45 protein-coding genes (1 of these 45 running past the window's edge) are annotated in these 44,644 nt (G+C 41.0%); 17 read left to right on the top strand and 28 right to left on the bottom strand.

What is annotated here, in order from left to right:
* The 5 genes from BA81_RS15800 to BA81_RS15815 all read left to right on the top strand — a co-directional run.
* Positions 1 to 551, top strand: the end of a protein-coding gene (locus BA81_RS15800) for a helix-turn-helix domain-containing protein (protein WP_034283614.1). 1,075 nt of this gene lie to the left of the window's left edge; 551 of the gene's 1,626 nt are visible here — the last part of the coding sequence; its start codon lies off the left edge, out of view; it ends in the stop codon at positions 549 to 551.
* 98 nt (positions 552 to 649) lie between these two features.
* The gene (locus BA81_RS15805; protein ID WP_034283615.1) at positions 650 to 1,615 is read left to right on the top strand and encodes an iron-hydroxamate ABC transporter substrate-binding protein; all 966 of its coding nucleotides are present in this window, start codon (positions 650 to 652) and stop codon (positions 1,613 to 1,615) included.
* 94 nt (positions 1,616 to 1,709) lie between these two features.
* Positions 1,710 to 2,444 carry an alpha/beta hydrolase gene (locus tag BA81_RS15810; protein WP_034283617.1) on the top strand — a complete coding sequence of 245 codons (735 nt, stop codon included), beginning with the start codon at positions 1,710 to 1,712 and terminating at the stop codon, positions 2,442 to 2,444.
* Between the two features lie 72 nt (positions 2,445 to 2,516).
* Complete coding sequence (locus BA81_RS19420; protein ID WP_064498621.1) at positions 2,517 to 2,663, top strand: YycC family protein; 147 nt, start codon at positions 2,517 to 2,519, stop codon at positions 2,661 to 2,663.
* 22 nt (positions 2,664 to 2,685) lie between these two features.
* Entirely contained in the window at positions 2,686 to 3,900 is a 1,215-nt protein-coding gene (locus BA81_RS15815; RefSeq protein WP_034283619.1) for a CynX/NimT family MFS transporter, read from the top strand.
* A gap of 40 nt (positions 3,901 to 3,940) precedes the next feature.
* Here BA81_RS15815 and rplI read toward each other — a convergent pair whose 3' ends face one another.
* The 3 genes from rplI to BA81_RS15830 are packed head-to-tail and all read right to left on the bottom strand — an operon-like array spanning position 3,941 to position 7,335.
* Positions 3,941 to 4,390, bottom strand: coding sequence for a 50S ribosomal protein L9 (rplI, locus tag BA81_RS15820; RefSeq protein ID WP_008359128.1), 450 nt, complete (start codon positions 4,388 to 4,390; stop codon positions 3,941 to 3,943).
* Entirely contained in the window at positions 4,387 to 6,366 is a 1,980-nt protein-coding gene (locus BA81_RS15825; protein ID WP_034283620.1) for a DHH family phosphoesterase, read from the bottom strand. The genes rplI and BA81_RS15825 overlap by 4 nt, the downstream gene beginning before the upstream one ends.
* Before the next feature lie 30 nt (positions 6,367 to 6,396).
* Complete coding sequence (locus BA81_RS15830) at positions 6,397 to 7,335, bottom strand: YybS family protein (protein ID WP_034283621.1); 939 nt, start codon at positions 7,333 to 7,335, stop codon at positions 6,397 to 6,399.
* A 303-nt stretch (positions 7,336 to 7,638) separates the two neighbouring features.
* Between BA81_RS15830 and BA81_RS15835 the strand changes: the two genes are divergently transcribed.
* Complete coding sequence (locus BA81_RS15835; protein ID WP_034283622.1) at positions 7,639 to 8,565, top strand: manganese-dependent inorganic pyrophosphatase; 927 nt, start codon at positions 7,639 to 7,641, stop codon at positions 8,563 to 8,565.
* Between the two features lie 54 nt (positions 8,566 to 8,619).
* On the opposite strand, the gene rsiV is transcribed toward BA81_RS15835, so the two are convergent.
* The 3 genes from rsiV to BA81_RS15850 form a co-directional block, all read right to left on the bottom strand.
* Positions 8,620 to 9,477, bottom strand: a complete 858-nt coding sequence (rsiV, locus tag BA81_RS15840) for an anti-sigma-V factor RsiV (protein ID WP_034283623.1) — start codon at positions 9,475 to 9,477, stop codon at positions 8,620 to 8,622.
* Positions 9,478 to 9,972, bottom strand: coding sequence for an RNA polymerase sigma factor SigV (gene sigV, locus BA81_RS15845; protein ID WP_034283625.1), 495 nt, complete (start codon positions 9,970 to 9,972; stop codon positions 9,478 to 9,480).
* Positions 9,973 to 10,120: 148 nt separating this feature from the next.
* Positions 10,121 to 10,780 (bottom strand): aspartate/glutamate racemase family protein, encoded by a 660-nt coding sequence (locus tag BA81_RS15850; protein WP_034283626.1) that lies wholly within the window; start codon positions 10,778 to 10,780, stop codon positions 10,121 to 10,123.
* 84 nt (positions 10,781 to 10,864) lie between these two features.
* Here BA81_RS15850 and katX point away from each other — a divergent pair, with 84 nt between their 5' ends.
* The gene (gene katX, locus BA81_RS15855; RefSeq protein WP_373924854.1) at positions 10,865 to 12,475 is read left to right on the top strand and encodes a catalase KatX; all 1,611 of its coding nucleotides are present in this window, start codon (positions 10,865 to 10,867) and stop codon (positions 12,473 to 12,475) included.
* Positions 12,476 to 12,524: 49 nt separating this feature from the next.
* Here katX and wrbA read toward each other — a convergent pair whose 3' ends face one another.
* The 10 genes from wrbA to BA81_RS15905 all read right to left on the bottom strand — a co-directional run bounded on the left by wrbA (position 12,525) and on the right by BA81_RS15905 (position 20,435).
* Positions 12,525 to 13,139, bottom strand: coding sequence for an NAD(P)H:quinone oxidoreductase (gene wrbA, locus BA81_RS15860; RefSeq protein WP_034283654.1), 615 nt, complete (start codon positions 13,137 to 13,139; stop codon positions 12,525 to 12,527).
* Between the two features lie 72 nt (positions 13,140 to 13,211).
* Entirely contained in the window at positions 13,212 to 13,820 is a 609-nt protein-coding gene (locus BA81_RS15865) for an alpha/beta hydrolase (protein ID WP_034283629.1), read from the bottom strand.
* Positions 13,817 to 14,767, bottom strand: coding sequence for a ring-cleaving dioxygenase (locus tag BA81_RS15870; RefSeq protein ID WP_034283630.1), 951 nt, complete (start codon positions 14,765 to 14,767; stop codon positions 13,817 to 13,819). The genes BA81_RS15865 and BA81_RS15870 overlap by 4 nt, the downstream gene beginning before the upstream one ends.
* A gap of 210 nt (positions 14,768 to 14,977) precedes the next feature.
* Positions 14,978 to 16,495, bottom strand: a complete 1,518-nt coding sequence (gene opuFB / locus BA81_RS15875) for an osmoprotectant update ABC transporter permease/substrate-binding subunit OpuFB (protein ID WP_034283631.1) — start codon at positions 16,493 to 16,495, stop codon at positions 14,978 to 14,980.
* Positions 16,488 to 17,453, bottom strand: coding sequence for an ABC transporter ATP-binding protein (locus tag BA81_RS15880; RefSeq protein WP_034283633.1), 966 nt, complete (start codon positions 17,451 to 17,453; stop codon positions 16,488 to 16,490). Before BA81_RS15880 ends, opuFB begins: the two co-directional genes overlap by 8 nt.
* A 203-nt stretch (positions 17,454 to 17,656) precedes the next feature.
* Complete coding sequence (gene rpsR / locus BA81_RS15885) at positions 17,657 to 17,896, bottom strand: 30S ribosomal protein S18 (RefSeq protein ID WP_008359105.1); 240 nt, start codon at positions 17,894 to 17,896, stop codon at positions 17,657 to 17,659.
* A 40-nt stretch (positions 17,897 to 17,936) separates the two neighbouring features.
* Positions 17,937 to 18,479 (bottom strand): single-stranded DNA-binding protein SsbA, encoded by a 543-nt coding sequence (ssbA, locus tag BA81_RS15890; RefSeq protein ID WP_007497456.1) that lies wholly within the window; start codon positions 18,477 to 18,479, stop codon positions 17,937 to 17,939.
* A gap of 36 nt (positions 18,480 to 18,515) precedes the next feature.
* Positions 18,516 to 18,803, bottom strand: a complete 288-nt coding sequence (gene rpsF / locus BA81_RS15895; RefSeq protein ID WP_024424058.1) for a 30S ribosomal protein S6 — start codon at positions 18,801 to 18,803, stop codon at positions 18,516 to 18,518.
* A gap of 108 nt (positions 18,804 to 18,911) precedes the next feature.
* Complete coding sequence (gene ychF, locus BA81_RS15900) at positions 18,912 to 20,012, bottom strand: redox-regulated ATPase YchF (RefSeq protein ID WP_024424059.1); 1,101 nt, start codon at positions 20,010 to 20,012, stop codon at positions 18,912 to 18,914.
* Positions 20,013 to 20,228: 216 nt separating this feature from the next.
* On the bottom strand, positions 20,229 to 20,435 hold the full coding sequence (locus BA81_RS15905; RefSeq protein WP_008347561.1) for a DUF951 domain-containing protein: 207 nt from the start codon (positions 20,433 to 20,435) through the stop codon (positions 20,229 to 20,231).
* A gap of 294 nt (positions 20,436 to 20,729) precedes the next feature.
* Here BA81_RS15905 and BA81_RS15910 point away from each other — a divergent pair, with 294 nt between their 5' ends.
* Together BA81_RS15910 and BA81_RS15915 are read left to right on the top strand one after the other, a co-directional pair.
* Positions 20,730 to 22,049: a hypothetical protein gene (locus tag BA81_RS15910; RefSeq protein WP_034283635.1), complete on the top strand. Its 1,320-nt coding sequence runs from the start codon at positions 20,730 to 20,732 to the stop codon at positions 22,047 to 22,049.
* A 15-nt stretch (positions 22,050 to 22,064) separates the two neighbouring features.
* Positions 22,065 to 22,475 (top strand): hypothetical protein, encoded by a 411-nt coding sequence (locus BA81_RS15915; protein ID WP_034283636.1) that lies wholly within the window; start codon positions 22,065 to 22,067, stop codon positions 22,473 to 22,475.
* A gap of 38 nt (positions 22,476 to 22,513) precedes the next feature.
* Here the strand turns inward: BA81_RS15915 and BA81_RS15920 are convergent, their stop codons facing one another.
* The gene (locus tag BA81_RS15920) at positions 22,514 to 23,554 is read right to left on the bottom strand and encodes a YkvI family membrane protein (protein ID WP_227001755.1); all 1,041 of its coding nucleotides are present in this window, start codon (positions 23,552 to 23,554) and stop codon (positions 22,514 to 22,516) included.
* Positions 23,555 to 23,629: 75 nt separating this feature from the next.
* Here BA81_RS15920 and yyaC point away from each other — a divergent pair, with 75 nt between their 5' ends.
* A complete protein-coding gene (yyaC, locus tag BA81_RS15925; protein WP_034283638.1) occupies positions 23,630 to 24,256 on the top strand; it encodes a spore protease YyaC in 627 nt (208 codons plus the stop codon).
* Positions 24,257 to 24,281: 25 nt separating this feature from the next.
* Here yyaC and BA81_RS15930 read toward each other — a convergent pair whose 3' ends face one another.
* The 11 genes from BA81_RS15930 to rpmH form a co-directional block, all read right to left on the bottom strand.
* A complete protein-coding gene (locus BA81_RS15930) occupies positions 24,282 to 25,136 on the bottom strand; it encodes a ParB/RepB/Spo0J family partition protein (protein ID WP_034283639.1) in 855 nt (284 codons plus the stop codon).
* Complete coding sequence (gene soj, locus BA81_RS15935) at positions 25,129 to 25,890, bottom strand: sporulation initiation inhibitor protein Soj (RefSeq protein WP_008360890.1); 762 nt, start codon at positions 25,888 to 25,890, stop codon at positions 25,129 to 25,131. The genes BA81_RS15930 and soj overlap by 8 nt, the downstream gene beginning before the upstream one ends.
* A 236-nt stretch (positions 25,891 to 26,126) precedes the next feature.
* The gene (locus BA81_RS15940) at positions 26,127 to 26,951 is read right to left on the bottom strand and encodes an orthopoxovirus pf05708 family protein (protein ID WP_034283641.1); all 825 of its coding nucleotides are present in this window, start codon (positions 26,949 to 26,951) and stop codon (positions 26,127 to 26,129) included.
* 129 nt (positions 26,952 to 27,080) lie between these two features.
* Positions 27,081 to 27,956, bottom strand: coding sequence for a nucleoid occlusion protein (gene noc / locus BA81_RS15945; RefSeq protein ID WP_024424067.1), 876 nt, complete (start codon positions 27,954 to 27,956; stop codon positions 27,081 to 27,083).
* A gap of 105 nt (positions 27,957 to 28,061) precedes the next feature.
* Positions 28,062 to 28,781 (bottom strand): 16S rRNA (guanine(527)-N(7))-methyltransferase RsmG, encoded by a 720-nt coding sequence (gene rsmG, locus BA81_RS15950; RefSeq protein WP_024424068.1) that lies wholly within the window; start codon positions 28,779 to 28,781, stop codon positions 28,062 to 28,064.
* 13 nt (positions 28,782 to 28,794) lie between these two features.
* Positions 28,795 to 30,681, bottom strand: a complete 1,887-nt coding sequence (gene mnmG, locus BA81_RS15955; protein WP_034283642.1) for a tRNA uridine-5-carboxymethylaminomethyl(34) synthesis enzyme MnmG — start codon at positions 30,679 to 30,681, stop codon at positions 28,795 to 28,797.
* Between the two features lie 17 nt (positions 30,682 to 30,698).
* On the bottom strand, positions 30,699 to 32,078 hold the full coding sequence (mnmE, locus tag BA81_RS15960) for a tRNA uridine-5-carboxymethylaminomethyl(34) synthesis GTPase MnmE (protein WP_024424070.1): 1,380 nt from the start codon (positions 32,076 to 32,078) through the stop codon (positions 30,699 to 30,701).
* 401 nt (positions 32,079 to 32,479) lie between these two features.
* Entirely contained in the window at positions 32,480 to 33,103 is a 624-nt protein-coding gene (jag, locus tag BA81_RS15965) for an RNA-binding cell elongation regulator Jag/EloR (RefSeq protein ID WP_034283644.1), read from the bottom strand.
* Positions 33,100 to 33,882, bottom strand: coding sequence for a YidC family membrane integrase SpoIIIJ (spoIIIJ, locus tag BA81_RS15970; RefSeq protein ID WP_087976621.1), 783 nt, complete (start codon positions 33,880 to 33,882; stop codon positions 33,100 to 33,102). Before spoIIIJ ends, jag begins: the two co-directional genes overlap by 4 nt.
* A 158-nt stretch (positions 33,883 to 34,040) precedes the next feature.
* Positions 34,041 to 34,400, bottom strand: a complete 360-nt coding sequence (rnpA, locus tag BA81_RS15975; protein ID WP_034283645.1) for a ribonuclease P protein component — start codon at positions 34,398 to 34,400, stop codon at positions 34,041 to 34,043.
* Between the two features lie 78 nt (positions 34,401 to 34,478).
* Positions 34,479 to 34,613: a 50S ribosomal protein L34 gene (rpmH, locus tag BA81_RS19425; protein WP_073208224.1), complete on the bottom strand. Its 135-nt coding sequence runs from the start codon at positions 34,611 to 34,613 to the stop codon at positions 34,479 to 34,481.
* Positions 34,614 to 35,233: 620 nt separating this feature from the next.
* Between rpmH and dnaA the strand changes: the two genes are divergently transcribed.
* From dnaA to gyrA, 7 genes are all read left to right on the top strand, one after another.
* A complete protein-coding gene (dnaA, locus tag BA81_RS15980; RefSeq protein WP_024424073.1) occupies positions 35,234 to 36,574 on the top strand; it encodes a chromosomal replication initiator protein DnaA in 1,341 nt (446 codons plus the stop codon).
* A gap of 196 nt (positions 36,575 to 36,770) precedes the next feature.
* Positions 36,771 to 37,907: a DNA polymerase III subunit beta gene (gene dnaN / locus BA81_RS15985; protein WP_024424074.1), complete on the top strand. Its 1,137-nt coding sequence runs from the start codon at positions 36,771 to 36,773 to the stop codon at positions 37,905 to 37,907.
* A 150-nt stretch (positions 37,908 to 38,057) separates the two neighbouring features.
* On the top strand, positions 38,058 to 38,273 hold the full coding sequence (yaaA, locus tag BA81_RS15990) for a S4 domain-containing protein YaaA (RefSeq protein ID WP_008360916.1): 216 nt from the start codon (positions 38,058 to 38,060) through the stop codon (positions 38,271 to 38,273).
* Between the two features lie 16 nt (positions 38,274 to 38,289).
* Positions 38,290 to 39,402: a DNA replication/repair protein RecF gene (gene recF / locus BA81_RS15995; RefSeq protein ID WP_034283646.1), complete on the top strand. Its 1,113-nt coding sequence runs from the start codon at positions 38,290 to 38,292 to the stop codon at positions 39,400 to 39,402.
* A 17-nt stretch (positions 39,403 to 39,419) separates the two neighbouring features.
* A complete protein-coding gene (remB, locus tag BA81_RS16000) occupies positions 39,420 to 39,665 on the top strand; it encodes an extracellular matrix regulator RemB (RefSeq protein ID WP_034283648.1) in 246 nt (81 codons plus the stop codon).
* A 57-nt stretch (positions 39,666 to 39,722) separates the two neighbouring features.
* The gene (gyrB, locus tag BA81_RS16005; protein WP_034283656.1) at positions 39,723 to 41,639 is read left to right on the top strand and encodes a DNA topoisomerase (ATP-hydrolyzing) subunit B; all 1,917 of its coding nucleotides are present in this window, start codon (positions 39,723 to 39,725) and stop codon (positions 41,637 to 41,639) included.
* 232 nt (positions 41,640 to 41,871) lie between these two features.
* Entirely contained in the window at positions 41,872 to 44,376 is a 2,505-nt protein-coding gene (gene gyrA, locus BA81_RS16010) for a DNA gyrase subunit A (RefSeq protein WP_034283649.1), read from the top strand.
* The last annotated feature ends 268 nt before the right edge of the window (positions 44,377 to 44,644 follow it).

Raw genomic sequence — 44,644 nt, forward strand, 5'->3', positions numbered from 1 at the left:
AAAAACAAGTGTTAAAAACCATCTGTCCTGTTCACTTTGTTCCATTCACACAATTAGATTGGCGCACTCAATTCAAACAAACAGCTACGTTCCTAAATGAAGCGAACGAAGCAGAAGAATGGCTGATTCATTACGAGGAACTCGTCATTCAAGCGAAAAAGGCATGCCTTTTTGATCATCCACCAAAAACCGTCCTGCCTCTTCGTATCTTTCAAGATCAGCTCTATTTGTCTGTGAATCGCACCATGTCAGAAGTAATTTTTCAAGATATTGGCCTTCTGCCAGCTTTTCAGAATGACGGCCAGCTAATAGAAAAGAAAATCAGCATTCGCTCTATACAACAGCTAGATCCAGACGCCATCTTCCTCTTCCTGCATAAGGAGCCAAAAACCATTGCTTTTTATCAAAAGTTAAAGCAGCAGGAGTCTTGGCAAAATCTCAAGGCTGTGACGCAGCAAGCCGTCTATCCACTTACGTCTGACCCTTGGCGTGAATACACAGCAGCCAGTCATCAACGAGTCATTCAGGACCTTTTATCTTTTTTTCCGTAAAAAGTCCATCATTTGACAGATCATTGTCTATGGATAAAAGGACAAAAGACTACTACAATCTTTAATTGAGAACAATTATCAGTTAAAGGAGAAAACAAATGAAAAAATGGTTCGCATTGCTTATCCTTTGTATCATGACGATCACCGCAGCAGCCTGTGGTGCTGCAGAAAATAAACCTGCTTCAAACACGACCAAAAGCAAGTCAGCTGAAACAGCAGAAACAAATATCAACTACTTAGATCAAACGTACAAACTCAAAACACCAGTGAAACGAATTGTCATTGCTGGAAGCCTTGAATCAATGGAAGATGCAAAATTACTTGGTATCGAGCCTATTGGTGCTTCTACTGTAGGCGGCACATTCCCTGAATTATTTAAAGACATTACAGCGAAAACAGAAGGTATCGGTGAAAAAACAGAACCGAACCTGGAAAAAATCCTAAAACTAAAACCAGATGTCATACTCGGATCAACCAAGTTCCCGCCTGCAACAATTAAAAAATTGGATAAAGTCCAAACGACGATCCCAGTATCCCATGTCTCTTCTGACTGGGAAAGCAATCTATTATTACTCGGTGAACTGACTGGAAAAAGTAAAGAAGCGAAAAACATCATTTCTGATTATCAGAAAGATCTCAAACAAGCGAAAGAAACCCTGAAAGACAAAAGCAGCAACAAAACAGCTGTCATTTTGCGCATTAGACAGGGCGACCTGTACGTTTACCCTGAAGACGTATACTTCAACTCTACCTTATATGGGGACTTAGGATTTACAGCACCAAGTGATATCAAAAAAGCCAAAGCACAAGCATTGATTTCATTGGAGCGCCTAGGCGAACTCAATCCTGACTATATTTTTGTTCAGTTCTCTAAAGAGGAAAACTCCTCGAATCCAAATGCATTGAAGGACTTAGAGAAAAATAAAATTTGGACAAGCCTAAAAGCTGTGAAAAATGGGCACATCAATGAAAATGCCGTTGATCCTATGCTTCAAGGAGGAACAGCACTAAGCAAAACAACCTTCCTTGATAAGGCTGTCAAATGGTTAGATCAAAACAACTAAACAGATGCGTGATCAGATTTTTGACAAAGGGCTAAATTGTTTAGCCCTTTGTCTTCTTTTCAACGCAGTTGAAAACCTTTAGGAGAGGATACACATGAACGGAACGTTTCTATATGATGAGTTTAATGGGCGTCAGCTTGATATTTACCTCCCACAGGACACCTCTATTGATGTTCCAGCTGTCTTTGTACAAGATGGCTCTTCTTTGTTTAGAACACACCTGCTAGAGATCGAAAGAATGATCGAAACCAAAACCATCTCACCAATCATCATTGTCGGCATACACCCATTCAATCGACTTGACGAATATACACCATGGAAGGCGTCATCACTGCGATCTGGGTTTCCTGACTTTAAAGGTGAGGCACAGACGTATGTGTCATTTTTAGCGAATGACTTACTCCCATATATCAAAAGAGAATATCCAGTTCAAGAGACCTGTCATGAACATAGCCACGTAGGTGCTTCATTAGGCGGGCTGTTTGCTATTTATACTTTATTCATGCACCCTGATCTTTTTAAAAACATCGCATCGATCTCCGGGTCATTTTGGTATCAAGATTTTCTACCGTTTGCTAAACAACAAAGCATTCAGTGTGTGGATCACTTTATTTATTTGTCTGTAGGCAGTGAAGAAGGGAAAGGCAAAACATCTGCTCAACAGCACATGCCTTTATTCAACAAACAACTACATGACCTTTTATTACAGAAAGGGATGCAAGAAAGGCAGCTGCAATATCACATCGAACAAGGGGAGGGCCATCATCTGAAACAATTTCAAAAAAATTTCTTATCGGCCCTAAAGTGGTTTTATCAAAGAGAACGCTAATTTTTTATCAGCATGGCACAAAGCCGATATGATATATTGGAACGTATAGATTGAAAGAGGAGGGATTTGCGCATGAGACCTTTACAAATCTCAGCCGATACCGCACAAAAGCTTGCTGCATCACTCAATGTACCGTTAGAACAAATCATGCATATGCCGCAGCATATCTTATTAGCTAAATTAGCGGAGCTTGAACAGAAGAAAGATCGTTCTTCTTAAAGAAATAAAGGAGTTTACATTCATGGAACAACAACTAGAAAAATCAACATTACATCCTCGCAGTACAGGACAAACCATCCTGCTGATTGCTGGGATTTTGCTCATTGCATTTAATCTTCGGCCTGCCATTACATCCGTTGGCCCTGTTATCGGCGCGATTCGTTCCGATTTACAGCTTTCAAATGGACTGGCGGGTTTTCTCACGACATTACCACTGCTCTCATTCGCATTGCTTTCTCCAATTGCACCTAAAATCGGAAAACGACTTGGCAATGAACGAACCCTCTGGCTTGGACTTGCCGTCCTTCTCTTTGGGATTGTGATTCGCTCGTTTGGCTCCATCACCTTCTTAATGATTGGAACAGCGCTGGTCGGCGTTGGAATTGCGATTTGTAATGTGCTCTTACCGGGGCTTGTGAAGCATAAATTTCCTGCACATGCAGGCTTGATGACAAGTGTATATACAACTTCAATGTCCGTCTTCGCTGCACTTGCATCAGGTGTCAGTGTTCCGCTCAGTCATACGATGCCTGGCGGCTGGAATACATCATTCCTTGTATGGGCTGGACTTGCCCTTCTCGCCATGATGGTTTGGGCGCCGCAGCTTCTTCATCAGAATACAGCGGCCGTCAAAAGTATTTCTCTTACAGAGCAGCCAATATGGCGTTCACGTGTTGCATGGCAGGTAACCTTTTTTATGGGGTTGCAGTCATTCCTTTTCTATAGCAGCATCGCATGGTTTCCTGATATCTTAACATCCCATGGAATGAACCTGTCGACAGCTGGCTGGATGCTGTCCATTATGCAGTTTGTTGGGCTGCCATCCACCTTCTTAACACCCGTTTTTGCAGAAAAATTAAAAACGCAAAGACCGCTTGTCGCCGGCCTTGTCCTTGTGTATTTACTCGGCATGATTGGACTTCTTCTCGGAGGATCGACGCCTATCCTTGTCATCTCTGTTCTATTGATCGGCATTGGACAAGGGGCCAGTATCAGTCTTGCCCTCACATTTATCGGTTTACGTACAACCAATATGGAACAAGCAGCTGCCCTCTCTGGAATGGCGCAGTCTCTCGGTTATTTATTAGCTGCTGTTGGGCCGTTCATGATTGGTATCCTTTTTGATTCCACACATACATGGACACCAGCGATTATCATCTTTATCATCATCCTATTTTTCATGTTTTTATCCGGTATGCGTGCTGGACGCAGTGTCTATATTTCAGATCCTTCATAAAAAAAGAACCCGCCTCCTCGTGAGACGGGTTCTTTTCTACTTATGCCTGCTCTGTCACATGTACCTTTAACGTTGCTTGTACCTCTGGATGAAGCTTCACCGGTACATTTGTGTAACCTAATGCACGGATGGCGTCATTCAGCTCGATTTTACGCTTATCGAGTTTAATTTGATGATCTTTTTGCAATTTATCAGCGATTTGTTTGCTTGTAATCGAGCCAAACAAACGGCCGCCTTCACCTGATTTTGCAGTGAGTTCCACTGTTAACGCCTCAAGTGTTTCTTTTAATTGTTTTGCTTGTTCAAGCTCTTGGATGGCATTCTTTTTCTCTTTGTTTTTCTGCCCTTCCAATGCGCTTAGGTTCGTTGGAGTTGCTTCAACAGCTAACCCTTGTTTGATGAGAAAGTTGTGCGCGTATCCGTCAGCTACATTCTTGACTTCGCCTTTTTTTCCTTTGCCTTTTACGTCTTTTAGAAAGATGACTTTCATCTTTGAACCCCTCCTTCGAAATATTCGTCAATGGCAGCCTTTAATTTCCCTACCGCTTCTTCAATGGTTATACCATAAATCTGGGTAGCAGCGTTAGTCAAATGACCGCCGCCGTCTAATGCTTCCATAATAATTTGAACGTTGATATCCCCTAATGATCTAGCACTAATACATACTGTGTCGTCATCTCGTCTAGCGACAGCAAATGACGCTTCTACCTCACTCATTGACAACAGGGAATCCGCTGTCTGGGCAATCGTAATTTGATCATAATACTCCGACCTGTCAGATGGCAATGAAGCAATGGCCACCTGATTTTGATACAGTTCTGTATGCTGAATGAGTTTTGCTCGTTTGATGTAATGATCGACGGTTTCTTTTAAGAACTTTTGCACAAGGACAGGATCTGCTCCCTTTGCACGAAGGTAGGATGCTGCATCGAACGTTCTTGACCCCGTTCTCAGGGAGAAACTCTTCGTATCAACGATGATCCCAGCCAGAAGCGCAGTCGCCTCAATCATGTTAATCCGTAATTTCTTCGGCTGATATTCTAAAAGCTCTGTCACAAGCTCTGCTGTAGATGAAGCATACGGCTCCATATAAACAAGTAAAGGATCACGGATAAATTCCTCGCCGCGTCTATGATGGTCAATGACCACGACATTTTCAATCTTATTCAGCAGCCGTTCTTCCATAACGAGAGACGGTTTATGTGTATCCACGACGACAAGCAATGTGTCATCCTTTGCAAGCTCCATTGCTTCCTCTGGGGTGATAAAACGTGACCAAAGCTCTTCATAATTTTTAATTTCACTAATTAAGCGTTGAACACTGTCGCCAATCTGATTGGCATCAATGACAATATAGCCTTCTTTTCCATTGGCCTGGGCGACCTTTAAAATCCCAATGGATGCACCGATCGAGTCCATGTCGGGGAACTTATGCCCCATGATCATGACATTACCGCTTTCAGATACAATTTCTTTTAAAGCATGAGAAATGACCCGTGCGCGTACGCGTGTCCGTTTCTCCATTGGATTCGTTTTTCCACCGTAGAATTTCACTTTTCCATTCGGCTGTTTAATGGCGACCTGATCCCCGCCTCGTCCGAGGGCAAGGTCAAGACTCGACTGGGCAAGTGCTCCAAGCTCTTTCAAGGAAGGAACGGACGCACCGATCCCGATACTCAGAGTAAGCGTCGCACTATGTGCCCCTGTTTTCTCACGGACCTCGTCTAAAATGGAGAATTTTGACGCTTCAAGCTCAGCTAAAATGCTCTCATTTAGAACCGCCATAAATCGTTCAGACGAAATTCTCTTCAGGAAAATACCGTATTCTTGTGCCCAATTGTTGAGCAAAGACGTCACTTCACTATTAATCGCGCTGCGAACTTGATCATCAAGGCCCTGCGTGACATCGTCGTAGTTGTCTAAAAAGATATAAGATAACACCGTTCGTTCATTTTCGTACTGTCGTTCAATCTGCACTTGTTCCGTGACATCAAAGAAATATAAAAGGCGCTCTGACCGTTTAATAATGACTTTGAATTTCCGGTCATTCAGCGTCACATTTTCGGTCTCGACCTCTTGTTTAATAAGAGGCACAATAGACTCGAATGTATCGTACAAGGATCTGCCGACAAGTGTGCTTTCATGAAAGCACGAAGCGAGAAACGGATTGGTCCATTCGATATAATACTGGTCATTAAACAGCATAATACCAATTGGCATCTCCATTAATGCTTCTTCTCCAACCTTTTTGACTCGATAGGATAATGTTGAAATATATGAATCAATCTCATTCTGCACTTGCGTATCTGCCCACTTTAAGAAGTAGAGCACACCTGCAAGGACGATAAGACCAACTGCTCCTATGATCCAATTGAAATAAAGGTTGAGGAGGACTGTGACCACCGCAAGAACAATTAACGCGAAGATCGGATACTTGATGACAGGTTTTCTATAGAAGCTTGGCACTGATATCAACTCCTCAACATTCAGAGTGAATTATTTGTTTTTTACTTTTTCTCTTAAATCAAAGCCTATGTCAGCAATCCCTATAATTCGCACAATCACACCGATTGGCGGAAAGAAAACCGTTAACACGACAGCGAAAATGGGTACCGCTTTTGAGATGTTTTTTTCGTGGCAATAATAGAAGAGAAAAGAAAATCCCTGAATAAGCACCAGTATAAATAAAATTTGAAACGCACTCGTTTGAACGAGCCATAAAAAGCTGCCTTTTTCCGTCTGAATCAGCATCAAAAGCAATGTGAGTAAATAATACCATACCATGCTTTTTGGCAGTCGCATATCCTTAAATTTCTTCAAGGACGGCATGTCTGAAACAAACCGTTTGAGCAAAGGCCGCACGAACCAGTGATTCACAAAAGCCATCAGCGTCACCAAAATCAATAACGCTACAGGTAAAGCACTTAATGCCGTATCCTGCATCTCTTTAAACTGTTTGAGCTGTTTAGCTATGTCCTTTTCAGAAGCCCCGGATTGCTTTAAAACACTCTCTACCATCGGCATCATTTGCTCAATCGACTCTTTCGCAATATTCATAATATCGATTTGAAAGAGCTGAACACTGACAACAAAGGAGATGAGAATACTGAATAAATAAAGCAGCGCACCTGTAATGATGGCATTCCCAGGCTGCCTTCTGCTGTAGAAAACACCCATGCCTAATCCGACGGCAATTAAGATAGGTGCACTCATGAGTCCAGCCATAGACCCAATTAAAAAGCTGATCACTATGCCAATAGCGCCAGCAGCAATTCCTTTTTTCAAGCCGTGTCTGATTGTATAGAGGATGATCGGAATCGGAGCAGCTAGAAAGAAAATAATAGATAAAAGCGGCACATACAAATAAAACAGCATCATGACCGCAAAAATACTCATCATGATTGCGCCCTCTACTAACGCTTTTGTTTGTTTCACACCTTCACCTCTATCCAATCCTTTTGTCTATATCTTGCTCAATGTGTACTTCTATGTATACGTATGATGTCAGCTCCATCATGTCTTGCCCCAACCTTTATTTTACCATAGCGGTAAATCTCAAGTAAAATGCAGGCTGTCCTGGGAGCGTTTCACGTGGAACACCGATATGGAACCGCACATGCAAGTTTTCAAACAGCATGTTACAATTTTTTAGATTATTCTTAGCTATAAACCCTGAATTCAAGGTCAAAAGCTGTTAGAATAGAAACATCATCAATAAATGTAAGAAGGAGAATTCACATGGGAAAAACACTCGTATTCGGACACAAAAATCCTGACACAGACACGATTTGTTCTGCTATTGCTTACGCTGATCTGAAAAACAAAATCGGCGTTCAGGCAGAAGCCGTCAGACTTGGAGAAATCAATGGAGAAACACAATACGCATTAGATTTCTTTAAACAAGAAGCACCTCGTTTCATTGAAACGGCTGCAAATGAAACAAAGCAAGTCATTCTTGTCGATCATAACGAATTCCAGCAAAGTGTAAGCGATATTGATCAAGTACAAGTAACTGAGGTCATTGACCACCACCGTATTGCCAACTTTGAAACAAGTGAACCTCTTTACTATCGTGCAGAGCCTGTAGGCTGTACAGCAACGATCTTAAACAAAATGTATAAAGAAAACCAAGTGACGATTGAAAAAGAAATCGCTGGTTTGCTTTTATCTGCGATCATTTCTGATTCCTTATTATTCAAATCCCCAACATGCACACAGCAAGATATTGATGCTGCACATGAGCTTGCAAAAATCGCAGGGGTAGATCCAGAAGTTTACGGTCTAGATATGCTCAAAGCAGGCGCTGATCTAAGCCAAAAAACGGTTCAAGAATTAATTACACTTGATGCAAAAGAATTCGCACTAGGCAAAAGCAAAGTCGAAATTGCACAAGTCAATACAGTAGATATTGCTGAAGTGACAGCAAGACAGGCTGACATTGAAGCGAAAATCAATGAAGTCATTGCAGCAAAAGGTCTTGATCTATTTGTTTTAGTCATCACAGACATTTTGGAAAATGACTCCCTTGCTCTTGCACTCGGTGCTGAAGCAGCAAAAGTAGAAAAAGCATTTAACGTCACGCTTAAAAACAACACAGCTTTACTAAAAGGTGTTGTATCAAGAAAGAAACAAGTCGTACCAGCGCTGACAGACGCACTTTCTTAATCAACACGACAAGACTGCTGAATCATTCAGCAGTCTTTTTTGTCTATATTCTTTTTAATGAATATACATATCACTAACGAGAACATCCTTTAGCACACTTGTTGGAATCGTGAATTCAACAACACCCATGTAGCCAGGTGCCACATCATATTCATTAAAGGAAATCACAAGCTTTCCTTTTGAATTGATATAGAAGTTTTGATCCGGCTTAATTTTCTTAAATGGTTCCGCCATATCTTGCTTGCCAATCCAATACATTTTGTTTGAATCCTCTTTCATCTGTTTCTTCATTTGTTCTTTAATATTTTCACTAATTACATCAATATAACGGTCATCTTTAAACAGGCTTGGTAGTGTAATGAGGACATGGTTTTTCTTATCAACCGTATCATATGTCATTTCCTCTGCCGCAGAAGCCTGAGTCGTCACCTTGTATCGGCCTAGTGAAAGGATTTGATCATTGTTCGTTCTCACTTCATAACCGCTCTCAACACTTAAATGACCATTTTTATACCCCTTTGTTTCCTTTTCAAAATCTTGATACAGCTTTTTGTTTTCAGCTAAATATTTTTGATTCAGGCTGTCTTGTAATGTTCCGTCCCCAAGTCCTGAAACGTGTGGTGTTTTAAGATCAATATTCGTTCCTTGATCGCTCTTTTTAAATTCTGTAAACGTTACGACTTTCACCAGCTCGCCAATGACAGGCACCTCTGAAATCGCTCTTGCTGCCTGTGGACTGACATTAACCGTTGTGACAAAAAGAGCTGCCGCCGCAACAAGTCCTATTGTCCATTGCTGAAAATGAGGTTTTTTATTTTTTCTTTTTAACGTTCGTTCAACCATCGCATCATATTCCGGTGGAATAGGGATTTCTAAATATTCATCTTTTAAATGTTCCAAATACTTATCCATTTATATTTCCTCCTGTGATAATTCTACTTTTAAAAGCCGCAGCGCCTTATATAATCTTGTTTTAATGGTGTTTTCATTTTCATCGAGAATCTGGGCGATGTCCTCTAGTTTTAAATCTTCAAAGAATCTCAAAATAATGATGACCCGATACATCTCAGGCAAATCCTCTATAGCCCGTTTGACGTCTTGATCCTCGTATACATCTGATTCGCCCTGAGATAAGAATTCAAGCGTATCATCATCTGTCACCTGCACCCGTTTCTTCTTTCGTAAAAAGTCTAGGGCAGCGTTCACCACGATTTTATAAAACCAGCTATGCATTTTGCTCGCATCCTCTAATCGGTGAACAGATTTGAGTGCTTTATGAATGGCCTCCTGAACAACATCCATAGCATCTTCTGGGTTTTTGACATAACTATAGGACAACCGATAAAAACTGTGTTTATGTTCCATGACGTAATCCGCAAATTGATCGTCTATTTTTCGTTTCTTCATTTTACAAAGAGCTCCTTTATCTTAAATGCGCATCTGTTATTTCTTACATTGGATAGACGCGCACCTTTTGAAAATAGTTTGCGCTCGATTATTTTTTAACATGTCATCACATTTACGTTCCTATACAAAAAGAGCGAACCTGATGGGTTCACTCTTTCCAAGCGGATAGTGTTTGATGAACAAACTGTTTTAGTGAAGAAAGCGGATGAATGATAGGAACGCCTGTCTCCTGCTCCATCTGCTGTGCCGCATGAACCATCGAAAGCTGCATCACACAAATGTCTTTCCCTTTTTGCTTCATACATCTTCTCAGCTGCTCCTTGATTTGTTCATCATAGGCTTGCATATCACCGTTTAGACAGAGATGAAAGGCATCCTCCATCACAACCAATTCCACTTCAACCTGTTTGCCCCGCTCTGTGGCATATGATTCAAGCCGCTGCATCGTCCCTTCCACTGTATCTGGGTTGGAAAACACCAGTTGAAGAGGCCCTTGTTTCTCACAAATCATCTCAAATAACGGTTCATCGATCGGAACAATCGGTTGTTTGAAATGGTGCTGCTGATCACCTAGAGCAGCAATGTATTGTGTACACGTGAGCAGAATGAGATCGGCTTCACTTTCTTGCTTTAATCTGTTGATAGCATACGTTTGCTGCTTGTATTGATCAAATGCAGGATCTTGAGTGGCGCGTTCTATAAATGATGAATCGACTGTGTGATGCAAATCAACATCTGTATCACCAAAAACATCTTCTATATATGACTGATTGGATGGATGGGCGTGAAGGCAGTGTAATCGAATCATCTGGTTTGCTCCTCGTGAAAGTTTTCAATCATTATATCAATCCTTGTATGAAATAGGGAGCAACATGACCATATTGTTAGGGAGATATTGAAGGAGGGATTCGAATTGAAAGAAGATCAACAGCCTAAATCATCTTCAGAGTCAGAAGAAACGTTAACGAATCGGCAAGGTCATCCCGTAACAGACAATCAAAATATGAGAACTGTTGGGAATAGAGGACCCACTACGCTTGAAAACTACGATTTCCTAGAGAAAATCAGTCATTTTGATCGTGAACGCATCCCTGAACGTGTCGTTCATGCACGCGGTGCTGGAGCTCACGGTTATTTTGAAGCCTACGGCACATTTGGTGATGAACCCATCTCCACCTATACGAGAGCGAAATTGTTTCAGGAAAAAGGGAAAAAGACGCCTGTTTTCGTTCGTTTTTCTTCTGTGATTCACGGCGGTCATTCACCAGAAACATTACGCGATCCGAGAGGGTTTGCGATTAAATTTTATACAGAGGAAGGCAACTGGGATCTCGTGGGGAACAACCTGAAGATTTTCTTTATCCGAGATGCTTTAAAGTTCCCTGATTTGGTTCATGCCTTTAAGCCAGATCCTGTCACCAATCGTCAGGACGGCGAGCGTATTTTTGATTTTGTCTCACAATCACCTGAAGCGACGCATATGGTGACATTTCTCTTTTCACCGTGGGGCATCCCCGCAACATACAGGCACATGCAAGGCTCAGGTGTCCATGCGTACAAATGGGTAAACCATGAAGGAAAAGCCGTGCTGGTTAAATATCATTTTGAACCGAAACAAGGCATTCGCAACCTGACCCAAGAACAGGCGCAAGCGATCCAAGGAGAAAATTTCAATCATGCCACACAGGATTTATATGAAGCCATCGAGCAAGGTGATCATCCTGAATGGGAGGTATATGCACAGATCATGGAAGATGATGCCCACCCTCACCTCGATTTTGACCCGCTAGACCCGACAAAGCTTTGGTACAAGGATGACTACCCATGGAAACCAATCGGACGGATGGTATTAAACAAAAATCCAGAAAACTATTTCGCAGAAGTCGAGCAGGTTGCCTTTGGGACTGGTGTACTCGTAGACGGTTTGGATTTCTCAGATGATAAATTGCTTCAAGGCCGTACCTTCTCCTACTCTGACACGCAGCGATATCGTGTAGGGCCAAACTATTTACAGCTGCCGATCAATGCACCGAAAAAGCATGTCGCCACCAATCAGAGAGACGGGCAAATGGAATACCATGTCGATCAAGGCAAAGGGCAAAATCCCCATGTGAATTATGAACCGTCGATCCTCGGGGGATTAAAAGAAGCCAAACAGGATGGAAAGGATCATACGCCTTTTGTAGAGGGTGAAGTCAAACGAGAAGCCATTGACCGCCCAAACAACTTTGGACAAGCAGGAGAAACGTATCGCCGTTTTAATGATTGGGAGCGTGAGGAACTGATTAAGAACTTAGTCAATACCCTTGCCACATGTCAAAAGGACATTCAAGACCAAATGATCGAAAACTTTACAAAAGCAGACCCTGATTACGGAAAGCGTGTCGCTGACGGCTTAAAAGCCTTTAAACAAGAGCAGCCAAGCGGACCTATCGGCTCTACAGGCGCTGCCGAAGCCGTGGACGATGCCATCAACAACAGCACACCATCAGATCCTTATTAATGAAAAAAAGAATGCAGCGGCGAGGCTGCATTCTTTTTATTTACATCTATTAAGCGTTTTGACCTTTTTTGATCCATTCTGCTACATTGACTGTACGTTTTGCCTGATGTTTCACAGCTGCTTCTGCATCCTCTTGGATTTTTCCATTTTGGTCAACAGTGACACTTACGCCATAAGGGTTGCCCCCTGCACCGTATAAGGAATCATCTGTGTATCCAGGAGCGGCAATAATGGCTCCCCAGTGGAACATCGTCGTATATAGGCTGAGAACCGTCTGCTCCTGTCCGCCATTTGCGTTTTGAGCTGAAGTCATCGCGCTCACTGCTTTGTTTGCCAATTTACCTTGGAACCACAAGCCGCCTGTCGTATCTAAGAACTGCTTCATTTGAGCTGGCAGGTTACCGAAACGTGTCGGCATGCTAAAGATGATGGCATCTGCCCACTCTAAATCACTTAATTGAACCTCTGGCACATCCTTTGTTTCGTCTAAATGTGCTTTCCATGCTGGATTTGAAGCGACAACTGCTTCTGGTGCCAATTCAGCAACCTTTAATACTTTGACCTCTGCGCCAGCTTCTTTTGCTCCAGCTTCAGCCCATTTCGCCATCTGATAGTTTGTACCTGTTGAACTATAATAAATAATCGCTAATTTTACGTTTTCCATTTGTTCCATCTCCTTTTGTTTATTTTGCCCAAAAAGCTTCTGTAAAAATCCCACCTGTATTCCCCACCTTATTTAAAATTGACGACGATACCATAAAGCCGCAGCATCGACTTCTTCTCTCGTTAGCTGATGTCCGCGATTTTCCCAATGAAGTGTAACCGATGCACCTGCACCCTGCAGCAATTGCTCCAGCTCCTGTGATTCCTCTGGACGGCACATTGGGTCATTTTCACCTGCTGCTATAAAGACTTGTTTCCCTGCTAATGAAGGCAATGAAACTCCGCGTCTTGGAACCATTGGATGATGCAGGATGGCGCCTTTTAGGGCATCCCCATAATGGAATAACAAGCTTCCAGCAATGTTTGCCCCATTGGAATATCCGATAGCTACCACATTGTGACGATCAAATCCATATTCATCAGCTGCTTCACCGATAAATGTATATAGTTCCTCAGTACGCTCAATCAAATCCTGTTCATCAAATACACCCTCTGCCAAACGTCTGAAAAAACGCGGCATGCCGTTTTCTAATACATTCCCTCTCACACTAAGAACAGATGCATCAGGATCTACGATCTCTGCAAGTGGCAATAAATCTTCTTCTGTCCCGCCAGTTCCGTGCAGTAATAACAGGACAGGTCTTTGTTCATTCTTTCCTTTTCGAAAAAGATGCTTCATCATGAATCTCCTTTCCCTTTAACTTCTCTCACTTCAATTGGAAGCACAATTTGTTCAATCTGACCGCGCTGCGCCTCATATTGCGGTGGCAGTTTCAATGCTTCACCCATTGTTTCCACTGATTCATCGTGTGCAAACCCTGGAGGATCCGTGGCAATCTCAAATAATATGCCGCCAAACTCTTTAAAATAAATAGCATTGAAGTAATTTCGGTCTTGCACAGGTGTCACTTGATACCCGCTTTGTGCAATATGTCTTTGCCAATCTAATTGGTCCTGATCATCTGTTGCTCTCCATGCAATATGGTGCACAACCCCAACACCCATACGTCCTCGTGGAACAGGTGTGTTGTTCACATCAATCACATTGCCTATTTCACCAAACGAACGGAATCTCACATAGTCTCCTTCTGCTCCGACTCGTTCAAGTCCCATCGTTTGCTCTAGCAGCTGCATCGTTTGCTCCGGCTGCGAAGTTAATAAAACAGCTCCGCCAAATCCTTTAATGGCTACATCTGGTGTAACACCATTAAAGGTCCACTCGTTTTGCTTTCCTTCCGCACGTTCTACCAGCTCAATCAATAAGCCGTGTGGATCTTCGAATGAGAGAAAAGCTTCACCAAAGCGTTCAACTATTTCATAAGAGACATCAAACTGCTCAAGGCGATCCTTCCAGAAAGAGAAAGAGCCTGTCGGTACAACATATGTCGTCACGCCCACTTGCCCTGCACCAATTTGACCTTTTTGTGCCCCCGGCCAAGGGAAAAACGTAATAATTGTCCCTGGAGAGCCGCCTTCATTTCCAAAATATAAATGGTATGTGCCCGGATCATCAAAATTCACGGTCTTCTTCACGAGACGAAGTCCTAAAACACCTGCATAAAAATCAACGTTCTCCTGAGGATGACCTACAATAGCTGTAATATGGTGAATTCCTTCTGTTTTTTTCACTTCTCATGCCCTCCTAATTGAAGTAAGAAACCTCTATTCATTATGTCTTTACTGACGTCTTTATATTATCTCGAATTCGAGATATTAGATCAAAAAAATATATTTATCTCGAATTAAGGATATGATGTTTTTAAATAAATGTCAATGTTTTTTGTTTTTCTTTTAAAAAAGCAGAGCTGTTTTGCATGAAACAGCCCTGCTTTCCCTTGATTATTGCAGCAATTTTTTCTTTTTTAAATAGGCCTTCGCTACCTGAAATGCATCCTTCTCCTTCACATTGACTTCATAATTCATTTCTCTCATCTCATCGTCTGTGATTTGACCCGCAAGCTTATTGAGAGAGGTCTCAATCTCAGGGAATTCAGTTAATGTCTCCTGCCTGAGCAGCGGTGCTCCTTGATATGGCGGGAAAACATGCTGATCATCATCAAGCACCTTTAATTTGTATTGTCTCAATTCACTGTCTGTCGAATACGCATCGACCAAATTGATATCTCCTTTTTGAATCGCTCGATAACGAAGCTTCGGCTCCATCGTCACAACATCGTCAAAGGAAAATTGATAAGCTTTTTGAATGCCTCGATACCCATCCTGACGATCAGAAAACTCTAAGGTAAATCCAGCTTTTATACGGTTTTTGATCTTACCTAGATCTGAAATGTGGGACACCTCATATTGATCAGCCAGTGACTGCGGCACGGCTAAAGCATACGTATTGTTGTATGCCATGGGCTCAAGAAGACGGAGCTGAAAGGACGATTCCAATCCACGCCGCGCTTGCTCATACACTTTTCTTTTATCTGTGCTTTTTGCTGTTTCTTTGAGGAATTCAGAAATCGCTGTACCCGTAAACTCGGGATAAATGTCAATATCACCAGAGCGTAATGCCTGGAAAACAAAGGACGTCTTACCAAGACCGGGCTTCAGGTTCACTTGAATATCTGTATCCTGTTCAATTAAAAGCTTATACATTGAGATCAAAATCTCAGGCTCTGATCCTAACTTTCCGCCAATGGTGATTTCTTTCTTTTCTTGCTGAAACAGCGAGGGGGCAGCGACAACTGCTCCTGCAATCAGAGCAAAAACAGCCACAGAAATCACAGTCTTTTTAAAAGAAATTTTCTCAAAGGTTCGCAGCACCACATCAAATAAGAGAGCGAGTAAGGCAGCTGGTATCGCACCAATGACAATAAGAGACATATCATTTCGATCAATTCCCAGCAGAATTAAACTTCCTAATCCCCCAGCTCCGATCAGTGCTGCCAGAGTGGCGGTCCCCACAATGAGAACCATTCCGGTTCGGATACCCGCCATAATGACTGGCATGGCAAGTGGAAGCTCTACCTTTAATAACCGTTTGCGATGATTCATCCCCATAGCAAGCGCTGCTTCTCTCAGGGAAGGATCGACCTCCTGAATGCCTGTATATGTATTTCTTAAAATAGGGAGTAAGGCATAGACCACAAGCGCAATAATCGCAGGCACTTGCCCAATCCCCACGAGAGGAATCAGCAAGCCAAGAAGTGCAAGCGACGGAATCGTTTGCAAGACAGCCGTCACCCCAATGACCCATTCCGCTAGCTTTGGAACCCTCGTTAAATAGATACCTAATGGAATGGCAATCAAAATCGCTAAAAATAAAGCAATAAAAGAAATTTGAATATGCTCAAGTAAGGCGTGCCCCAATTGTTCTTTGCGTTCCCATAACACACGGGTCCAATCATTCATGTGACTCGCCCCTCTCTTTAGAAGAATCAGCTAAAAACTGAATCACTGCTTGACGATTCACTAGTCCAATCCGCTCTCCATTCTTTTCAACAGCCAATTCCTCGTGCTTTGCCAATAGAGACAAGGCTTCATCCAGTGTGGCATCTGCTGAGACCGCCTCATAGAGGAAAAGAGCTTCGTGAGCCATCGGTTGGGCCAAGGTTTCCAGCTCAAAAGCTTGATGTCCCACATGGCGGGCAGCCCCTGAAACAAACTCCTTTACAAAGGCATTGGCTGGATGTTGAACCAATTCCTCAGGACGTCCGATCTGCACTACTTTTCCTTCATTCATCACACAAATCCGATCACCCAGCTTCATAGCTTCCTGCATATCATGCGTCACAAAAACAATGGTTTTTTGTATGCGGCGCTGCAAATCAAGCAGATCATCCTGCAATTTCTCCCTCGTTAGTGGATCTAACGCACTAAAAGGTTCATCCATCAGGACAATCTCAGGATCAGCTGCAAGTGCACGTGCCACACCGACACGCTGCTGCTGTCCACCAGAGAGCTCTGCTGGCTTTCGATGCCGATACATAGCAGGATCAAGCCCGACCATCAACATGAGTTCATGGACACGCTGATTGGTCTCATTCCGGCTCCATTGTTTAAGCTCTGGCACCACAGCAATATTTTCTTCTATGGTCATATGAGGAAAAAGCGCAATTTGCTGCAGAACATAACCGATATCCCAGCGCAGCTCATACATATCAAAATCACTTATTTTTTGACCCTTTATGTAAATCTCACCTTCTGTAGAAGAAATGAGACGATTGATCATTTTCAATGTCGTCGTTTTTCCGCTGCCACTAGGTCCAATCAATACAAAAAACTCACCTTGCTGAATCTCCAAATCAACAGATTGAACGGCATAGCGCTCATCAGAAAATTGCATCGATACCTTATTAAATTCAATCATCTTCCCACGCCCTGACTGCAATTATTTTCTAGACTACCAATATGACAGATCAACCTCATATTTGTATAGAATAAACTGTCACTTTTACATACTTCCCCTAGGTTGACTGTCAAAAACAACTCTAGCAAAAATAGATGGGATTCACAGTGAGGAAAATAAAAAAAGCGAAGAGCTCGGGGCTCTCCGCTTTTTAAGTCAACGACTTACTCACCAGTAACGTATGGAAGTAATGCCATTTGACGTGATCTTTTGATCGCTAAAGTCAATTTACGTTGATACTTAGCGCTAGTTCCTGTTACACGACGAGGTAAAATTTTACCACGCTCAGAAACAAACTTTCTAAGAAGATCAACATCTTTGTAATCGATGTGCGTGATACCGTTAGAAGTAAAGAAACATACTTTACGACGTTTCGCACGACCGCCTCTGCGTCCACCTGCCATTTGTTTTCACACCTTTCCTTTAGTCATTTTTTCAGATCAATTAGAATGGCAAATCATCATCGGAGATGTCAATCGGTTTACCATCGTTCGCAAATGGGTCATCATTAAAGCTATTTCCCTGATTACGATTTTGGTTGTTTTGATTGCCATATGGATTTTGACTTGGTTCATTTCCAAATGGATTCTGATCGTTTTGGCTACCGCCATAATACTGGCCTCCGCTATTGCCACCGCCGCTGTATCCACCTGAACCAGCACCGCCGCTCTTAGGCTCAAGAAATTGAACACTTTCAGCTTGAACCTCTGTCACGAAGACACGCTGTCCTTGCTGATTTTCATAGTTTCTTGTCTGCAAACGACCGTCTACACCGGCAAGACTTCCTTTTTTCAAGAAATTAGCCACGTTCTCGGCTTGTCTTCTCCAAGTAACACAGTTAATGAAATCGGCTTCACGCTCTCCAGATTGATTCGTAAACGTACGATTCACAGCTAGAGTAAACGTGGCTACAGCCGCACCATTAGGCGTGTAGCGAAGCTCAGGGTCTTTTGTTAGTCTTCCGACCAATACAACACGGTTTAGCATATTGAAAGACCACCTTTAAATATATATTTCAATGATTTATACTTCTTCTTTAACAACAATGTGTCGAATGATATCGTCACTGATCTTAGCTAAGCGGTCAAATTCTTGAACTGCTGCAGCGTCAGATTGAACGTTTACGATTTGGTAGAAACCGTCACGGAAATCATTGATTTCGTATGCAAGACGACGTTTACCCCAATCCTTTGTTCCAGTGATCTCCGCACCGTTAGAAGTTAACACGTTATTGAAACGCTCGATAACTGCTTTTTTAGCCTCATCGTCAACTGTTGGGCGGATGATGTACATAACTTCGTACTTTCTCATCTGATTGCACCTCCTTTTGGTCTAAGCGGCCCTAAACGGGCAAGGAGCAATAAATTATATTACTCACAATTGTATATTATAACAAATCACTTGGCCTATGACAAGAACCTATACATTAAAACGGAAATGAATGACGTCTCCATCTTTCACTACATATTCTTTGCCTTCTAGACGAACTTTTCCTGCTTCTTTAGCAGCAGACATGCTTCCGCCAGCTAGTAAATCCTCATACGCAACCGTTTCAGCACGAATAAATCCACGCTCAAAGTCTGTGTGGATGATTCCAGCACATTCTGGCGCTTTCATTCCTTTTTTAAATGTCCAAGCACGTACCTCTTGCTCACCTGCTGTGAAATACGTAGCTAATCCTAGAAGTGAATAAGATGCTCTAATTAGCTGATCAAGCCCTGACTCATTAATACCAAGCTCTTCAAGGAACATTTGCTTCTCTTCTCCTTCAAGCTCTGCAATTTCAGACTCGATCTTTGCACAAACGACGATGACTTCAGCGTTTTCACCAGAAGCAAACTCACGGATTTGCTGCACATATTCGTTGCCCTCATGATCCGCTACTTCATCCTCACTCACATTTGCTACATAAAGAACTGGTTTAGATGTGAGTAAATGAAGCTGTTTCACAAGCTTTTGCTGTTCATCTGTAAATTCTACAGATCTTGCCGATTTCCCAGCTTCAAATGCGTTCATTAGCTTCGACAAAATCTCAAATTCAGCTACTGCTTCCTTGTCCTTTTGTTTTGCGAGCTTACTCACACGAGCTAAACGCTTTTCAACTGTTTCTAAATCAGCCAAAATCAATTCGAGATTAATCGTTTCAATATCTGCTACAGGATCAACCTTACCAGCTACGTGTGTAATGTTATCGTCTGCAAAAGCTCTGACCACGTGACAAATCGCATCTACTTGACGAATATGAGAAAGGAATTTATTCCCTAAACCTTCACCTTTAGATGCACCTTTGACAATACCCGCAATATCAGTGAATTCGAAAGCAGTGGGAACTGTCTTTTTCGGCTGCACCAATTCTGTTAGCTTTTGTAAACGCTCGTCAGGAACTTCTACAATTCCGACGTTTGGATCAATGGTACAAAACGGATAGTTAGCAGACTCCGCTCCAGCCTGTGTAATTGCATTAAATAGCGTTGACTTCCCGACGTTAGGTAAGCCAACAATACCAGCTGTTAAAGCCATTCTTTCATCTCCTCTATATCAAACGTGCTCGTTATACTGCGTAATATGAACCTAGAGCAATTATAAGTAGGTTTACATGAAAAGACAAGCTAACCACCATGCATTTTCAATAGAAGAAACATCGTCAAAAAGAATAAATCAATGCTTCAAAACGAGAAATTGCACCTGGCTTTGCTGTAGAAAAGACAAATTTAATGAAAAAAGCATGAGGCCTACTTAAGCAGTTGGCTCCTCATGCTTGACGAGAATTTTCTTCATTTTTCGTTCAAAATCTCTTCTTGGGATCATCACGCTGTGTCCGCAGCCTTCACATTTAATACGGATATCCATGCCCAAACGAATGACCTTCCACCGATTGGCACCACATGGATGGGGCTTTTTCATTTCTACAACATCATGTAACCCAAACGCTTTGTCTGCCATCAGCCTTCACCTCTCTTGCTCACTTCATTGAATCTATTGTACAAAAAAACGGCGATGGAGGGCAATGCACAAAACAAAGAGTCTCTTTCAATCGTTCATCCTATTCTTTTTTAGAGAAAAAACCCTTCTTTTAGATCATTTTATTTGTGACCAATAGTTACTTAAACTCCGTTTTTTTTCAATATTGTCACAAACACTGTAGGTCAAAAGGTTTTTATTGGTAGAACGCGGTGGTTTTTCCATATTTTTTGATTTATGATATCTGCATAAATGTTATGTGAGGGAGCAGGTACGATGGTCAATCGAAAGGATAGATTAACTGATAAAGAATATAAAATCATATCCGATCATGCTGGAAATATCGACAATTACCAGCAGCACCATACAATAGAAATAGGTCAGCAAACACTCACTGTCCACGATTTTCTAAAGATCGACCGAAAATTATATGGTTTAACAATGCAGCCGGAACAATCAGATGAATTCATCGTCGCTTTTCACTGCCCGCTGCCACATCAAATGACGGTGTCATCTAAGCAAGATGTACACAACGCAGCACAGTCATTGCTCAAAACTGACTATGCCTATCCAATTGAAAGAAAGTCCCTTGATGGCAATCAAGACCATGTCTTTTTTAAAGGGAAGGAATACATAGAGAAAGTCTGTCAGAAGCATCCGAATGCAGGTATCCATCTCACTGGACAAGCACTTGCCGGTGCTGTTTGTGCTTATATTGCAACAGAACAGCCAGCTGTCAAAAAAGCCGTCACCTTTGACAGCCCAAATATATGGAGCAGCCTGTCGCCTTCGATTCAGCAAAAGGCGCAGCAAGGTCAATATAAACGCATGTTGACTGAATATATTCAGCCTAGTCATTACGTCGGTTTACTCAATCGTCATGATCAAGGAGTTGGACAAATCAAGTACACCGTACCGCCACGGCAGCAAGACTCAGTCCAAGAATCCGTAAAATACAAAAAAAGAGAAATTGACACCTTTTTAAAATCAGCTTTTGCATCTATGAATATAGAATGGAACGAATCTTTTGATACAAATGCTTTTTTAGCTCTCGTTTCAGGAGAATTCAAAGCAAATGGATATTCATTCCATCCAAATGGATCTGCTCGTATTTTAGATGAACAGCTTGATCATAATACAAGTTTTACAGCCATGCTGCTGCAAGAGATTCATTCTGGACGTGCATATGCACAAGACGGACTTGAAATTATCATAAAATCCCATTTACTGAAAAATTCATCCTATGATCTGCAAAGTATTATTGAACATGAAGTGCACACTGTATTTGAAAAAATCGATGGAATTGATGAAAGCGTAAAAGACGCCGTCCATCATGTAAAACAAGAACTCAAAGGACTCGTCGGCTTTGGCCACTATGATTTATTAAGTCATAGTGATGTGGAAGCACTGGTAGAGGAAGTCAGGATGGAACAGTCGCATTCCTCCTTTTATTCACACGAAAAACAGCTGAATGCCTTGTACACCCTGAGGGATTACGAACAAGAGCTTTCTGCTCTTTCAAGACATATGTACACAATGGGTGATGACTACGCCAAGGCAGATAGACGCCTTGCAATGCAAATGGGTATTCATTAAGAAAGGAGTCATCGCATGATCAATCAAAATAAGCCTCCTAGTGACGCCCAGCGTTTCTTGCAAAATGTGAGTGCCCGCCGCTCCATGTCTGTATTCGAAAATCAATCGGCACCACACACACAAACACAGTCTCCTGAAGAAATCGCCGCCATTCAGGCCATGCGCAGAGAAGGACAGCGAAAGGATCTAAAACGGCTGCTCAAAATGCGGCTGCACGACGAATTAGCAAATACTCGCGTGCACTTGGAATATCAATTGTCTAAAACAGAAGACATGATAAACCAGACGACCATTGTCAAACAACACATTTCCCAGCATTTAAAGGGACAGGCCATTTCAGAATTAGAGGATCGCCTCCAGCGTCTCAAGCAAATGCCTGTCTATGATGATATCAAAGAAGCTATTGATTCAATTCAGATCAAATAAGCACAGCTCTAAAAAAGAGAGGTGCTTATTTTATTTTATCAATATAATTTTTTAGGACGAGAAAATATCTTTTTACTTAAAATCGGATACAGCATTAAACAGACGAGCAAATAAAGATTCAACAAACTATAAATTGGATACAAGAACGCAATCAAATCAGCAAATCCAAGAGATGTCAAAGGGGCCATCAAAAGAAGCATCACCAATACAACCAGCCAGCGGGGCATTCGTACAAAAGAAAGCATTCGGCTGGATAATCCAAATAAACCTGCTGCCGTCGTCGTATAAATCGCTAGACAAAGGACAATGGTCATAAACACAAACAAAGACGTCGGCGCCCCTTCTAATACTGTAAACAAAGGAATTCCCTCTGCTGAAAGGCTTCCAGAAATATCAACCAGTATTTCGTTATACACATACGAGATCACACCAAAGATGAGACCGCTTAATATACTCGCCACTTTGGCTTCCCCCAGCCCCTTCATTTCTTTCCCAACCGAAGACAGCACTGCCACAACAGATAATATATTCAAAGAAGCAAAAACAATGCTGGCAGGCCAATTGTACTGCTGCCCAAAATCAATACGCCACATATGATCATGATTCATATAATAAAAAACAAACGCATAGATGAGCCCCGCCACCAAAATTGGTATAATGAAAGCATTCACAGATAAAAGCCCTTTCACATCCCAGAAAAAAATCATAAATGAAAACAAACAGAACGCGCCGATGCCAACCCAAAAAGGCACATGATACATCTCAAGAGTCACCCCGCCGCCAGCAATCATGACCGTCGTTGTCGTGAATAAATAAAGGACAATTAACACGTCATACACCTTAGCCAGCCATGGACCGACAAGCCGTTCCAGTACTGGCACAAAGTGATCGGCACGCACCTCATAACTGATTTTTAACACCACATAAGTAGACAGCATAAACATCAATGTAAACAGTAGAATGGCTAGTCCGCTATCAATGCCAAAAAACTGCCAAATTTCCTGGCCGGAAGCATATCCCGCTCCTATTAAGCTTCCTAAAATTAAAAGCGTCCACCTTGAACCAGCCTTCCACACAATCATCACCTCATAGGTATAGAATTAAGCTTGTTTCCGTATACTGTTACTAACTACTATGACAAGGAAGTGAGACCTATGAATAGCAAGAACGGTCTTTTTTTTAGAAATAGGGTGAAAGAATACGTGTCCCATACGGATACAAACGCCATTCAACAGCTTAAAAGTATTTTATTCTCGCATCTTCAGAAAGCAGGAAAAAGACCCGTTGCCATCGTTTGTATTGGAACAGACCGCTCAACTGGCGACTCTCTAGGTCCACTTGTTGGTTCAAAGCTTTCAGGTCTGGATTTGAAAAAGCTTCATGTATATGGAACACTCTCTGACCCAGTGCATGCGGTCAATTTAAAAGAAAAACTCGCTGAAATTGAACAAGCTCATAAACACCCGTTTATTGTAGCGGTTGATGCCTGTTTAGGAAGAGTGAAAAGTGTCGGTTCTTTCCAAATTGGAGATGGACCGTTAAAGCCTGGAGCTGGTGTGCAAAAAGAGCTTCCAGAGGTAGGAGATATTCATATTAATGGGATCGTCAATGTGAGTGGTTTCATGGAATACTTCGTCCTCCAAAACACACGTCTTCATCTTGTCATGTCTATGGCCAATACACTTTCTGAAAGTCTATCTCACATTGACCAAATGGATTGGACGAGAGAAAAAAGCCGGTCTCTCTTCACCCCTATTCAAAATATCACTGGAAGAATATAAAAAAGACCATCTCATATCAAGATGGTCACTCTGATGATTCCCTCGTAGAAAGCAATTCAAGGATTCTGTCTAAATCTTCATTTGAGAGGAATTCAATCTCAATTTTCCCTTTTTTCTTCTGTTTCTTGATCGTCACTGAAGTACCAAAGTAGTTTTGTAAGAAAGACTCTCTTTCTTTCAACACTCGATCCTTTGGTGCTTCTTTTTTCTTTGTTTCACGTGGAACATTTTCGTTTAACTGCTGAACAAGTTTCTCAACCTGTCGTACGTTTAACCCCTCATCCACGATTTTCTTTACCAAAGGCGCCAGCTTCTTTTTGTTCTTTAAGCTAAGCAATGTCCGGCCATGTCCCATTGATAACGTTCCATTTGCAATCAGCTTTTGGATCTCATCCGGTAAAGTCAACAGACGGAGATGGTTCGCAATATGCGGTCTGCTTTTCCCTAATCGCTTCGCTAATTTCTCTTGCGTCACACTTAGATGATCCAGCAAGGAAGCATACGCTTCCGCTTCCTCTAGTGGAGAGAGATCCTCACGCTGCAGGTTTTCTAAAAGGGCAATTTCTCTCATCAGCGTTTCTGAAAACTCTCGAACGATCGCAGGAATTGTTGTCAGACCAGCTTGTTGTGCTGCGCGAAAACGACGTTCTCCTGCTACTATGTCATATCCTTTAATCGATTTACGAACAATGATCGGCTGTAAAACACCGTGCTGCTGAATGGATTCTTTCAGATCAGACAATGCATCATCATCAAACGTTTTCCTTGGCTGATACGGATTCGGACGCAAATCCTTTAATTTAATTTCTTCAACCGTTTCTTCATTTGAGTCTACGTTGTTAAATAGTGCATTAATACCCTTTCCAAGACCTTTAGCCATTCGCATCCACTTCCTTTGCTAAGTCTAAATAGACATCTGCACCTCTTGAACGTGGATCATACAAGATAATCGGCTTTCCATGACTTGGCGCTTCACTCAGCCTCACATTTCTCGGAATGACGGTTTGATAGACTTTATCTCTAAAGTACTTCTTCACTTCTTCGATAACCTGAATCCCAAGATTTGTTCGGGCATCAAGCATTGTCAACAAGACACCTTCAATGGCAAGATCGGTATTTAGATGTTTCTGCACGAGACGAACTGTGTTTAACAATTGGCTCAATCCTTCAAGCGCATAATATTCGCATTGAACTGGTATTAAAACGGAATCGGATGCAGTTAACGCATTAATCGTCAGCAGTCCAAGTGATGGCGGGCAGTCAATAATCATATAATCATAATTCTGCTTAACAGATTCAAGTGCTCTCTTCAGCCTCACTTCACGTGAGATTGTAGGCACAAGCTCTATTTCAGCCCCTGCAAGCTGTATCGTCGCAGGAATGACATCAAGATTTTCGACCTCTGTCGTCTTAATCACATCAAGAACATCTGCATCATCAACTAAAATATCGTACACACACTTCTCTACGTCGGCCTTCTCAATCCCAATACCACTCGTGGCATTGCCCTGCGGATCAATATCAACTAACAACACTCGTTTGCCTATGTATGCTAAACACGCACCCAAATTAACAGAAGTTGTCGTCTTCCCGACGCCGCCCTTCTGGTTGGTAATCGCTATGATTTTCCCCACGATGTCACCCACTTTCAACTTAACAAGTTTCTCATTCATTCATACTTCCTATTCTATCAAAAAAAGTATGAAACGTTTGCTTTTTTTGTTCCCCTATTATAAATTCGTCGGTGAATGTGCCTTTTCGTACATAAAAGAACGAATGAAAACACATCTAAAAAGTATATTGATATATCTTTTTTAAGAAATAGACATACATCAAAACCCTCACTTCTATCAAAAGTGAGGGTCACATATTAAAAGTATAATTCACCTATTTTACGGCCTTCACTGACAATGACCTTAGGAGTTACTGTTTTATAGCTTTTCTTTTTTAAAAATCCATAGGGTGTCTTAATGGTAAAAGTCGCATGTCCCAAAGCGTCCCCTGTTTTGCCATAGGCCTGCCACACGATCTTTGAACAATAAGTCGGGTCCAATGATTGAATTGACATGGTGATGGAGTAGCGAGCCTTCGGATGATCTTTCACATAATCGTGTGCCCATTCCCCTGCTAAATCTGCCTTCTCCTCTTGATTAATCCGAATTACCTTTGTATTGGCACTATAGCGAAACCAGTTATGAATGGAATCAAGTTGAGGATGCTTTCGAAACCCTGGAATAGAAGCATAGCTTTTCTCATTAATGACGATACCTGCATGTCCAACCAACCCCTTCACAGCATCAGTGGTTGTCACCAAGATATCTCCTTTTTTAGGGATAATATCGGTACCAGGATACGGCTTTCCTAAAAGTTGCTTGAGGGTATGCGGCTTTTCATCCGTCACCAGCTCATCATGCTTATTTTGTCGTAAACCATAGTTCTTCAAATCATCGTCAGCTGTAATCAAGTCGATCGAATCGTCGGAAGACGCATACTCTTGATTAAATTGCTGTACAGTCACATCTTTAGAAACAACACCTTGCTTCTTCAAAACGTTCAATTCTTCGTTGGTCATCAGGCCTTCATCCGCATGAGCCGTTGGCGATTTCACAGCGTATATTGTCGCTTCATTTGGAAAAACAGAAAAAGAAATTAGTAAATAGCAAATAATGGCGAAAATAGTCTTCTTCATTTTCATCAGTAGTTGTCACCTCCTTTATACTATGAAAATCATATTTTACCAATTTATAAATATTATGTAAATATGGTGTGTGCAGGAAATAAGACAAACAAAAAAAGCTGACGAGTGGCGCTCATCAGCTTATTTCTATTTAGGAATTCGAATCGTTAATTGGATATATTCCTCAAACTCTTCTTCCTCGGTATTTATTTTAAGTCCGCTGTCTTCTACCATGTGGAGAGACTGACGAATGGTATTCATCGCAATTCGTGTATCACGACTAAACGCCTTACGTTTTGGCTTCGGTTTGCGATCCGTTTTTTGTTCAAGCATCTTCACTACACGCTCTTCAGTCTGTTTCACATTCAACTGCTTTTCGATGATTTCCTGCAATAGCGCGATTTGTAATTCTGGAAGCTTTAGGGGCACAAGTGACCGTGCATGCCTTTCAGAGATTTTTTTCTCTAAAATGGCCTGTTGTACCTCTTCAGGCAACTTTAAAAGTCTTAATTTGTTTGCAACAGTTGATTGTCCCTTGCCTAAACGCTGAGCAAGCGCCTCTTGCGTTAAATCATGAAGCTCTAAAAGACGTGCATAAGCATGAGCCTCTTCAATAGAAGACAGCTCTTCTCTTTGCAAATTTTCAATCAATGCCACAGATGCCGTTTCCGTATCAGTAAAATCTTTTATAATAGCGGGGATTTTCTCCCATTGAAGAGTCTGTACCGCTCTCCAACGTCTTTCGCCGGCGATCAGTTCATATTTTCCTTCTTCTTCTGTTGGTCTAACAACAATCGGTTGGATAATGCCATGGGTATGAATCGTCGTGGCCAGCTCTTGTATCTTTTCTTCTGAAAAAATGGTGCGTGGCTGAAAACGGTTTGGCATAATTGTGTCGACCGGGAGCTCCTGTATCTCTTCCTTTAATGTATCATGCTCAGCAATCTCTGCCTCTATTTCGGTTTCACGCTCAGGATGTTCTTTGTCTCCAAGCCCGAAGAAGCGTGAGAGTGAATGCTTCATGAACCTACACCACCTTTAAAAACTACCTTTTTATAATTCTATTTTCTCATGTTTTTTCCTTCTGTAAAATCATAAATATTGAAGAAAAACCGACCTTTTACATGATCAACCTTCTATTGGTGATTTATTAGGTGTTCCTGGTTTTCTAGGATATTTTTTTGGTGTTTGCTTTTTCTTTTCAATGACAATGATGTTCCGTTCGCTTTCTTCTAAAGGAAGAACAAAGGAATGCTTTTCAACAACCTCTCCTCCGAGGACTGTGACAGCTTTTTTCCCTGCTTGCATTTCTTCATCAGCGGCAGATGCTTTTAAGGCAACAAACAATCCTTCCTTTTTCACTAGAGGCAGACATAGTTCGCTCAAGACGGATAAACGTGCAACTGCTCTAGCAGTGACAAGATCATAGCTTTCACGCTTTTCCTTACGTTGTCCAAACGTTTCCGCACGATCATGATAAAAAGTAGTATCTTGTAAGTTTAATCCTTTTGCTAACTCATTGAGAAACGTAATTCGTTTCTGAAGAGAATCAACAATGGTCACATGTAGATGAGGGAAACAAATTTTAAGAGGAATGCTTGGAAAACCAGCACCAGCTCCAATATCACAAATCGTCGTCACTTTGTGAAAATCAATAAAAAATGCTGCTGATATTGAATCATAAAAATGCTTTAAATACACTTCTTCCTTTTCAGTAATGGACGTTAAATTCATTTTCTCGTTCCATTCTACAAGCATGCGGAAGTAGGTTTCAAATTGTTCAAGCTGCACAGGAGAAAGAGTGATCCCTTTCTCCTCTAGTGCTGCTGTAAATTGTTCAATGTTCATGCCGACATCCTTTCTATTCTGCTATCTTCGCAATACGCCCCTGCTCTAAATATACTAAAAGGATAGAAATATCAGCAGGGTTAACGCCTGAAATACGAGAAGCCTGTGCAACAGAAAGCGGTCGGACTTCTTTCAGCTTTTGTTTCGCTTCAGTTGCAATCCCTTTGATGGCATCATAATCAATACGATCAGGAATCTTTTTGTTCTCCATCTTTTTCAGTTTTTCAACTTGCTGGAGTGACTTTTCAATATAACCTTCGTATTTAATTTGAATCTCTACCTGCTCACACACATCAGAAGGAAGCGGTGTTTCCGCAGGAGCTAATTTCACAACAGTTTCATAATTCATTTCTGGACGTTTCATCAAATCACTTGCACGAATGCCGTCCTTCAACTCACTTCCACCGAGTGAACGAATAAATTCTTGAGTCTCTGCTGTAGGTTTAATGATCACAGAATATAAACGTTTTTTCTCTGCTTCAATGGCTTCTTTTTTCTGCTGGAATGCTTGGAATCTTTCTTCAGAAATTAATCCAATTTGATAGCCAAGTTCAGTTAATCTTAAATCAGCATTGTCATGGCGTAGAAGGAGACGATACTCAGCACGTGATGTCAAGAGACGGTAGGGTTCATTTGTTCCTTTTGTGACAAGGTCATCGATGAGGACACCGATATATGCATCAGAACGGCTTAAAATGACTTCTTCTTTACCTAATGCTTTTCTTCCTGCATTAATACCTGCCATAATCCCTTGACCTGCTGCTTCCTCATAACCAGACGTACCATTAATTTGGCCGGCTGTATATAATCCAGAAATTTTCTTCGTCTCAAGTGTAGGCCACAACTGAGTAGGCACAATCGCATCATACTCGATGGCATAACCCGCTCTCATCATTTGAACATTCTCGAGTCCTGGGATGGTTGAAAGCATGCGCTGCTGTACATCCTCCGGAAGACTTGTAGACAATCCTTGAACATAAACTTCCTGCGTATTACGACCTTCTGGCTCTAAGAAAATTTGATGTCTCGGTTTATCATTGAAACGAACCACTTTATCTTCAATGGATGGGCAGTATCTAGGGCCAGTTCCTTTAATCATACCTGAATACATTGGAGAACGGTGAAGATTCTCATCAATAATTTGATGGGTCTCTAAACTCGTGTACGTTAACCAGCATGGCAGCTGGTCAGTAATATATTCAACCGTTTCATAGGAGAACGCCCGCGGGACATCATCACCTGGTTGAATTTCTGTTTTACTATAATCAATCGAGTGGCTATTCACTCGAGGAGGTGTTCCTGTTTTAAAGCGAACCAAATCGAATCCTAGTTCTACTAAATGATCAGATAATTTAATAGAAGGCTGCTGGTTATTTGGACCGCTTGAATACGAAAGGTCTCCTAAAATGATGCGGCCTTTTAAGAAAGTCCCTGTCGTTAAAACAACAGACTTCGCACGATAGTTCGCCCCTGTTTGAGTAACAACACCCTTACATTCATCATCTTCTACAATTAAATGATCTACCATACCTTGCAGCATTGTCAGGTTTGGTTCATTTTCCATTGTTTTTTTCATTTCATGCTGATATTGGAACTTATCTGCTTGCGCTCTTAACGCACGGACAGCAGGTCCTTTCCCCGTATTCAGCATGCGCATTTGAATATGCGTCTTATCTATATTTCGTGCCATTTCTCCGCCTAGAGCATCAATTTCTCTGACGACAATCCCTTTTGCGGGGCCGCCTACAGACGGATTACATGGCATAAAAGCAACCATATCGAGGTTGATAGTCAATACAAGTGTTTTGGCGCCCTGTCTTGCAGAAGCAAGAGCAGCCTCAACTCCAGCATGACCGGCACCCACGACGATTACGTCATAATTGCCAGCTTCATAACCCATTTCTTATGTTCCTCCCTTTACTTTCCTAAACAGAATTGAGAGAATAACTGATCAATCAAGCTCTCATGAACAGCATCTCCAATAATTTCACCCAGCTGTTCCCAGCAGCGTGTTAAATCTATTTGAACTATGTCGATCGGTACGTCCATTTCAATTCCTTCAAGAGCATCCTCAATGGATTGTTTTGCTGCCTGAAGAAGAGCAATATGCCTTGTATTACTTACATACGTTAAATCTCCACTTTCAATTGAACCCGTGAAGAATAGTGATTGAATCGCGATTTCAAGTTCATCAATCCCTTTTTCTTGTAATAATGATGTAGTAACCACCGGACGATCCTTCGCTAACTGCTTGACCTTTTCAATATCAAGCTTAGGCTCAAGATCTGTCTTATTCACGATTACGATGATATCCATGCCTGAGACGGCCTCAAAAAGTTTGATATCCTCTTCTGACAATTCCTCGCTATAATTGAGCACAAGTAAAATCAGGTCAGCTTCTTTTAAGACCTGTCTAGATCGTTCAACCCCTATACGCTCAACAATGTCCTCCGTCTCACGTATACCCGCAGTATCGACTAAACGAAGCGGTACACCTCTAACATTTACATATTCCTCAATGACATCTCTCGTTGTTCCAGGAATATCCGTTACAATCGCTTTTGTTTCCTGTACAAGACTATTCAACAAGGAAGACTTCCCAACATTCGGTCTTCCAATAATGACAGTAGATAAGCCTTCTCGCAGTATTTTCCCCTGCTGAGAAGTCGTTAGCAGTGACTCAATTTCCTTTTTCACTGATGTTGCCTTTTCAACTAAAACCCGATGCGTCATTTCTTCAACATCGTCATACTCAGGATAGTCAATATTGACTTCAACATGGGCCAGAGTTTCCAATATCTCACCGCGAAGTCGTTTAATCAAACCGGAGAGTCGTCCCTCCATTTGAGTAATCGCTACATTCATCGCACGATCTGTCTTTGCGCGAATCAAATCCATTACCGCTTCAGCCTGTGAAAGATCAATTCTTCCATTTAAGAAAGCTCGTTTTGTAAACTCACCTGGCTCCGCTAATCTTGCTCCTTCTCTTAAAGCAAGCTGCAGTACTTTGTTGACCGTTACAATTCCGCCATGGCAGTTAATCTCAATAACGTCTTCTCTCGTAAATGTTTTTGGTGCTCTTAATACTGACACCATGACCTCTTCTATGACTTGCTCAGTGCTAGAATCCACAATATGACCATAATGAATCGTATGTGAATCCACCGATACAAGTTTTTTCTCCTTAGGACCTTTATACATCCGATCAGCAATCTGTACCGCATCAGGCCCGCTTAAACGAATAATCGCAATTGCTCCTTCACCCATCGGTGTAGAAATTGCTGCAATTGTATCCATCACTCATTCACCTCTTTCTCTACTTAATAAACAGTCTGTTATCTATTAAATGGACATTGTCCATTTCTATATCAAAAACGCTTAATCCAAAATTTAAAGATACCATAAATGAAAGCGAAGTGAAAGTATCCCATATCTAATTATCCACAGCTTTGCATCTTATCTATTTTAACACTTAACTTATCCACATGTGAATAACGACGTTTTAAACTTGTCTTCACATCTTACACCTAAATCCAATAAATTTAAACGCCCTGATCCCTATACTTACTTGTTAAATTGGCGTTTTGCACTCATATCACACACTCATTTTTTAGAAATAAAGGATGAATCCTCTATAAAAAGCAATTTTTCAATAAAAAAAGACTAAAATCCAGCTTTGCTGAATCTTAGCCTTTCTGCTATTTTTTATACAGCACCACAACATGACGTTTGCTGCCTGTATCTTCAGATGCCGTTGCAAGTTCTTTAGAGAATGCAGCAATCGCATCATGAACAATTTTTCGTTCATTCGAAGGCATTGGTTCTAAATGAACCTTTCTCTTCGTTTTTAAAACCCGATTTGCTGTTTTGACTGCATATTGTTCAAGTGCTTCTTGTCGTTTCTTCCTATAATCGCCAATATCAATTGTTATATGATGATACTGATCAGAATAACGATTAAACACTAGCTGTACCAACGTTTCTAAAGAGTACAATGTCTGGCCTCTTTTTCCAATCATTAATGACGTTTTATCTCCATCAATGTGGTAAGAAATGTTTTTCGGTTCCTGTTTGGAAATAATCTTTGCTTTAGGATCAATAGACTTAACAATTTTATCCAAATACTGTGTAGCTAATTTAAATGCATTTATCTTTTCTACTAACTTGACCACAGCTTGTCTTTTACCAAATAATCCTAAAAACCCTTTATTTCCTTCATCTACTATTGTGATTTCTACTTCTTCTTGTAGTAGCTGAATTTGTTTAAGTCCGGAATCTACTGCTTCTTCGATTGTGCGACCGACAGCAGTTATTTCCTTCATTTTTTATTCCCGCCAGCTTTTTCTTTTGTATCAACTTTTACTTGAGGTGTTTTAATCACCAATGTTTGAATGATCATGAAAATGTTACCTACAACCCAGTACAATGAAAGTGCTGCTGGGAAACTAATTGCAAACACAACGATCATAATCGGCATCACCCATAGCATGATAGCCATTTGAGGGTTGTCCGAAGGATTTCCAGCCATCATCAGCTTTTGCTGAATGAAAGTAGCTACACCCGCAATAATCGGTAATAGGAACAATGGATCTGGGCTGCCTAAGTCAAACCATAAGAATGTATGCTTTTTAATTTCTGCTGTTCTCATAATTGCATGATAGAAACCAATAAGGATTGGCATTTGAATTAAAATTGGGAAACAGCCTGCTAATGGATTGACGCCATTTTTTTGAAAAAGGGCCATTGTTTCCTGCTGAAGCTGCTGCTGTGTTTTTTGATCTTTAGAGCTATATTTTTCACGAAGCTTTTTCAATTCAGGCTGTAATGCTTGCATCGCTTTTGTACTTCTTAACTGTTTAATCATTAATGGTAAAATAAGCAAGCGAATTAACAGTGTTACAATAATAATCGCTACACCATAGTTTTCACCAGTTAAGTTTGCCATGTACGTGATTAATTGAGATAGCGGGTAAACAATATAAGAATTCCAGAATCCCTTACTATCTGATGTAATTGGTTCATTGATCTGTGTACATCCTGCCAATAAAACCAATACGCCAATCAAGCTAAATATTAGTAATAATCGCCTTTTCAACAAGATTCCTCCCATTACTTCAAACTTTATTTAAGTTGGAATTGATTAAGAAAGTGACTCACCTAATCAGTATGGTAACATTTTTTCTTTGCAAAGTGGTGGTTTCATTTTAATTCACTAGATGAAGGAAGCGCTTTTAAAAATTGATTCAACGAAAGTTTCTATTACGAAGACTTTTTCGGTTGTTGTTGATAAACAGCGGATTTTCTAAATAAATGTTGGAGAGACTTCTTTGTTTCTTCAAAGGTCAATTCACTCGCTGGTTGTCGTGCAATGACAATGTAGTCTTTTTCTTGCTTTAACTTATGGCCTTCCTCTAAAAACACCTGACGGATCAGACGTTTAATTCGGTTTCTAATCACTGCATTACCAATCTTCTTACTGACAGACAATCCTAGACGCAGTTCAACTTGATTTGGCTGATCCAGCTGGTAAATAACGAATTGGCGATTTGCCATTGATTGACCTTTTTTGAACACCTTTTGAAACTCTTCATTTTTTTTTAGCCTGTTTCGCTTCTTCATGTTTTCTTCCACTCCGATAAAAACTGACAGTTCATTTACGATTTTATGTAAAAAAGACCACTGACATTATTCAGTGGCCTAAGCTGATAATTTTTTTCTACCTTTGCTGCGGCGTCGCTTTAAAACTAGACGTCCGTTTTTAGTACTCATACGGCTGCGGAAGCCATGAACTTTACTACGCTTACGGTTATTTGGTTGAAACGTTCTTTTCATTTATGACACCTCCCTGAGGAATAGCTGTTTAAGACAGTCTAACTCATTATATTTGTGTAACCCATCGATTGTCAATATCAATGATAAAACTCTTATTATCAACCTTATAAGCATAACATAAATTATCAAACGAAGAAACCTTCTTTTTTAGTTTCCAGCATTTTATTCTCTTTTTCCTCCTAAAAGACCTTCAAAACAAGAATGTGGATATTTTTCCGGCATATTTAGACTATCCACACCCATTATCGACATTTTTTTCACACAAATAACCGATGTGGATAATTATTTTTCAACAGGATGTAAAGTGTGTGGATAAGTTTGTGACACCCATTGCACCATCTTGTTTATTTTGATATTATATTTGTGTTTTAACTCTTAATTACTTATCTGGCCCTTTTATATTATCCACAATTTGTGGATAACCTGTGGAAAGTTATTACACAGCCTGTTGAATTGTTTATCCACAGCTTGTGTAATTTGTCGAAAAGACGTTTTTCTACTATATTAATTGTTTTCAACAATGTATGTGCACGAATGGTGATGACCATTTGCTCTTTTTCGTGTTCTATAACAGTTTGATACTGGTCATTTTAAAAAGAAAAGGAGGGGGGAGAAGCCTTATGGAAAATATTTTGGATCTGTGGAATAAAGCACTTCAAAAAATAGAGACAAAATTGAGCAAACCCAGTTTTGAGACATGGATGAAATCGACAAAAGCCCATTCTCTTCAGGGAGATACGCTTACAATTACGGCACCTAATGAATTTGCTAGAGATTGGCTTGAGTCAAGATATCTTCACTTAATTGCTGATACCATCTATGAACTAACAGGTGAAGAGCTCAGCATTAAATTTATTATTCCTCAAAATCAGGACGAAGAGGAAGCCATGCCAAAGTCTCCTATCAAAAAAATGTCTAAAGAAGAGCCCGTTGACATTCCACAAAATATGCTGAATCCAAAATATACATTTGATACTTTTGTTATTGGTTCAGGCAACCGTTTTGCTCATGCCGCTTCACTTGCAGTCGCGGAAGCACCAGCAAAAGCATATAACCCGCTTTTTATTTATGGGGGCGTTGGTTTAGGAAAGACTCACTTGATGCATGCGATTGGTCATTACGTGATCGACCATAATCCATCGGCCAAAGTGGTCTATCTATCATCTGAAAAATTTACTAATGAATTTATCAACTCAATTCGAGATAACAAAGCTGTCGACTTCCGTAACCGCTATCGGAATGTAGATGTGCTTTTGATAGATGATATTCAATTTCTAGCAGGAAAAGAACAAACACAAGAAGAGTTTTTCCATACATTCAACACACTTCACGAAGAAAGTAAGCAAATCGTCATTTCTAGTGACCGGCCTCCGAAGGAAATTCCGACACTTGAAGACAGATTACGCTCTCGATTTGAATGGGGCTTAATTACAGACATTACCCCGCCAGATCTAGAAACGCGCATCGCAATTCTGCGCAAAAAAGCAAAGGCAGAAGGCTTGGACATTCCAAATGAAGTCATGCTGTACATTGCCAATCAAATCGACAGCAACATTCGTGAGCTGGAGGGTGCTTTGATTCGTGTTGTTGCTTATTCATCTTTAATTAATAAAGACATTAATGCAGATCTAGCAGCTGAGGCGCTAAAGGACATCATTCCTTCATCAAAGCCTAAGGTCATTACAATTAAAGATATTCAAAGAATTGTAGGGCAGCAATTTAATATTCGATTAGAGGATTTCAAAGCAAAGAAACGTACGAAGTCAGTTGCTTATCCAAGACAAATTGCCATGTACCTCTCTAGAGAAATGACCGATTCCTCTCTGCCTAAAATCGGAGAAGAATTTGGCGGTCGTGATCATACGACTGTCATTCATGCTCATGAGAAGATTTCGAAGTTAATTGTTGAAGATGAACAGCTTCAGCAGCATGTCAAAGAGATCAAAGAACAATTAAAATAACCAAGCTGATATAATGAGTACGGGAAAATGTGAATAACTAGAGCATAGTCATACACAGTCTGTCCACATGTGGATAGGCTGTCTTTCCTTTCTTTTTCATGACTTATCCACATATTCACAAGCCCTACTATTACTTCTACGATTTTTATTAATAAAATATATATACATGTCATTAAGAAAATTTAGGAGGACCACTATGAAATTCACGATTCAAAAAGATCGTCTTGTCCAAAGTGTCCAAGATGTATTAAAGGCTGTATCCTCTAGAACAACGATTCCTATTTTGACAGGGATTAAAATTGTTGCGTCTGATGAAGGGGTTTCTCTAACAGGAAGCGATTCTGATATCTCAATTGAATCTTTCATTCCTCAAAGAGATGGAGATTTAGAGGTTATCACCATTGATCGTCCGGGAAGTATTGTGCTTCAAGCCCGCTTCTTTAGTGAAATTGTAAAGAAACTGCCTATGTCTACTGTCGAAATTGAAGTAGAACAAAATCACCTGACGATCATCCGCTCTGGTTCAGCGGAATTTAACCTAAACGGCTTAGATGCTGAAGAATATCCGCATCTTCCACAAATTGAAGAGCATCATGCATTTCAAATTCCGACAGATCTGCTTAAAAACTTAATTCGTCAAACTGTTTTTGCAGTGTCCACCTCAGAAACACGACCTATCTTGACAGGTGTAAACTGGAAGGTGGAAAAAGGTGAATTAATATGCACGGCGACGGATAGCCACCGTCTTGCTTTAAGAAAAGCGAAGCTAGATATTAACGAGGAAAGTTCGTATAATGTCGTGATTCCAGGGAAGAGTTTAACAGAGCTAAGTAAAATTCTTGATGATGGACAAGATCTTGTGAGCATCGTCATTACAGAAACCCAAGTTCTTTTTAAAGCACAAAATGTGCTGTTCTTCTCAAGGTTGCTGGATGGAAATTATCCAGATACAGCTCGTCTGATCCCGCAAGAAAGTAAAACGGATGTCGTGGTCAACACGAAAGAGTTCCTTCAAGCCATTGATCGTGCATCACTTTTGGCAAGAGAAGGACGTAATAATGTCGTGAAACTGTCAGCTGATCCTGAACAAAGCCTTGAAATCTCTTCTAATTCACCTGAGATCGGTAAAGTGGTGGAGACGGTTCAAGCAGATGACATTAAAGGGGAAGATCTTAAAATCTCCTTCAGTCCAAAATATATGCTGGATGCGTTAAAAGTATTAGAGGGAACAGATATTCATGTAAGCTTCACTGGTGCAATGAGACCGTTCCTGCTGCGTACGCCGAATGATGATTCTATCTTGCAATTGATTCTTCCGGTAAGAACGTATTAATTCAATCTAAAATGGCTGCTGTGTGAGTGCACAGCAGCTTTTCTTCTCGTTTTCCATGCTTTCTTTCATCCCAGTTGGCTTTCCCCCTTTCCTTCTTGTCTTGTTTTTTAGTACAATTAGATATTAGTGATATTGAAAGAGGTCGATACAATGCCTAATCTTATAACCATTGAAACAGAAATGATTACATTAGGGCAGTTTTTGAAATTAGCCGAAGTCATCCAATCTGGCGGAATGGCGAAATGGTTTTTAAGTGAACATGAGGTGTTCATTAATCAAGAGCCAGATAATAGACGGGGACGCAAACTATACCCAGGAGATGTTGTCGAGATTGAAGGTTACGGCACATTTCAAGTTGTGAATTAGAAACGGGTGACAATACATGTACATTCAAAGTCTGGCGTTAACTTCATACCGAAACTATGAACACACCGAGCTTCAATTCGACAATAAGGTGAATGTCATGATCGGTGAGAATGCCCAAGGTAAAACGAACTTGATGGAAGCGATCTATGTATTGTCGATGGCAAAGTCTCATCGTACGTCAAATGATAAAGAACTTATCCGATGGGACCAAGACTATGCTAAAATAGAAGGTAGAGTCATTAAAAAAAATGGTCCACTCCCAATGCAGCTCGTGATCTCAAAAAAAGGGAAAAAGGGCAAGGTCAATCACATTGAACAACAGAAGCTCAGTCATTATGTTGGTGCATTAAACACCATCATGTTTGCGCCAGAGGACTTAAGTCTTGTGAAGGGCAGCCCGCAAATCCGCAGAAGATTCCTCGACATGGAGATTGGACAAGTTTCTGCTGTCTACTTACATGATTTATCGCTCTATCAAAAAATCCTTTCTCAGCGGAATCATTACTTGAAACAATTGCAGACAAGAAAGCAATCGGATCAAGCGATGCTGGAGATTTTAACAGAGCAGTTGATTGATGCGGCAGCGAAAGTGGTCAAAAGACGACTGACTTTTACGAAACAGCTCGAAAAATGGGCGCAGCCGCTGCATTTTGGGATTTCTAGAGAGCTAGAAACACTCACGCTCCAATACCAGTCGGCAATAGAGGTATCAGAAGCGTCAGACTTGTCGAAAATAAAGAATAGCTATGAAGAATCGTTTCAGAAACTAAGAGAGAGAGAAATAGACCGAGGGGTGACACTGTGGGGACCTCACAGAGATGACCTGCTTTTCTTTGTGAATGGCCGGGATGTTCAGACATATGGCTCTCAAGGGCAGCAAAGAACAACAGCTCTTTCACTAAAGCTGGCAGAAATTGATCTGATACATGAAGAAATCGGAGAATATCCTATTCTTCTACTTGATGATGTGTTATCTGAACTTGATGATTACAGACAGTCTCATTTGCTCCATACCATTCAGGGGCGAGTACAGACCTTCGTCACCACAACAAGTGTTGAAGGCATCGATCACGCCACCCTGAAAGAAGCGGAAATTTTCAGAGTAGCCAGTGGAAAAGTAATTGACTGATAAATGAGGTGTGAGTCTTGTATATTCATTTAGGTGATGATTGTGTTGTTTCTACACGAGAGATTGTCGCAATTGTTGATTACAAAATGAGGTCGTCTTCTGTTGTAGAAGAATTTCTACAAAAACAGGAGAAACATATCATTTCGTTATCACAAGGGACACCCAAATCCATTGTCGTCACAACTGAGTCTGTTTATTACTCTCCTCTTTCCTCAAGCACGCTCAAAAAACGTGCTTCGTTTGTGATTGAAATTGAAGTCTAAAAGCTCAATTCATATAAATATATCGTTTAAGAAAAGTGTAGGTGAATGTACGTGGCAATGGAACAGCAACATAATAGTTATGATGAAAATCAGATACAGGTGCTTGAAGGACTAGAAGCTGTTAGAAAACGTCCAGGAATGTACATTGGGTCAACCAATGCAAAAGGACTTCACCATCTTGTATGGGAAATTGTCGACAACAGTATTGATGAGGCATTAGCTGGTTATTGTACAGACATTACAGTGCAAATTGAAAAGGATAACAGCATTACAGTAAAAGATAATGGCCGCGGGATTCCTGTTGGAATTCATGAGAAAATGGGGCGTCCTGCCGTAGAGGTCATTATGACTGTTCTTCACGCTGGCGGTAAATTTGACGGCAGCGGTTATAAAGTATCTGGCGGTCTACATGGTGTAGGGGCATCTGTTGTAAATGCATTATCTACTACCTTAGACGTGACCGTATACCGTGACGGAAAAATTCATTATCAGCAGTTCAAACGCGGTGTTCCAGTGGGAGATTTAGAGGTTATTGGTGAAACAGATGTAACCGGGACAACAACCCACTTTGTGCCAGATCCAGAAATTTTCACGGAAACCATTGAATTTGATTACGATACACTTGCTAACCGTGTTCGTGAGTTAGCTTTCTTAACAAAAGGTGTAAACATCATCATAGAAGACTTGCGTGAAGGCAAAGAGCGGAAAAATGAATACTGCTACGAAGGCGGTATTAAGAGCTATGTAGAACATTTAAACCGCTCAAAAGAAGTCGTTCATGAAGAACCTGTGTACATCGAAGGTGAGAAAGACGGAATTACGGTTGAAGTGGCATTACAATACAACGATTCCTATACAAGCAATATCTATTCCTTCGCCAACAACATCAACACGTATGAAGGCGGAACACATGAAGCTGGCTTTAAAACCGGTCTAACGCGTGTCATCAATGACTATGCTCGTAAAAATGGCGTATTCAAAGATGGGGATGCGAATTTAAGTGGTGAAGATGTGCGAGAAGGCTTAACAGCCATTATCTCCATCAAACATCCAGACCCTCAATTCGAAGGGCAAACGAAGACAAAGCTTGGGAACTCAGAAGCGAGAACCATCACAGACTCCCTTTTCTCAGAAGCACTTGAGAAATTCTTGCTTGAAAATCCTGATTCTGCGAAAAAAATTGTGGAAAAAGGACTGATGGCAGCTCGTGCAAGAATGGCTGCCAAAAAGGCTCGTGAGCTGACAAGACGTAAAAGTGCGCTGGAAGTCTCCAGCTTACCTGGGAAACTGGCGGACTGTTCTTCTAAAGATCCTTCCATCTCTGAGCTCTATATTGTAGAGGGAGATTCTGCGGGCGGATCTGCTAAGCAAGGCCGTGATCGTCACTTCCAAGCGATCTTACCGTTAAGAGGGAAGATCCTAAACGTAGAAAAAGCTCGTTTAGATAAAATTTTATCGAACAACGAGGTTCGTGCAATGATTACAGCGTTAGGAACTGGAATCGGAGAAGACTTCACTTTAGAGAAAGCACGCTATCACAAAGTTGTGATCATGACAGATGCCGATGTAGATGGAGCGCATATCCGAACGCTTCTCTTAACATTCTTCTATCGTTACATGCGTCAAATCATTGAAAACGGTTATGTGTATATTGCACAGCCGCCTTTATATAAAGTGCAGCAAGGAAAACGTGTGGAGTACGTGTATAACGATAAACAGCTGGATGAGCTGTTAAAATCACTACCTCAAACACCAAAGCCTGGACTTCAGCGTTATAAAGGTCTTGGAGAGATGAATGCTACTCAGCTTTGGGAAACAACAATGGACCCTGATGCGAGAACACTTCTTCAAGTCACACTTGAGGATGCGATCGATGCTGATGAGACATTTGAAATGCTGATGGGAGATAAAGTAGAGCCGAGACGGAACTTTATCGAAGAAAATGCACAATACGTGAAAAACCTTGATATTTAGATGAATCCCTCCTGAGAACAACCTTATTTCTTGTTTGGAATAAGGTTGTTTTTCAAGAAACAGGGGTGTGAAACGAATGTCCTGGTTTTCCGTGTTTTCGTTGATTTTCTAGTAAATTAATGTGTATAAAGCCGAGATTATTGATATAATGAAGAATAGTCTTGTGAAGATAAATACATATTTTACTCCCACATAATTTATTTCATGTGATACGTAAAGGGAGGTTCTTATAGTGAGTGAACAACATACACCAAATGTACGCGAAGTGAATATTAGTCAAGAAATGCGTACGTCCTTTTTAGATTATGCAATGAGTGTTATTGTTTCGCGTGCATTACCAGATGTGCGAGATGGATTGAAGCCCGTGCATCGAAGAATTTTGTATGCGATGAATGACCTAGGTATGACAAGTGATAAACCATTTAAGAAATCTGCACGTATCGTTGGAGAAGTTATCGGTAAGTACCACCCTCACGGTGACAGCGCTGTATACGAAGCGATGGTTCGTATGGCGCAAGACTTCAACTATCGAAATATGCTAGTTGAAGGACACGGAAACTTTGGTTCTGTCGATGGAGACAGTGCAGCAGCAATGCGTTATACTGAGGCGCGTCTATCTAAAATTTCAATGGAAATCCTTCGTGATATCACCAAGGATACGATTGATTATCAAGATAACTACGATGGCAGTGAAAGAGAACCAATCGTCATGCCTGCTCGTTTCCCGAACTTATTAGTCAACGGGGCAACAGGTATCGCTGTAGGGATGGCAACCAACATTCCGCCTCACCAGCTAGGTGAAGTGATTGATGGTGTACTGGCAATTAGTCAAAGTCCAGAAATGACAACACAGGAACTAATGGAGATCATTCCAGGACCAGACTTCCCAACTGCGGGACAAATCATTGGCCGAAGCGGAATCCGTAAGGCATATGAAACAGGCCGGGGCTCTATTACATTACGTGCAAAGTCTATCATCGAAGAAACATCCAGCGGTAAGCAGCGGATTGTCATCAATGAAATTCCATATCAGGTCAACAAAGCCCGTTTGATCGAAAAAATCGCTGATCTTGTGCGCGATAAAAAGATCGATGGCATTACAGATCTGCGTGACGAGTCTGATCGTAATGGAATGCGGATTGTGATTGAACTGCGAAGAGACGCGAACGCCCACGTTCTATTAAACAATCTTTATAAACAAACGACACTCCAAACATCATTTGGAATCAACTTATTGGCACTTGTCGATGGACAGCCGAAAGTCTTGTCCCTCAAACAATGTCTTGAATATTATCTAGAGCATCAAAAAGTGATTATTCGCAGAAGAACAGCATATGAACTTCGTAAAGCTGAAGCAAGAGCTCATATTCTAGAAGGTTTAAGAATCGCTCTTGACCACTTAGATGAAGTCATTGCATTAATTAGAAGCTCTCAAACTGCTGAAATCGCGAGAAATGGCTTAATGGAGAACTATAGCTTGTCCGAAAAACAAGCACAGGCCATTCTTGATATGCGTCTTCAGCGCTTAACTGGTTTGGAAAGAGAAAAGATAGAAGAAGAATACAAAGGGCTTGTTGATTTGATTGCTGAGTTGAAAGCCATTTTAGCAGACAATGAAAAAGTTCTTGAAATCATTAGAGAAGAATTAACAGAAATCAAAGAACGTTTCAATGATACGCGCCGTACTGAAATTGTGACAGCAGGTATTGAAACAATTGAAGACGAAGATTTGATTCCTGTTGAGAACATCGTGATTACGCTGACTCATAATGGTTATATCAAGCGTCTGCCTGCATCAACATACCGCAGTCAAAAAAGAGGCGGTAAAGGTGTTCAGGGAATGGGAACCAATGAGGATGATTTCGTAGAACAGCTGATTTCAACATCTACCCATGATACGATCCTCTTCTTCTCTAATAAAGGGAAGGTCTATCGTGCGAAGGGATATGAGATTCCTGAATTCGGACGGACAGCGAAAGGGATTCCGATTATTAACCTGCTTGAAGTAGAAAAGGGAGAGTGGATTAATGCCATTATTCCAGTAAGCGAATTTGATGAAGATTCGTATCTCTTCTTTACAACAAGACATGGTGTATCAAAACGAACTTCATTGTCTCAGTTTGCCAACATTCGAAACAATGGACTTATCGCATTAAGTCTTCGTGACGAAGATGAACTGATGGCTGTCCGTTTAACCAATGGAGAAAAACAAATCATCATTGGTACGAAAAAAGGTATGCTGATTCGTTTCGACGAGACAGATGTTCGTGAAATGGGGCGTACGGCAGCTGGCGTGAAAGGAATTACGCTTTCTGAAGATGACATCGTCGTTGGGATGGAAATCCTTGAGCCAGATGCAAACGTATTGATTGTCACCGAAAAAGGATATGGTAAGTTAACACCTGAAAAAGAATACCGTGTTCAAAGTCGGGGCGGTAAAGGTCTTAAAACATGTAAAATCACTGACAACAATGGTCCGCTTGTCGCAGTGAAGGCGACGAATGCTGAAGCTGAAGAGGACTTGATGATTATTACAGGAAGCGGCGTGATCATTCGTATGGCCGTTTCAGACATTTCAACAACAGGCCGAGTCACTCAAGGTGTCCGCCTGATCCGTCTAGGTGATGATGAACATGTCGCTACAGTGGCATTAGTTGAACAATCACAAGAAGATGATGAAGAGAATAGTGAAGAAAACGTAGAAACTATAGAGTCAGATCAAGAGCAATCTGAGTAAAAATAAAGCCGGTTTTTCACCGGCTTTATTTTTTTCTAAAAAAACTCATGTTTTTTTGAAATTTATAATGCTTTTTTCATAGATATGTGTTAATCTTTCAAAGGAGCAAAAAGAGGCTCTATTTTTTATCTCTTTTACAGTGGAAACTTCTTAAAAAAATAAAATGTTTTTCAAGAAAAATGTTGACTGTTGATAGAGATATATGATATATTTAAGTGGTCGCTTTAAGAGAGTGACAAACAAGTTCTTTGAAAACTAAACAAGACAA

It is taken from the genome of Bacillus safensis FO-36b, from assembly GCF_000691165.1.
Lineage (GTDB): Bacteria > Bacillota > Bacilli > Bacillales > Bacillaceae > Bacillus > Bacillus safensis.

Bases quoted from the DNA above. Each gene is read 5' to 3' on its own strand.
- BA81_RS15865 (WP_034283629.1), bottom strand. From the start codon at position 13,820: ATGATGAAGCATCTTTTTCGAAAAGGAAAGAATGAACAAAGACCTGTC.
- rsiV (WP_034283623.1), bottom strand. From the start codon at position 9,477: ATGGATAAGTATTTGGAACATTTAAAAGATGAATATTTAGAAATCCCT.
- BA81_RS15805 (WP_034283615.1), top strand. From the start codon at position 650: ATGAAAAAATGGTTCGCATTGCTTATCCTTTGTATCATGACGATCACC.
- BA81_RS15915 (WP_034283636.1), top strand. From the start codon at position 22,065: ATGATCAATCAAAATAAGCCTCCTAGTGACGCCCAGCGTTTCTTGCAA.
- rpmH (WP_073208224.1), bottom strand. From the start codon at position 34,613: ATGAAAAGAACGTTTCAACCAAATAACCGTAAGCGTAGTAAAGTTCAT.
- rpsF (WP_024424058.1), bottom strand. From the start codon at position 18,803: ATGAGAAAGTACGAAGTTATGTACATCATCCGCCCAACAGTTGACGAT.
- yaaA (WP_008360916.1), top strand. From the start codon at position 38,058: ATGCCTAATCTTATAACCATTGAAACAGAAATGATTACATTAGGGCAG.
- BA81_RS15930 (WP_034283639.1), bottom strand. From the start codon at position 25,136: ATGGCTAAAGGTCTTGGAAAGGGTATTAATGCACTATTTAACAACGTA.
- yyaC (WP_034283638.1), top strand. From the start codon at position 23,630: ATGAATAGCAAGAACGGTCTTTTTTTTAGAAATAGGGTGAAAGAATAC.
- rnpA (WP_034283645.1), bottom strand. From the start codon at position 34,400: ATGAAGAAGCGAAACAGGCTAAAAAAAAATGAAGAGTTTCAAAAGGTG.
- rplI (WP_008359128.1), bottom strand. From the start codon at position 4,390: ATGAAAGTCATCTTTCTAAAAGACGTAAAAGGCAAAGGAAAAAAAGGC.
- dnaA (WP_024424073.1), top strand. From the start codon at position 35,234: ATGGAAAATATTTTGGATCTGTGGAATAAAGCACTTCAAAAAATAGAG.
- ssbA (WP_007497456.1), bottom strand. From the start codon at position 18,479: ATGCTAAACCGTGTTGTATTGGTCGGAAGACTAACAAAAGACCCTGAG.
- dnaN (WP_024424074.1), top strand. From the start codon at position 36,771: ATGAAATTCACGATTCAAAAAGATCGTCTTGTCCAAAGTGTCCAAGAT.
- BA81_RS15810 (WP_034283617.1), top strand. From the start codon at position 1,710: ATGAACGGAACGTTTCTATATGATGAGTTTAATGGGCGTCAGCTTGAT.
- wrbA (WP_034283654.1), bottom strand. From the start codon at position 13,139: ATGGAAAACGTAAAATTAGCGATTATTTATTATAGTTCAACAGGTACA.
- opuFB (WP_034283631.1), bottom strand. From the start codon at position 16,495: ATGAATGATTGGACCCGTGTGTTATGGGAACGCAAAGAACAATTGGGG.
- mnmE (WP_024424070.1), bottom strand. From the start codon at position 32,078: ATGGATACAATTGCAGCAATTTCTACACCGATGGGTGAAGGAGCAATT.
- BA81_RS15835 (WP_034283622.1), top strand. From the start codon at position 7,639: ATGGGAAAAACACTCGTATTCGGACACAAAAATCCTGACACAGACACG.
- BA81_RS15880 (WP_034283633.1), bottom strand. From the start codon at position 17,453: ATGATTGAATTTAATAAGGTATCGATGCAATTTTCTGATGAGCGCTAT.
- mnmG (WP_034283642.1), bottom strand. From the start codon at position 30,681: ATGGGTTATGAAGCTGGCAATTATGACGTAATCGTCGTGGGTGCCGGT.
- BA81_RS15910 (WP_034283635.1), top strand. From the start codon at position 20,730: ATGGTCAATCGAAAGGATAGATTAACTGATAAAGAATATAAAATCATA.
- BA81_RS15850 (WP_034283626.1), bottom strand. From the start codon at position 10,780: ATGATTCGATTACACTGCCTTCACGCCCATCCATCCAATCAGTCATAT.
- ychF (WP_024424059.1), bottom strand. From the start codon at position 20,012: ATGGCTTTAACAGCTGGTATTGTTGGCTTACCTAACGTCGGGAAGTCA.
- jag (WP_034283644.1), bottom strand. From the start codon at position 33,103: ATGAAGGAAATAACTGCTGTCGGTCGCACAATCGAAGAAGCAGTAGAT.
- BA81_RS15905 (WP_008347561.1), bottom strand. From the start codon at position 20,435: ATGGCAGACAAAGCGTTTGGGTTACATGATGTTGTAGAAATGAAAAAG.
- rsmG (WP_024424068.1), bottom strand. From the start codon at position 28,781: ATGAACATTGAACAATTTACAGCAGCACTAGAGGAGAAAGGGATCACT.
- sigV (WP_034283625.1), bottom strand. From the start codon at position 9,972: ATGAAGAAACGAAAAATAGACGATCAATTTGCGGATTACGTCATGGAA.
- BA81_RS15940 (WP_034283641.1), bottom strand. From the start codon at position 26,951: ATGAAAATGAAGAAGACTATTTTCGCCATTATTTGCTATTTACTAATT.
- rpsR (WP_008359105.1), bottom strand. From the start codon at position 17,896: ATGGCAGGTGGACGCAGAGGCGGTCGTGCGAAACGTCGTAAAGTATGT.
- recF (WP_034283646.1), top strand. From the start codon at position 38,290: ATGTACATTCAAAGTCTGGCGTTAACTTCATACCGAAACTATGAACAC.
- gyrB (WP_034283656.1), top strand. From the start codon at position 39,723: ATGGAACAGCAACATAATAGTTATGATGAAAATCAGATACAGGTGCTT.
- BA81_RS15815 (WP_034283619.1), top strand. From the start codon at position 2,686: ATGGAACAACAACTAGAAAAATCAACATTACATCCTCGCAGTACAGGA.
- BA81_RS19420 (WP_064498621.1), top strand. From the start codon at position 2,517: ATGAGACCTTTACAAATCTCAGCCGATACCGCACAAAAGCTTGCTGCA.
- noc (WP_024424067.1), bottom strand. From the start codon at position 27,956: ATGAAGCATTCACTCTCACGCTTCTTCGGGCTTGGAGACAAAGAACAT.